The sequence below is a fragment of the Allobosea sp. 47.2.35 genome (genome assembly GCF_024655635.1).
Taxonomy (GTDB): Bacteria; Pseudomonadota; Alphaproteobacteria; order Rhizobiales; family Beijerinckiaceae; genus Allobosea.
The window spans coordinates 1-55,429 of record NZ_JANLGI010000014.1; the positions used below are offsets into that span (position 1 = coordinate 1).

55 protein-coding genes and 1 riboswitch (1 of these 56 cut by a window edge) are annotated in these 55,429 nt (G+C 67.4%); of the genes, 19 read left to right on the top strand and 36 right to left on the bottom strand.

Translation table 11 applies throughout. From position 1 onward, the window contains the following. From NUV79_RS17050 to NUV79_RS17065, 4 genes are all read left to right on the top strand, one after another. A partial coding sequence (locus tag NUV79_RS17050; RefSeq protein ID WP_257734297.1) for an OmpA family protein occupies positions 1–1,017 on the top strand: 1,017 nt, incomplete at its 5' end. 151 nt (positions 1,018–1,168) lie between these two features. Next, a complete protein-coding gene (locus tag NUV79_RS17055) occupies positions 1,169–1,366 on the top strand; it encodes a hypothetical protein (RefSeq protein ID WP_257734298.1) in 198 nt (65 codons plus the stop codon). A 71-nt stretch (positions 1,367–1,437) separates the two neighbouring features. Continuing rightward, a riboswitch (TPP riboswitch) is annotated at positions 1,438–1,542 on the top strand. Between the two features lie 78 nt (positions 1,543–1,620). Then, on the top strand, positions 1,621–3,498 hold the full coding sequence (thiC, locus tag NUV79_RS17060; RefSeq protein WP_257734299.1) for a phosphomethylpyrimidine synthase ThiC: 1,878 nt from the start codon (positions 1,621–1,623) through the stop codon (positions 3,496–3,498). Continuing rightward, positions 3,495–4,235 (top strand): hydroxyethylthiazole kinase, encoded by a 741-nt coding sequence (locus NUV79_RS17065; protein WP_257734300.1) that lies wholly within the window; start codon positions 3,495–3,497, stop codon positions 4,233–4,235. The genes thiC and NUV79_RS17065 overlap by 4 nt, the downstream gene beginning before the upstream one ends. Before the next feature lie 177 nt (positions 4,236–4,412). On the opposite strand, the gene NUV79_RS17070 is transcribed toward NUV79_RS17065, so the two are convergent. After that, a complete protein-coding gene (locus tag NUV79_RS17070; protein ID WP_257734301.1) occupies positions 4,413–5,285 on the bottom strand; it encodes a hypothetical protein in 873 nt (290 codons plus the stop codon). A gap of 320 nt (positions 5,286–5,605) precedes the next feature. On the opposite strand from NUV79_RS17070, the gene dnaK reads away from it, so the two are divergent. After that, on the top strand, positions 5,606–7,519 hold the full coding sequence (gene dnaK / locus NUV79_RS17075) for a molecular chaperone DnaK (RefSeq protein WP_257734302.1): 1,914 nt from the start codon (positions 5,606–5,608) through the stop codon (positions 7,517–7,519). A 134-nt stretch (positions 7,520–7,653) separates the two neighbouring features. Next, complete coding sequence (gene dnaJ / locus NUV79_RS17080; RefSeq protein WP_257734303.1) at positions 7,654–8,790, top strand: molecular chaperone DnaJ; 1,137 nt, start codon at positions 7,654–7,656, stop codon at positions 8,788–8,790. A gap of 70 nt (positions 8,791–8,860) precedes the next feature. On the opposite strand, the gene NUV79_RS17085 is transcribed toward dnaJ, so the two are convergent. Next, positions 8,861–9,052, bottom strand: a complete 192-nt coding sequence (locus NUV79_RS17085) for a CsbD family protein (protein WP_257734304.1) — start codon at positions 9,050–9,052, stop codon at positions 8,861–8,863. A 78-nt stretch (positions 9,053–9,130) separates the two neighbouring features. After that, the gene (locus NUV79_RS17090) at positions 9,131–9,946 is read right to left on the bottom strand and encodes a helix-turn-helix domain-containing protein (RefSeq protein WP_257734305.1); all 816 of its coding nucleotides are present in this window, start codon (positions 9,944–9,946) and stop codon (positions 9,131–9,133) included. A gap of 129 nt (positions 9,947–10,075) precedes the next feature. On the opposite strand from NUV79_RS17090, the gene NUV79_RS17095 reads away from it, so the two are divergent. Both NUV79_RS17095 and NUV79_RS17100 read left to right on the top strand, forming a co-directional pair. Continuing rightward, positions 10,076–10,501, top strand: a complete 426-nt coding sequence (locus NUV79_RS17095; protein WP_257734306.1) for a hypothetical protein — start codon at positions 10,076–10,078, stop codon at positions 10,499–10,501. Between the two features lie 70 nt (positions 10,502–10,571). Next, complete coding sequence (locus NUV79_RS17100) at positions 10,572–12,773, top strand: esterase-like activity of phytase family protein (protein WP_257734307.1); 2,202 nt, start codon at positions 10,572–10,574, stop codon at positions 12,771–12,773. Positions 12,774–12,861: 88 nt separating this feature from the next. Here NUV79_RS17100 and NUV79_RS17105 read toward each other — a convergent pair whose 3' ends face one another. From NUV79_RS17105 to NUV79_RS17125, 5 genes are read right to left on the bottom strand one after another with little or no spacing between them, the layout of a single operon-like run. Beyond that, complete coding sequence (locus tag NUV79_RS17105; RefSeq protein WP_257734308.1) at positions 12,862–13,662, bottom strand: MetQ/NlpA family ABC transporter substrate-binding protein; 801 nt, start codon at positions 13,660–13,662, stop codon at positions 12,862–12,864. A gap of 42 nt (positions 13,663–13,704) precedes the next feature. Beyond that, positions 13,705–14,370, bottom strand: a complete 666-nt coding sequence (locus NUV79_RS17110) for a methionine ABC transporter permease (protein ID WP_047579210.1) — start codon at positions 14,368–14,370, stop codon at positions 13,705–13,707. Next, positions 14,360–15,478, bottom strand: coding sequence for a methionine ABC transporter ATP-binding protein (locus NUV79_RS17115; protein WP_257734309.1), 1,119 nt, complete (start codon positions 15,476–15,478; stop codon positions 14,360–14,362). The genes NUV79_RS17110 and NUV79_RS17115 overlap by 11 nt, the downstream gene beginning before the upstream one ends. A 7-nt stretch (positions 15,479–15,485) precedes the next feature. Continuing rightward, positions 15,486–15,659, bottom strand: a complete 174-nt coding sequence (locus NUV79_RS17120; protein ID WP_257734310.1) for a hypothetical protein — start codon at positions 15,657–15,659, stop codon at positions 15,486–15,488. Between the two features lie 7 nt (positions 15,660–15,666). Beyond that, positions 15,667–15,915 carry a hypothetical protein gene (locus NUV79_RS17125; RefSeq protein WP_257734311.1) on the bottom strand — a complete coding sequence of 83 codons (249 nt, stop codon included), beginning with the start codon at positions 15,913–15,915 and terminating at the stop codon, positions 15,667–15,669. Positions 15,916–16,252: 337 nt separating this feature from the next. Between NUV79_RS17125 and NUV79_RS17130 the strand changes: the two genes are divergently transcribed. Then, on the top strand, positions 16,253–16,705 hold the full coding sequence (locus NUV79_RS17130) for a hypothetical protein (protein ID WP_257734312.1): 453 nt from the start codon (positions 16,253–16,255) through the stop codon (positions 16,703–16,705). A gap of 110 nt (positions 16,706–16,815) precedes the next feature. Then, entirely contained in the window at positions 16,816–17,295 is a 480-nt protein-coding gene (locus tag NUV79_RS17135; RefSeq protein ID WP_257734313.1) for a copper chaperone PCu(A)C, read from the top strand. 168 nt (positions 17,296–17,463) lie between these two features. Here NUV79_RS17135 and NUV79_RS17140 read toward each other — a convergent pair whose 3' ends face one another. Together NUV79_RS17140 and NUV79_RS17145 are read right to left on the bottom strand one after the other, a co-directional pair. Beyond that, a complete protein-coding gene (locus tag NUV79_RS17140) occupies positions 17,464–18,393 on the bottom strand; it encodes a dihydrodipicolinate synthase family protein (protein ID WP_257734314.1) in 930 nt (309 codons plus the stop codon). Positions 18,394–18,478: 85 nt separating this feature from the next. Further along, on the bottom strand, positions 18,479–19,165 hold the full coding sequence (locus tag NUV79_RS17145; protein WP_257734315.1) for a fumarylacetoacetate hydrolase family protein: 687 nt from the start codon (positions 19,163–19,165) through the stop codon (positions 18,479–18,481). Between the two features lie 215 nt (positions 19,166–19,380). Between NUV79_RS17145 and NUV79_RS17150 the strand changes: the two genes are divergently transcribed. Continuing rightward, positions 19,381–19,590: a cold-shock protein gene (locus tag NUV79_RS17150; protein WP_047581044.1), complete on the top strand. Its 210-nt coding sequence runs from the start codon at positions 19,381–19,383 to the stop codon at positions 19,588–19,590. Between the two features lie 140 nt (positions 19,591–19,730). Here NUV79_RS17150 and NUV79_RS17155 read toward each other — a convergent pair whose 3' ends face one another. Together NUV79_RS17155 and NUV79_RS17160 are read right to left on the bottom strand one after the other, a co-directional pair. Then, positions 19,731–20,969, bottom strand: coding sequence for a multidrug effflux MFS transporter (locus NUV79_RS17155; protein WP_257734316.1), 1,239 nt, complete (start codon positions 20,967–20,969; stop codon positions 19,731–19,733). Between the two features lie 162 nt (positions 20,970–21,131). After that, positions 21,132–21,767: a glutathione S-transferase family protein gene (locus NUV79_RS17160; RefSeq protein ID WP_257734317.1), complete on the bottom strand. Its 636-nt coding sequence runs from the start codon at positions 21,765–21,767 to the stop codon at positions 21,132–21,134. A 130-nt stretch (positions 21,768–21,897) separates the two neighbouring features. On the opposite strand from NUV79_RS17160, the gene NUV79_RS17165 reads away from it, so the two are divergent. Further along, the gene (locus NUV79_RS17165; RefSeq protein WP_257734318.1) at positions 21,898–22,647 is read left to right on the top strand and encodes a hypothetical protein; all 750 of its coding nucleotides are present in this window, start codon (positions 21,898–21,900) and stop codon (positions 22,645–22,647) included. A gap of 10 nt (positions 22,648–22,657) precedes the next feature. Here the strand turns inward: NUV79_RS17165 and NUV79_RS17170 are convergent, their stop codons facing one another. The 3 genes from NUV79_RS17170 to NUV79_RS17180 all read right to left on the bottom strand — a co-directional run bounded on the left by NUV79_RS17170 (position 22,658) and on the right by NUV79_RS17180 (position 26,163). Beyond that, positions 22,658–23,605, bottom strand: coding sequence for a lysylphosphatidylglycerol synthase domain-containing protein (locus NUV79_RS17170; protein WP_257734319.1), 948 nt, complete (start codon positions 23,603–23,605; stop codon positions 22,658–22,660). 190 nt (positions 23,606–23,795) lie between these two features. Further along, positions 23,796–24,362: a hypothetical protein gene (locus tag NUV79_RS17175; RefSeq protein WP_257734320.1), complete on the bottom strand. Its 567-nt coding sequence runs from the start codon at positions 24,360–24,362 to the stop codon at positions 23,796–23,798. Between the two features lie 43 nt (positions 24,363–24,405). Next, on the bottom strand, positions 24,406–26,163 hold the full coding sequence (locus tag NUV79_RS17180; RefSeq protein ID WP_257734321.1) for an ABC transporter ATP-binding protein/permease: 1,758 nt from the start codon (positions 26,161–26,163) through the stop codon (positions 24,406–24,408). A gap of 197 nt (positions 26,164–26,360) precedes the next feature. Between NUV79_RS17180 and NUV79_RS17185 the strand changes: the two genes are divergently transcribed. Beyond that, a complete protein-coding gene (locus NUV79_RS17185) occupies positions 26,361–26,663 on the top strand; it encodes a hypothetical protein (RefSeq protein WP_047578529.1) in 303 nt (100 codons plus the stop codon). A gap of 123 nt (positions 26,664–26,786) precedes the next feature. Here NUV79_RS17185 and NUV79_RS17190 read toward each other — a convergent pair whose 3' ends face one another. Continuing rightward, positions 26,787–29,072, bottom strand: coding sequence for an NADP-dependent malic enzyme (locus tag NUV79_RS17190; protein WP_257734322.1), 2,286 nt, complete (start codon positions 29,070–29,072; stop codon positions 26,787–26,789). A gap of 121 nt (positions 29,073–29,193) precedes the next feature. Next, positions 29,194–31,029 carry a methyl-accepting chemotaxis protein gene (locus tag NUV79_RS17195; protein ID WP_257734324.1) on the bottom strand — a complete coding sequence of 612 codons (1,836 nt, stop codon included), beginning with the start codon at positions 31,027–31,029 and terminating at the stop codon, positions 29,194–29,196. Positions 31,030–31,130: 101 nt separating this feature from the next. Here NUV79_RS17195 and mutS point away from each other — a divergent pair, with 101 nt between their 5' ends. Beyond that, positions 31,131–33,854, top strand: coding sequence for a DNA mismatch repair protein MutS (gene mutS, locus NUV79_RS17200; protein WP_257734325.1), 2,724 nt, complete (start codon positions 31,131–31,133; stop codon positions 33,852–33,854). A 1-nt stretch (position 33,855) separates the two neighbouring features. On the opposite strand, the gene NUV79_RS17205 is transcribed toward mutS, so the two are convergent. The 3 genes from NUV79_RS17205 to NUV79_RS17215 form a co-directional block, all read right to left on the bottom strand. Then, on the bottom strand, positions 33,856–34,713 hold the full coding sequence (locus tag NUV79_RS17205) for a C40 family peptidase (RefSeq protein WP_257734326.1): 858 nt from the start codon (positions 34,711–34,713) through the stop codon (positions 33,856–33,858). Between the two features lie 41 nt (positions 34,714–34,754). Continuing rightward, positions 34,755–35,108, bottom strand: coding sequence for a MarR family winged helix-turn-helix transcriptional regulator (locus tag NUV79_RS17210; RefSeq protein ID WP_257734327.1), 354 nt, complete (start codon positions 35,106–35,108; stop codon positions 34,755–34,757). Positions 35,109–35,188: 80 nt separating this feature from the next. Beyond that, positions 35,189–36,571, bottom strand: coding sequence for a leucyl aminopeptidase family protein (locus NUV79_RS17215; protein ID WP_257734328.1), 1,383 nt, complete (start codon positions 36,569–36,571; stop codon positions 35,189–35,191). A 169-nt stretch (positions 36,572–36,740) separates the two neighbouring features. Between NUV79_RS17215 and NUV79_RS17220 the strand changes: the two genes are divergently transcribed. Further along, positions 36,741–37,598 (top strand): tetratricopeptide repeat protein, encoded by an 858-nt coding sequence (locus NUV79_RS17220; RefSeq protein WP_257734329.1) that lies wholly within the window; start codon positions 36,741–36,743, stop codon positions 37,596–37,598. A 147-nt stretch (positions 37,599–37,745) separates the two neighbouring features. Here NUV79_RS17220 and NUV79_RS17225 read toward each other — a convergent pair whose 3' ends face one another. From NUV79_RS17225 to NUV79_RS17265, 9 genes are all read right to left on the bottom strand, one after another. Then, the gene (locus NUV79_RS17225; protein WP_257734330.1) at positions 37,746–38,723 is read right to left on the bottom strand and encodes a type II secretion system F family protein; all 978 of its coding nucleotides are present in this window, start codon (positions 38,721–38,723) and stop codon (positions 37,746–37,748) included. An 8-nt stretch (positions 38,724–38,731) separates the two neighbouring features. Further along, positions 38,732–39,709, bottom strand: coding sequence for a type II secretion system F family protein (locus tag NUV79_RS17230; RefSeq protein ID WP_257734331.1), 978 nt, complete (start codon positions 39,707–39,709; stop codon positions 38,732–38,734). A 27-nt stretch (positions 39,710–39,736) separates the two neighbouring features. After that, positions 39,737–41,185 (bottom strand): TadA family conjugal transfer-associated ATPase, encoded by a 1,449-nt coding sequence (locus NUV79_RS17235; protein WP_257734332.1) that lies wholly within the window; start codon positions 41,183–41,185, stop codon positions 39,737–39,739. 80 nt (positions 41,186–41,265) lie between these two features. Beyond that, positions 41,266–42,531, bottom strand: a complete 1,266-nt coding sequence (locus NUV79_RS17240; protein ID WP_257734333.1) for a CpaE/TadZ family protein — start codon at positions 42,529–42,531, stop codon at positions 41,266–41,268. Continuing rightward, a complete protein-coding gene (locus NUV79_RS17245) occupies positions 42,531–43,277 on the bottom strand; it encodes a CpaD family pilus assembly protein (protein ID WP_257734334.1) in 747 nt (248 codons plus the stop codon). Before NUV79_RS17245 ends, NUV79_RS17240 begins: the two co-directional genes overlap by 1 nt. A gap of 34 nt (positions 43,278–43,311) precedes the next feature. After that, entirely contained in the window at positions 43,312–44,757 is a 1,446-nt protein-coding gene (locus NUV79_RS17250) for a type II and III secretion system protein family protein (RefSeq protein WP_257734335.1), read from the bottom strand. Beyond that, positions 44,754–45,530: a Flp pilus assembly protein CpaB gene (gene cpaB / locus NUV79_RS17255; protein ID WP_257734336.1), complete on the bottom strand. Its 777-nt coding sequence runs from the start codon at positions 45,528–45,530 to the stop codon at positions 44,754–44,756. Before cpaB ends, NUV79_RS17250 begins: the two co-directional genes overlap by 4 nt. A 127-nt stretch (positions 45,531–45,657) precedes the next feature. Then, positions 45,658–46,170: an A24 family peptidase gene (locus NUV79_RS17260; protein ID WP_257734337.1), complete on the bottom strand. Its 513-nt coding sequence runs from the start codon at positions 46,168–46,170 to the stop codon at positions 45,658–45,660. Between the two features lie 155 nt (positions 46,171–46,325). Beyond that, positions 46,326–46,496 carry a Flp family type IVb pilin gene (locus NUV79_RS17265; RefSeq protein WP_257734338.1) on the bottom strand — a complete coding sequence of 57 codons (171 nt, stop codon included), beginning with the start codon at positions 46,494–46,496 and terminating at the stop codon, positions 46,326–46,328. A gap of 415 nt (positions 46,497–46,911) precedes the next feature. Between NUV79_RS17265 and NUV79_RS17270 the strand changes: the two genes are divergently transcribed. The 3 genes from NUV79_RS17270 (at position 46,912) to NUV79_RS17280 (ending at position 48,814) form a co-directional block, all read left to right on the top strand. Next, entirely contained in the window at positions 46,912–47,412 is a 501-nt protein-coding gene (locus NUV79_RS17270) for a pilus assembly protein N-terminal domain-containing protein (RefSeq protein WP_257734339.1), read from the top strand. 242 nt (positions 47,413–47,654) lie between these two features. Beyond that, on the top strand, positions 47,655–48,197 hold the full coding sequence (locus NUV79_RS17275) for a TadE/TadG family type IV pilus assembly protein (RefSeq protein WP_257734340.1): 543 nt from the start codon (positions 47,655–47,657) through the stop codon (positions 48,195–48,197). Positions 48,198–48,220: 23 nt separating this feature from the next. After that, positions 48,221–48,814, top strand: coding sequence for a TadE/TadG family type IV pilus assembly protein (locus tag NUV79_RS17280; RefSeq protein WP_257734341.1), 594 nt, complete (start codon positions 48,221–48,223; stop codon positions 48,812–48,814). Positions 48,815–48,976: 162 nt separating this feature from the next. On the opposite strand, the gene NUV79_RS17285 is transcribed toward NUV79_RS17280, so the two are convergent. The 3 genes from NUV79_RS17285 to NUV79_RS17295 all read right to left on the bottom strand — a co-directional run bounded on the left by NUV79_RS17285 (position 48,977) and on the right by NUV79_RS17295 (position 51,450). Then, positions 48,977–49,504 (bottom strand): retropepsin-like aspartic protease family protein, encoded by a 528-nt coding sequence (locus NUV79_RS17285; protein ID WP_257734342.1) that lies wholly within the window; start codon positions 49,502–49,504, stop codon positions 48,977–48,979. 132 nt (positions 49,505–49,636) lie between these two features. Further along, positions 49,637–50,557 (bottom strand): ribokinase, encoded by a 921-nt coding sequence (locus tag NUV79_RS17290; RefSeq protein WP_257734343.1) that lies wholly within the window; start codon positions 50,555–50,557, stop codon positions 49,637–49,639. Then, the gene (locus NUV79_RS17295) at positions 50,554–51,450 is read right to left on the bottom strand and encodes a 2-dehydro-3-deoxygalactonokinase (protein WP_257734344.1); all 897 of its coding nucleotides are present in this window, start codon (positions 51,448–51,450) and stop codon (positions 50,554–50,556) included. Before NUV79_RS17295 ends, NUV79_RS17290 begins: the two co-directional genes overlap by 4 nt. A 242-nt stretch (positions 51,451–51,692) precedes the next feature. On the opposite strand from NUV79_RS17295, the gene NUV79_RS17300 reads away from it, so the two are divergent. Beyond that, positions 51,693–52,577 (top strand): aldose epimerase family protein, encoded by an 885-nt coding sequence (locus NUV79_RS17300; RefSeq protein ID WP_257734345.1) that lies wholly within the window; start codon positions 51,693–51,695, stop codon positions 52,575–52,577. A gap of 103 nt (positions 52,578–52,680) precedes the next feature. Here the strand turns inward: NUV79_RS17300 and NUV79_RS17305 are convergent, their stop codons facing one another. The 4 genes from NUV79_RS17305 to NUV79_RS17320 all read right to left on the bottom strand — a co-directional run. Next, positions 52,681–53,346, bottom strand: coding sequence for a L,D-transpeptidase (locus NUV79_RS17305; RefSeq protein WP_257734346.1), 666 nt, complete (start codon positions 53,344–53,346; stop codon positions 52,681–52,683). Positions 53,347–53,478: 132 nt separating this feature from the next. Continuing rightward, positions 53,479–54,321, bottom strand: a complete 843-nt coding sequence (locus tag NUV79_RS17310; RefSeq protein WP_257734347.1) for an aldo/keto reductase — start codon at positions 54,319–54,321, stop codon at positions 53,479–53,481. Between the two features lie 14 nt (positions 54,322–54,335). After that, positions 54,336–54,758, bottom strand: coding sequence for a hypothetical protein (locus tag NUV79_RS17315; protein WP_257734348.1), 423 nt, complete (start codon positions 54,756–54,758; stop codon positions 54,336–54,338). A gap of 17 nt (positions 54,759–54,775) precedes the next feature. Next, a protein-coding gene (locus tag NUV79_RS17320; RefSeq protein WP_257734349.1) for a bifunctional folylpolyglutamate synthase/dihydrofolate synthase crosses the window boundary here: on the bottom strand, positions 54,776–55,429 show its end. Its footprint extends 669 nt past the window's final position; the window shows 654 of its 1,323 coding nt (coding positions 670–1,323); its start codon lies beyond the right edge, outside the window; its stop codon occupies positions 54,776–54,778.

Here is a 55,429-nt window from a genome sequence, read left to right on the forward strand (position 1 = left end):
CCGGCCGGCGCTCCCGGCCAGCCGCCCCAGCGTGAGGGCCGCCGCGGCGGCATCTCGCCCGGCGTGGCCGGCGCGATCGGCCTCGGGGCCGGTGTCCTCGGCGGCATCATGGCGGTGCAGGGCGCGCAGCGCTTCGAGGATATCCGCAGCCGCCGCGAGGAACGGCGCGAGGGTGACGTCACCATCATCCGCGAGCCCGGCCGCACCATCATCCGCGACGATGACGGCCGTGCCATCATCCGCCGCGACGAGGATCAGCGTTTCCGCGATCTCGGCTGGCAGGGCCGGTCCGAGCGCCGCGATGGCGAGAACCGCACGATCTTCGAGCGGCCGGACGGCACGCGCATCGTCACCGTCACGGACGAGGAGGGCCGGCTGATCCGCCGCACCCGCATCGACCGCGACAACCGCGAGGTGATCATCATCGACAACACGCTGCGGGACCGTCCGGGGCGCTTCGCGGACGATGTCGTCGTGCTGCCGCCGCCGCCGCTGCCGATGCCGCGCGAGCGCTATATCGTCGACGCGGACCAGGCCGACGAGGCTCTGATCTACGAGACGATCACCGCCCCGCCGATCGCCGCGATCCCGCGCCGCTACACGCTGGACGAGGTCCGCTATTCGCCGGACCTGCGCGCCCGCATGCGCAGCGTCGACATCGACACGATCAACTTCGAATCCGGCTCCTGGCAGGTCGGGGCCGATCAGGGCCGTCGCCTGTCGGTCATCGCGGATTCGGTGAAGCGCGCCCTGCAGCGTTCGCCCAACGAGGTCTTCCTCGTCGAGGGCCACACCGACGCCGTCGGCGCCGATGTCGATAATCTCTCGCTCTCCGATCGCCGCGCGCAATCGGTCGCGGAGATACTGACGCGCGACTTCCAGATTCCGCCGGAGAACCTGACGACCCAGGGCTATGGCGAGCAGTATCTGAAAGTGAACACGCAGGACGCCGCGCGCGAGAACCGGCGCGTCACGCTCCGGCGGATCACGCCGCTGCTGAGCGGACAGAACCAGTGACGACCGGTCGGGGCTGCTCTTCGAGCGGCCCCGCTCTTCCGCGGGCGCAGGGAACAGCCGTTCCCTGCGCCTGTTTCGTTTGCCCTCGATCATCGCACCTTGAAGGACAGGGTTGAGGGTTTGGTAGGGTTGACGGGTTAGCGTGCCCGTCATGAGCGACGCCATTTCCCTCGCCACCAGCATCGTCACGATGCAGGCCGCCTCGACGCAGCAGGCGCTCTCCATCGAGATGCTCAAGCAGAATGCGCAGGCCGAGCAGGGCCTCCTCGCGATGCTCCAGCAGAGCGTCGAGCAGACGCAAGCGACGTTGCCGGCGGGGCAGGGCACATTGGTCGACCGGACCGCCTGAGCCATTCCTTCCAGTCTTATCGGAACTTCGCAGAGCGCGTTGCCAAGCGGCGGCGCTGCGCCTAACCTCGTCTGCGTTCCGAGGGGTGCCCGCAAGGGCTGAGACGGCTTTCGAAGCTGAACCCATCGAACCTGATCCGGGTCATACCGGCGGAGGGACTGGAACGCGGTGCAGCCTTGGCCTGCACCCGCATCACAGCGCTTGAACCGCTTCGACGCCGGATCTCCTGACCTGTACCAAGGAGGAGATCCCTGATGAATGCCCACACCAAACCGCAGAAGAACAGCGTCAAGACCGCTCCCCAGAGCGTGACGACGGGGCCGATCATCGGCTCGCGCAAGATCTATGTCGCCGCGCCCGAACATCCCGAGATGCGCGTGCCCTTCCGCGAGGTCGTACTGACGACCGATGCCGAGCCGCCGGTGCGGCTCTACGACCCCTCCGGCCCCTTCACCGAGACCGATGCGAAGATCGACCTCAATGCCGGCCTCATCCAGCCGCGCCGCGCCTGGCTCGACGCGCGCGGGTTCGAACAGGTCGCGGGGCGCGCCGTTACCGCCGCCGATAACGGCAACATCTCGGCCGAGCAGCTCGTGCCGGCCTGCCCCGCCGAGCGCCCGATCCTGCAGGCGAAGCCCGGTCAGCTGACGACGCAATACGAGTTCGCCAAGGCCGGCATCGTCACGCCCGAGATGATCTATGTCGCGCATCGCGAGAATCTCGGCCGCGCCGCCATGCTGGAAGGCGCACGAGAGCGCCATGCCGATGGCGAGAGCTTCGGCGCCAACGTGCCGGAATTCGTCACGCCGGAATTCGTCCGCGACGAGATCGCGCGGGGCCGCGCCATCATCCCGGCCAATATCAACCATCCCGAACTGGAGCCGATGGCGATCGGCCGCAATTTCCTGGTCAAGATCAACGCCAATATCGGCAATTCCGCCGTCACCTCCGGCGCCGCCGAGGAGGTCGAGAAGCTGGTCTGGGCGATCCGCTGGGGCGCCGACACGGTGATGGACCTCTCCACCGGCCGCAACATCCATAACATCCGCTCCTGGATTCTGCGCAACTCGCCGGTGCCGATCGGGACGGTGCCGATCTACCAGGCGCTGGAGAAGGTCGGCGGCGATCCGATCAAGCTCGACTGGGAGGTGTTCAAGGACACGCTGATCGAGCAGGCCGAGCAGGGCGTCGACTATTTCACCATCCATGCCGGCGTGCGCTTGCCTTACGTCCCTCTCACGGCATCGCGGGTCACCGGCATCGTCTCGCGCGGCGGCTCGATCATGGCGCGCTGGTGCCTGGCGCATCACCGCGAGAGCTTCCTCTACGAGCGCTTCGACGAGATCTGCGAGATCATGCGGCGCTACGACGTCTCGTTCTCGCTGGGCGACGGCCTGCGTCCAGGCTCGATCGCTGACGCCAATGACCGCGCCCAGTTCGCCGAGCTGGAGACCCTGGGCGAACTCACCAGCATCGCCTGGGACAAGGGCTGTCAGGTCATGATCGAGGGCCCCGGCCATGTGCCGATGCACAAGATCAAGGAGAACATGGACAAGCAGCTGCGCGAATGCGGCGAGGCGCCCTTCTACACGCTCGGGCCGCTGACCACCGATATCGCGCCGGGCTATGACCATATCACCTCGGGCATCGGCGCGGCGATGATCGGCTGGTATGGCTGCGCCATGCTCTGCTACGTCACACCGAAGGAGCATCTGGGTCTCCCGAACCGCGACGACGTCAAGACCGGCGTCATCACCTACCGGATCGCCGCCCATGCCGCCGATCTCGCCAAGGGCCATCCGGCAGCGAAGATCAGGGATGACGCGCTCTCCCGCGCCCGTTTCGACTTCCGCTGGGAGGACCAGTTCAATCTCGCACTTGATCCCGACACGGCGCGGGAATTCCACGACGAGACCCTGCCAAAGGACGCCCACAAGGTCGCGCATTTCTGCTCGATGTGCGGCCCGAAATTCTGCTCGATGAAAATCACGCAGGACCTGCGCGCCGAGGTTTTGGCTATGAGCGACAACGAGCGGGCGAGCCTTGAAGCCATGGCGGCGGAAGGCATGGCGGCGAAATCGAAGGAATTCCTCGACAAGGGTGGGAGCATCTATCTACCTGCTGCTGAATGAGCGGTTTCAGCGAAAAGCTCGACGCAGCCAGCGTCGCATCGATCCTCGCGCGGGTGAGCAGACGCCGCCCGCGCGTCCATTGCCTGACCAACACGGTGGCGCAGAACGTCACCGCCAACATGCTGCTCGCGCTCGGGGCTGTGCCCTCGATGGCGAGCCATCCCGACGAGGTCGAGGCCGTCGCGGCCGGCGCGGGTGCGATCCTGATCAATCTCGGCACGCTCAGCCTCGAAGGCGAGCGTGCCATTCCCAAGCTCGTCAACGTCGCGCGGGAGCGCCGCATACCGCTGGTGCTCGACCCCGTCTTCGTCGAGCTTTCGCCCTTGCGGCTGCGGCTGGTCGGCGACGTGCTCGCGCTGTTCGACGTGCTGGTGCGCGGCAACGCCACGGAAATGGCGACGCTGGAGCCACTTTTCGCGCTCCGGCGCGATATCGTGCGCGTCACCACCGGCGCGGTCGACCGCATCGAGACGGAGGACCGCAGCCTGTCGGTCGCGCGTGGCCATGAATTGATGAGCAAGGTGACCGGGCTCGGTTGCGCATCGAGCGCGCTGGTCGCGGCCTGCCGGGCGGTCGAGCCCGATCCGGTGATCGCGGCTGCGGCGGCGCTGACGGCCTATGGTATCGCGGGCGAGATCGCGGCTGAGCGCGCCGCGGGGCCCGGCAGCTTCGCGATGCATCTGGTCGACGCGCTGGCCGGGCTCGACGAGGCCGCGCTCGCGGCGCGGATGGTTTGAGGCCACTAACCACCGCTGTCATCCCGTGCGCGTTGCAGCACGCAGTGCTGCGACGCAGACACGGGACCGTTCTCAGGAAAAGGCGCCCTCTCGTCATGCGGTCCCGTGTCTGCGCAGCGGCATTTCATGCCGCAGCGCGCACGGGATGACAGCGCTCTATGACCGTGCCCTGCCCCGCTACTGCGTCGGCGCGAGCGGCAGCGGCGCGGGCTTCAGGCGCGGCTTCGGCTTGGCGGCGGCCGGTTTCGGCTCGGTATTGAGCCCGAGCCGGGCGCGCAGCGAGGCGGCGCGGGCTTCGGTGATCCGGGCGCCGCAGAAGCCGAACTGGCCCTCGCGCTGGAAATCCCGGCAGATCATCTCGCGCTCGGCCGAGAACCCGGCCTGCTCGCGCGCGATCACGCGCTGCTCGACGGCATCGGATTTGGCGGTCAGCGTCCGGTAGCCCTCGCGCACCGCGCGTTCGGCACTGCCCCGCGCCTTCTCGATCTCCTTGGCCTGCCCGGCGACGGTGCGGGCATCGGGCCCCCATAGCCCGCGCGGGTCGATCCGGCATTGCGCGGCCTGCACGATGCATGGCTCGGTCGGCTCGACCACGAGGAAGGCGCCGTCGAGCACGTCGAAGACGATCGGGCAGATCGGCGCTTCAAGCTTGTAGCGGGGAACGCCGGCCGGGCGCCCGAGCGCGGTGACGGGCAGCGGCGCATCGCCGAAGGAGACGGCGCAGGGCTCGACGAGATTGGCGCTCTGGAAGCCGTCGAGATTGAGCTTGAGGCCGTAGCCCGTCGCCGTCTTCGAGAAGACGGCCTCTCCATGATGGCCATGGCGGTGCAGGGCCTTGCCGAGGATGGCGTCCTCGCCGGCGACCTTGATGGCGGGCATGCTCGGGGGCTTCGGTCCAGCGGGGGCGCCGGGCTGGGAGGGCGCGGCCTGCTGGGTTCCCGGCGCGTTGAACGGCTGGGCCCCCGGCAATTGCAGCGGTTGGGCATGCGCCACCGTGGCGGCTGCAGCGAGGGCCAGCGAGGCGAGGATGAGGCGCGTCGGTCGTGTCATGGCGGCCCAGTGAAACCGGAACGGCCTTTCTGCATGCAGGCGCAGGCAGGCTGACGCAAGGACGGGAAGGCCACACCCGCGCGGAAAGCGCGCCCCGGTGGCAATTCGGCCGGCACTCCCGATTCTTAATCGGCTCGCCTGTCTTGCAAGGGGTGGAACACCCTCACTATATACGCCGCCAAGGGGCGGTTTAACCACCGTCAAACGTGGAATGCCGGTTTCGTTCGCCGCTGAAGCGGGGGCGATCCGGTCCATGGGCCGGCAGGCGGCGCACAAACGTCGCAGGTCGGCGATCTGCTCAATCGAAAGGGATCCCATCCATGGGTAAAGTCATTGGTATCGACCTCGGCACGACCAACAGCTGCGTTGCAGTGATGGAAGGCTCGACGCCCAAGGTCATCGAGAATTCGGAAGGCGCGCGCACCACGCCTTCCATCGTCGCCATCACGGATGACGGCGAGCGTCTGGTCGGCCAGCCTGCGAAGCGCCAGGCCGTCACCAACCCGGAGCGCACCTTCTTCGCGATCAAGCGCCTCATCGGCCGGACCTTCGAGGACCCGATGACGCAGAAGGACCTGAAGCTGGTCCCCTACAAGATCGCGAAGGCCCCGAACGGCGACGCCTGGGTTGCCGCCGACGGCAAGGACTATTCGCCGTCGCAGATCTCGGCCTTCACGCTGACCAAGATGAAGGAGACGGCGGAGGCTTATCTCGGCCAGCCCGTCACCCAGGCCGTCATCACGGTTCCCGCCTATTTCAACGACGCCCAGCGTCAGGCCACCAAGGATGCCGGCAAGATCGCCGGTCTCGAGGTGCTGCGCATCATCAACGAGCCGACGGCGGCTGCGCTCGCCTATGGCCTCGAGAAGAAGTCGTCCGGCACCATCGCGGTCTATGACCTCGGCGGCGGCACCTTCGACGTCTCGATCCTCGAGATCGGCGACGGCGTCTTCGAGGTGAAGTCGACCAACGGCGACACCTTCCTCGGCGGTGAGGATTTCGACATGCGCCTCGTCGAGTATCTCGCCGATGAGTTCAAGCGCGAGCAGGGCATCGACCTGAAGAAGGACAAGCTCGCGCTCCAGCGCCTGAAGGAAGCGGCCGAGAAGGCCAAGATCGAATTGTCGAGCGCGGCCCAGACCGAGATCAACCTGCCCTACATCACGGCGGATGCCTCCGGTCCGAAGCACCTCGCCATCAAGCTCTCGCGCGCCAAGTTCGAGAGCCTGGTCGACGACCTGATCCAGCGCACCATCGAGCCCTGCAAGAAGGCGCTCAAGGATGCCGGCCTGTCGGCGGGCCAGATCGACGAGGTCGTCCTCGTCGGCGGCATGACCCGCATGCCGAAGGTTCAGGAGGTCGTGAAGCAGTTCTTCGGCAAGGAGCCGCACAAGGGCGTCAACCCTGACGAGGTCGTCGCCATCGGCGCCGCGATCCAGGCCGGCGTCCTCCAGGGCGACGTCAAGGACGTGCTGCTGCTCGATGTGACCCCGCTCTCGCTCGGCATCGAGACGCTCGGCGGCGTGTTCACGCGCCTGATCGACCGCAACACCACGATCCCGACCAAGAAGAGCCAGGTCTTCTCCACCGCCGAGGACAACCAGAACGCGGTGACGATCCGGGTTTTCCAGGGCGAGCGCGAGATGGCGGCCGACAACAAGCTGCTCGGCCAGTTCGACCTGATGGGCATTCCGCCGGCGCCGCGCGGCATGCCGCAGATCGAGGTGACCTTCGACATCGACGCCAACGGCATCGTCTCGGTGACGGCGAAGGACAAGGCCACCAACAAGGAGCAGCAGATCAAGATCCAGGCTTCCGGCGGTCTCAGCGAGGCCGACATCCAGAAGATGGTGAAGGATGCCGAGGCGAACGCCGCCGAGGACAAGAAGCGCCGCGAGGTGGTCGAGGCCAAGAACCAGGGCGAGAGCCTCGTGCACTCGACCGAGAAGTCGCTGAAGGACTATGGCGACAAGGTTTCGGAGGCCGACAAGGGCGCGATCGAGACCGCCGTCGAGGCGCTCAAGACCGCGCTGACCGGCGACGATGCCGAGGCCATCCAGGCCCGCACCAACGAGCTGATGCAGGCTTCGATGAAGCTGGGCGAGGCGATGTATGCGGCGAGCCAGGCCGAGGGCGCTGCGGCCGAGGGCGGTGAGCCCGAGGAAGCCAAGAAGGACGACGTCATCGACGCCGACTTCAAGGACGTCTCGGACGACAAGAAGAAGAGCGCGTGATCGCGCGCTCGTAACGCAACGGACGTTTTGGCCGGGCTCGACCCGGCCATCGCATCCGGGAATTGCAGGCTATTCGGATGGCCGGGCTCGCTGCCCGGCCATGCCGCGTCAAAGCTGCGGGGACAGACATTTCGATGTCGAAGCGCGATTACTACGAGATTCTCGGCGTCAGCCGGACCGTGACGGAGGTCGAGCTCAAGACCTCGTTCCGCAAGCTCGCGATGCAGCATCATCCCGACAAGAATCCCGGCAACAAGGACGCCGAGATCAAGTTCAAGGAAATCAACGAGGCCTATCAAGTTCTGTCCGACGGCCAGAAGCGCTCGGCCTATGACCGCTTCGGCCACCAGGCTTTCGAGAATGGCGGCGGCGGTGGCCCCGGCGGCAATGCCGATTTCTCCGATTTCATGTCGGATATCTTCGATTCCTTCTTCGGCGACGCCCGTCGCGGCGGCGCGCGTGGCGCCAATGGCCGCGAGCGCGGCGCGGACCTGCGCTACAATCTCGAAATCGGGCTGGAAGAAGCCTTCACCGGCAAGAACGAGTCGATCCGGGTGCCGACCTCGGTCTCCTGCGAATCCTGCTCGGGCACCGGTGCCAAGCCCGGCTCGAAATCGCGCCAGTGCCCGACCTGCGGCGGCCATGGCCGCGTCCGCGCCAATCAGGGCTTCTTCTCGGTCGAGCGCACCTGCCCGACCTGCTCGGGCCGCGGCGAGGTCATCGACGACCCCTGCAAGAACTGCCAGGGCGCCGGCCGAGTCACCCGCGAGCGCACGCTTTCCGTGAACATCCCGGCCGGTGTCGAGGACGGCACGCGTATCCGTCTCGCCGGCGAGGGCGAAGCGGGCTTGCGCGGCGGGCCTGCAGGCGATCTCTACATCTTCCTCTCGATCAAGCCGCACGCGATCTTCCAGCGCGATGGCGCCGACCTGTTCTGCCGTGTGCCGATCGGGCTGGCCTCGGCCGCGCTCGGCGGCGAGATCGAGGTGCCGACGCTGTCGGGCGAGCAGGCGCGGGTGAAGATCCCCGAGGGCACCCAGACCGGCAAGCAGTTCCGCCTCAAGGCCAAGGGCATGAGCGTGCTGCGCTCGCGCGATGTCGGCGACCTCTACATCCAGGTCGTGGTCGAGACGCCGCAGAAGCTCACCGCGCGCCAGCGCGAGTTGCTGGAGGAGTTCGAGCGCGAAAGCTCGCACAACAACCACCCGGAGACGGCCGGCTTCTTCGGCCGGGTCAAGGATTTCCTCGGCGGTTTCGGCGGCACGGCCTGACCAACCCGCCGGAACCGGACATGCAAAAGGCCGCCCCGAAGGGCGGCCCTTTTTTGTTCATGCGGGCGGCTCAGACCTTGTCGACGGCCTTCTTGACCGCGTCCTTGCCCTTGCCGAGCGCCTGCTGGGCCTCGCCTTTCAGCTCCTGCGCCTTGCCCTCGGCCTCCCATTCCGGCTTGTTCATCGCCTTGCCGGCGGCTTGCTTGATGTTACCGGCGGCCTCGTTGGCCATGCCCTTGATCTTGTCGGTCGTGCTGCTCATCGCGGTGTCTTTCCTGAAGGAGCGGCCCCCAGCCGTTTTCCGCTGAAAGAACCGGCACTACGCGGAAAGGTTCCGGCTTCAGGCGGCGCTATCCGCCTGCGCGGCAAGCGCCCGCAAGGCTTCTCCCGTCGCCGCATCGGCGGGGAAGAAGGTCTCCAGCGCGAGTTCCGACAAGGTGACGTCGACAGGCGTGCCGAACACCGTCGTTGTCGAGATCAGCGACAGCACGGTCTCGCCGAGCTTCAACTGCATGGGCACGACGATGGCCGCTTCCGCTTCGGCTTCATGGCGCGTGCCAGCGCCGGGATGGGGATAGCTCATCAGCTCGCCCAGCAACTCGCCGAGCCTGGCGTCTGCCGTCGCGCGCACCTGCTGGCGCAGTCTGGCCAGGAGATGGGCGCGCCACTCCGCTAGGTTGAGGATGAACGGCGCGAGCCCTTGCGGATGCAGGGAGAGACGCAGCACATTGACGGGCGGCTTGAGCAGCTCCGCATCCGTGACGAGCTCCAGCAGCCGCGTCACCGCGTTGTTATAGGCCAGCAGCGACCAGTGCCGGTCGACGGCGACGGCCGGATAGGGCTCGTGCCCCCTGAGGATCAGGTCGATCGCGCTGCGGGCGGCATCGAGCGACGGGTCTTCGAGGGAACGCTCCGGATAGATCGGGGCGTAGCCGGCCGCCAGCAGCAGCGCGTTGCGCTCGCGCAGCGGCACGCCGAGATGCTCGGCCAAAAGCAGGACCATCTCGCGGCTCGGGCGCGAGCGGCCGCTTTCGATGAAGCTGAGATGCTTCTGTGAGATCTCGGCTTCGAGCGCGAGATCGAGCTGGCTGAAGCGGCGGAGCTGGCGCCAGTCGCGCAGGAGTGCGCCGATCGGGGGAAGCTGATGTGTGTTCATGGCGGAGAAGCTAGCGATCCCGGTGGTCGGTTCCAATTACCTCCCGCTTAATCGACGGGCCGACGCGGTTCCGTCAGCATTCCCCTCATCGAAACGGGCTTGAGGCCCAGAACCGCCAAGGAGAATGCCATGTCGCTCATCCAGTCCTCGCCTCTGCTGCGCAACGCTCTCGCCCTCGATGCCGCTGCTTGCGGTGGCATGGGCCTCATTCTCGCGGCGGCTGCCGGGCCTCTCGCCGCCCCGCTCGGCCTGCCCGCGGAGTTTCTGCGTGGCGCCGGCCTCGTGCTGCTGCCTTGCGCGGCGCTTCTCGGCTGGTTCGCAAGCCGTAAGACCCTGCCGCGCCTCGCGATCTATACCGTGATCGGCGTCAACCTGCTCTGGATCGCCGATAGCATCGCGATCCTGCTGATGGGCTGGTTCGCGCCGACGGGGCTCGGTATCGCTTTCGTCCTGGCGCAAGCCGCTGCGGTCGCCATCGTGACCGAACTGGAAGTGATCGGTTTCAAGCGCTCGGCCGCGGCCGTGCCTTCAGGCGACGCTGCCGCCTTTCGGTGAAAACCGTCATCTGACTGTCGCATGGGCTGACTAGCCGACGGGTCTCTGTTCCCCTCAGCGGTGAGATCCCATGCGCCAGCCTCTCGTCCTCGCGGCTCTCGCCGCTGTCCTGCTCAGCGGCACGGCCATGGCCGAGCCGCTTTTCAACCGGATCGCCACCTTCTCCGTGCCGCAGAACCTGCCGGCCGATCGCGATCCCAAGAAGAAGACCGTCTCCGAGATCATCGCCGCCAATGGCGACGGCACGCTGCTCGCTTATACCGACGCGGAGCAGAAGGCGCTGGGGATCATCGACATCGCCGACCCCGCCAATCCCAGGCCCGCCGGCTTCGTGCCGCTCGAAGGCGAATCCACCTCGGTCACGATCCTCGGCGACAAGGCTTTCGTCGCGGTCGTCACCTCCGGCGACAATTTCAAGGAGCCGGCCGGCCATCTCGCCACCGTCGACCTCAAGACGAAGCAGGTCGTGGCGAAATGCGATCTCGGCGGCCAGCCGGATTCGGTGACGCTGACCAAGGACAAGGGCAAGATCGTCATCGCCATCGAGAACGAGCGTGACGAGAAGCTGACCAAGGGCGCGCTGCCGCAGCTTCCCGCCGGCAACCTGACCCTGATCGGCATCAAGGACGGCGCCATCGACTGCGGCACCCGTCAGGTCGTCGATCTCACGGGCATCGCGGCGGTCGAGCCGACCGATCCGGAGCCGGAATTCGTCGACGTCAACCCGGACGGGCTCGTCGTGGTGACGTTGCAGGAGAACAACCACCTGGCCATCGTCGATTCCAGGACCGGCAGGGTCGTGACCCATTTCTCGGCCGGCTCGGTCGATCTCAAGGCCATCGACAAGACCCGCGACGGCAGGATCAGCCCGACCGAGGAACTGAAGGGCGTCGCCCGCGAGCCCGACGCCGTGCGCTGGCTCGACAATGACCGCTTCGTCACCGCCAATGAGGGCGACTGGAAGGGCGGCTCGCGCGGCTTCACCATCTTCCGCAAGGACGGCACGGTCGAGTTCGATTCCGGCTCCGCTGTCGACCATGTCGCCATGCGCCTCGGCCACTATCCCGAGCGGCGCTCGGCCGCGAAGGGCAGCGAGCCTGAGGGCATCGAGGTCGCGACCTATGGCCAGGACCGGCTGATCTTCGTCGGGCTGGAGCGCGCCTCGCTGGTGCTGGTCTACAAGGATGAGGGAGCCGGCAAGGCGCCGCGCTTCCTGCAGGCTCTGCCGACCGGCATCGGCCCCGAGGGGCTGCTCGCCATCCCGCAGCGTGATCTCTTCGTCTCGGCCTCCGAGACCGATGTCGGCGAGAAGGGCGGGGCGCGTTCGGCGGTGATGATCTATCGCCGCGCCGAGCAGGCCGCCGCTTATCCGACGATCCAGTCCGGCGACGAGAACGGCCTGCCGATCGGCTGGGGGGCGCTCTCCGGCCTCGCGGCCGATCGCACGGCACCCGGCAAGCTCTTCGCGATCACCGACAGCGCCTACACGCCCTCGCGCCTCCTCGAGATCGACGCGACGCAGAAGCCCGCCAAGATCACCGGCGCGCTCACCGTGACCAAAGACGGCAAGCCGGCCTCCTACGATCTCGAGGGCATCGCGACCCGCGAGGGTGGCGGCTTCTGGCTGGCCTCCGAGGGCAATCCCGAGAAGAAGGACGCGGTGCTCGACGACATCCTGCTGCGCGTCTCGGCCAAGGGCGAGGTCGAGGAGGAGATTCGCTTGCCGGAGGCGCTCGCCAAGCACGCGGTCCGCTTCGGCTTCGAGGGCGTGGCGGCGACCGGCACGGGCGCGGACGAGACCGTCTGGCTCGCCGTCCAGCGCGAATGGAAGGACGACCCCAAGGGCAAGGCCAAGATTCTCTCCTACAAGCCCGCGACCAAGGAATGGGGCGTGCTGCACTATCCGCTGTCGCAACCGGCCGCGGGTTTCTGGATGGGGCTGTCGGAGCTTGTCGCGCTCGGTGACGACCGCTTCGCCGTGATCGAGCGCGACAACGGCTTCGGTGCCAAGGCGGTGAAGACGCTCCAGACCTTCTCGGTGAAGGGCCTGAAGCCGGCGGCGATCGGGGCGGCGGAGATCCCGACCGTGACCAAGACCCTGCTGCGCGACCTGACGCCCGACCTGATGAAGGCCGGCGGCTACGGCCTCGACAAGGTCGAGGGCATGACGGTCGACAAGGCCGGGAACCTCTTCGTCGTCACCGACAATGACGGCGTCGACGATTCCTCCGGCGAGACCCAGTTCTTCGCCTTCGGCCCGCTGCCGCGCTGAGGCCGGCAAAAGAAAAGCCCCGGATGCGGGTCGCATCCGGGGCAAGGCGCCTGGCTATGTTGACTGGAGAGCCAGGTGGGAGGAGCGGTTACCAGCCGGCGAGCACAGCGCCCTTGAAGCGCTCGGCGACGAAGGCCTTGATCTCGGGCGTGTGGTAGCTTTCGACCAGCGTCTTGACCCAGGGCTTGTCCTTGTCGACGCTGCGCACGGCGATCAGGTTGACATAGGGACCCTTGGCGTCCTCGCGCAGGATCGCCGAGGCCGGATCGATCTTGGCATCGACGGCATAGTTGGTGTTGATCGCGGCGGCCGCGACATCGGCCAGCGAGCGCGGGGTCTGCGCAGCCTCGATCTCGATGATCTTCAGCTTCTTCGGATTGCCGACGATATCGGCCGGGCTCGGCTTGAAGCCGACGCCGTCCTTCAGCTTGATCACGCCCTTGTCCTGCAGCAGCAGGAGCGAGCGGCCGCCATTGGTCGGGTCGTTCTGGATCGCGACGGTCGAACCATCCGGCACCTGCGACCAGTCCTTGTACTTGGCCGAGTAGATGCCGAGCGGGAAGTTCACGGTCAGGCCCACGCTCTCGATCTTGAAGCCGCGATCCTTCACCTGATTGTCGAGATAGGGCTGGTTCTGGAAGGAGTTGGCCTCCAGCTCGCCGGCATCGAGCGCCTGGTTCGGCACGACATAGTCGGAGAACTCGATGATCTTGAGCTCGATGCCCTTCTTGGCGAGGACGGGCTTCACCTTCTCCAGAATCTCGGCATGCGGGCCGGGCGAGACGCCGATGCGGACCACCTGGTTCTGCTGGGCAAGCGCCGGGACGGCGGCAAGCGTCAGGGCGAAGCCGGCGAGCAGTGCGGCGCGGCGGTTGATGAGGGTCGTCATGATGTCGTTTCCTTCGGTCGGATGCGGATGAACGGGCAAACGTCAGGCGTGGCGCAGGCGCTTGTTGAGATGGCGGGCGAGCCGGTCGCCGATGCTCTGGACGAGCTGGACAAGGACGATGAGCACGGCGACGACCGCCGCCATCACGTCCGGCATGAAGCGCTGGTAGCCGTAGCGGATGCCGAGATCGCCGAGCCCGCCGCCGCCGACCGCGCCGACCATGGCGGAGAAACCGATCAGGCTGACCAGCGCCAGCGTCAGGCCGAGCACGATCGCCGGCAGGGCCTCGGGTACCAGCACCTTGCGCACGATCTGCACGGGTGTCGCGCCCATGGCGCGCGCGGCCTCGACCAAGCCCTGATCGACCTCGCGCACCGCGCCCTCAATCAAGCGGGCGATGAACGGCGTCGCTGCGACGGTGAGCGGTACGATCGCGGCACCGGTGCCGATCGAGGTGCCGGCGATCAGGCGGGTGAACGGGATGATCGCGACGACGAGGATAATGAAGGGCGTCGAGCGCGTGGCGTTGACCAGCGTGCCCAGCAGGAGGTTGGCGGCCGGCGCCGCGAAGAGTTCGCCGCGCTTGCTGGTGGCGAGGAAGACGCCGAGCGGCAGGCCGAAGAGCGTGCCGAGCCCGGCCGCGACCGCGACCATGGCGAGCGTGTCCAGCGTCGACTGCGCGATCAGGCGGATGATGTCAGGAGACATGGCCGATCACCTCCGCCTTGAGCCCGAGGCTCCTGAGGGCGCCGAGCACGGCGTCGCTCTCCGGCGCGCGCGAAGGCACCGTGACGAGCAGGCTGCCGAAGGGCTGGCCGGCGATGGCGTCGATCCGCCCGGCCAGGATATTGACGTCGACGCCGACGATGGCGCTGAGCCGGCTGATCACCGGCGCTGTCGCGTTCTCGCCGAGGAAGGTGATGCGCAGCACGATATTGTCGCCGGCGCGCGCCTCCTTGCGGATGCGATGGGCGAGATGTTCGGGCAATTCGACGCCGGTCACCGTCTCGACGAAGCTCGCCGTCGTCGGGTGCTGCGGGTTGGTGAAGACTTCGAAGGTCTCGCCCTGCTCGACGATGCGCCCGCCCTCGATCACCGCGACACGGTCGCAGATTTCCTTGATCACCGGAATCTCGTGGGTGATCAGCAGGATGGTGATGCCGAGCTCGCGATTGACCTGCTTGAGGAGGGCGAGGATCGAGCGCGTCGTCTCGGGGTCGAGCGCCGAGGTCGCCTCGTCGCAGAGCAGCACCTTCGGATCGGTGGCGAGCGCCCGGGCAATGCCGACGCGCTGCTTCTGACCGCCCGAGAGCTCGGCCGGATAGCGCGCGCTCTTGTCGGAGAGGCCGACCAGCGCAAGCAGGCGCTCCACCTTCGCGGCGATCTCGGCCTTGCTCGCACCGGCGATTTCAAGCGGCAGCGCGACATTGTCGAAGACCGTGCGCGACGAGAGCAGGTTGAAATGCTGGAAGATCATGCCGATCCGCCGGCGCTGCTGGCGCCAGCCGGATTCGGTGAGGCTCGTGACATCGGTGCCTTCGATCAGGATGCGCCCTTCGGTGGCGCGCTCCAGCCCGTTGACGAGGCGGATCAGCGTCGACTTGCCGGCGCCCGAGCGGCCGATCACGCCGAGGATGGTGCCGGCGGGCACGTCGAGATCGATCCCGGCGAGCGCGGCGACCGGCTGCTGGCCGCGGCGACCCGGATAGGTCTTGCCGACCTGTTCGAAACGGATCGCCGGATCGGGCAATGACAAGGGCAAAGAAATGGAAGTCGCGCCGGCACCGAGTGTGCCGGGTCTGACGGGGGCGTTCATCATGTCCTCAGAAATGCGTGTGGCAGGACCAGTGGGCGATGCCGAGCTGCTCGATGGTCACGTCATGGACCGAGCGGCGCTGGTCGTCCGCGGTCGCGGCGTCGAGCGGGTCGAAGGTCAAGGGAACGGCCTGGGCGAACCAGTTCGCGAGACCGTTCCAGAGGGCGGAGAGGAGCTGCATCGCCGCCTCACGAAGCCAGCAGCAGCGGCGCGCGCCGCTGCGAGCGGGAGAGCCGGCGCGCGGCGGTCTCCGCTGCGCCGGGCGTGGCGAAACGCTGGCCGTCGAGCGCCCGGAAGGCGGCTGAAGCCGAGACGAAGGTGAAGTCGCGCTCGTCGGCGCGGCGGCTCACGAGCCCGATCTGGGCCTCGCCAAGCTCGATGACATAGGCTTGCTGCGCCGGGCGGGCCCGGGCGGGAAGGGAATGAAGCTGGGACATGGAACTGCCTTCTGCCGCCGATGCGGCATGTGTCGGAACGATTGGACGGGAAGGGCCTCTCGGCCTTGCGATCTCAGCGTCGACAGCGGCAGGTCATGCGGCGGAAGCGGGTCTGGCTTCGGCTCGCTTTCACATCGGTCATGTCAGTCTCCTCGATCTGGAGCCCACGACCCAGTCGTGGCGCTTTAGCGTTTGGTGACGCGGCGCAAGCTGCTGCTCAAATCTCCGCGGCTCCCCGATTGCTCCGGGAACATCTGCAATCTGATGAGGATCGTCCTCTTTGTCAACCGGATCGTTCTTTTGAAGAAACGACCCGGCGGAGAAGAATTTTCTCCGGATGCGCCCGACGCTCCGCCAGGGATGCGGCAATGCGCGGCTTGACGAAGCCGGGGAAGCGGCGCCATTTGCCGCCATGCAGGCTCGCGCCGCCCTTCTCGACTGTCTTCGCCGCTCCGGGCTCGGTGCCTGGCTGGCGACGGCCTATACGCTCTGCGTGCTGGCCCTGGCGCTCGCGCCGGCTCCCGCGATGGCGGCGTTCGGCGGTTCTGACGGCGTCGTGCTCTGCTCGGGCGCGCCGATTCCCGACGAAGGCCAGCCGGCGCCGCTTGGCGATCTCACCCATTGCAAGGGTTGCCCGCTCAATCCCGCCCTCGCGGGTCCGTCGGCCGGGATCGTGCCGGCGCCGGGGCGGCTCGCCACGCGTCTGGTGCCGCCTGCGCCCTTGGCCGAGGGCCTGCCGCATCGTTTCGCGGCCGGGCTGGCGCAGTCGCGCGCGCCGCCGCTGGCCTGAAGCACCGCCTGCCCATTCGCATCCAGATCCAAGCCATTTCGCTCTGCAAGAGCGACGGCAACCTTTCACGAGGCCTGCGTCAGCGGGCTGACCCGTTCGGGATATCCATCATGAAGCTTTCCTATTCGCTCGCCGCCGCGGCCGTCCTGCTCTCGGCCGGCTTCGCCTCGGCCCATGACTTCAAGGCCGGCCCGCTCAAGATCGGCCATCCCTGGTCGCGTGCCACGCCGGCCGGCGCCAAGGTCGGCGGCGGCTATCTCTCGATCGAGAACACCGGCGCGGCGGCCGACCGGCTGGTTTCGGTCTCCGTGCCCTTCGCGGCCCGGTCCGAAATCCACGAGATGGCGGTGAAGGACGGCATCATGACGATGCGCCCGCTCGACCAGGGCGTGGAGCTGCCGGCCGGCGCCAAGGTCGAGTTCAAGCCCGGCGGCTACCACATCATGTTCATGGAGTTGAAGCAGCCGCTGAAGCAGGGCGACTCGATGAAAGGCACGCTGACCTTCGAGAAGGCCGGGACCGTCGATGTCGAGTTCAAGGTCGACTCGATCGCCGCCAAGGGCGCCGCTGGCGAGCATAAGGGGCATTGAGTCCCAAGCGGCGACCTTCCCTTCTCCCCTTGCGGGAGAAGGTGGCCCGAAGGGCCGGATGAGGAGTCGCACAGGCCGGAAACGGCGGCGGTGAACGGCTAGCGACGAATGCCGCGAAACCCCTCACCCCAACCCTCTCCCGCAAGGGGAGAGGGGTAGGTGGCGCCCTCAGATCTTCGCGCGCGGGTCGTGCTTGGCGATGCGCGCCAGCAGGTAGTCCACCTCGGCCTTCGCGGCGGCGCTGAGAACCGAACCCGGCTTGCGCTGGGCATCGTGGCCGAGGATGCCGCGCTTCATCATCGTGTATTTGCGCACGGCAAGTCCCACGCCCTGCTGCTGCTCGTAGCGCATCAGCGGCAGATGCGCGTCGAAGATGTCATGCGCCTCGTCGCGCTTGCCGGCTTTGTGCAGGCGGACCACGTCGATCAGCAGTTCCGGGAAGGCATAGCCGGTATTGGCGCCGTCGGCGCCGCGCTCCATCTCGAAGTCGAGGAAGAGCCCGCCATTGCCGGTCACGATCGAGATCGGGCGCAGCGAGCCTTCCGTCTGGAACCTGCGCAGCGTCGAGATCTTCTCCAGGCCCGGCCAGTCCTCGTGCTTCAGCATCACGCAGGATGGGTTGTCCATGACGATCTTGCGGATCACCGCCGGCGTCATCACGACCGAGAGCGTCAGCGGGTAGTCCTGGATGACGAAGGGGATATCGGCGCCGATCGCCTCGACTGCCTGCGCGTAGTAGCCGGTGATCTGGTCGTCGGTGCGCAGCGAGGGCGGCGGGGCGATCATCACGCCGCCGGCGCCGAGATCCATCACCTGCCGGGCGAGCGAGCGCATCGCGGCGAAGCCGGGCGCCGAGACGCCGACGATGATCGGCTTGCCGCCCATCCGGGCGACGCAGCGCTTGACCAGCTCGACCGATTCCTCGGGCTCCAGCTTGGGCGCCTCGCCCATGATGCCGAGCACGGTGACGCCGTCCGAGCCGATGTCGTGGTAGAACTGGAACAGCCGGTCGGCCGAGGCCCAGTCGATGCTGCCGTCGGGATTGAACGGGGTCGGCGCGATCGGGAAGACGCCGGAAGCGTCGGGGGTCAAGCGCATGATGCGGTCCTTGTCCTGGAGCATCGGCCCGAAAAGTGGGGCGCGGTTTTCGGAAAAAGCCGATGCGAAATCAAAATCGGTCTGGTCAGGCGATGCGGGTGCGGACGGTGCCGACGCCGGCGATCACGCCTTCGAGCACGTCGCCCTTGTTCACGGCGGCGACGCCTTCCGGCGTGCCCGTGAAGATCAGGTCGCCCGGCTTCAGTTCGACGAGGCCGGAGAGATAGGCGATCGTCTCCTCGACATTCCAGATCTGCTTGGCGAGGTCGGAGGTCTGGCGCACGACGCCGTTGACGGTGAGCTCGATCTTGCCGGCGGAGGGATGGCCGGCATGGCTCGCCGGCACGATCTCGCCGATCGGCCCGGAAAGATCGAAACCCTTCGCCATGTCCCAGGGACGCCCGGCCTTCTTGGCGGCGGCCTGCAGGTCGCGGCGGGTCATGTCGAGCCCGGCGGCATAGCCATAGACATGGGCCAGCGCCTCGGATTCCGGGATGTCCTTGCCGCCGCTGCCGATCGCGACGACGAGCTCCATCTCGTGATGGAGATCGCTGGTCTTGCTGGGATAGGGCATGTCGGCGCCGTTGATCAGCAGAGCATCGGCCGGCTTGGTGAAGAAGAACGGGTCCTCGCGATCGGGGTCATGGCCCATCTCGCGGGCATGTTCGGCATAGTTGCGGCCGACGCAGAAGATGCGCCTGACCGGGAAGGAGCCGCCGCCTGCGACCGGAACGGCCGTCACGGCCGGCGGGTCGATCACATAATTGCTCATTCTGCTGCTCCCTCGATCTAGCCTTGCGCCGTTCATGGGCGAGCGGCGCCCGGACCGCAAGCGGCTTCCCGCTGCGGCGGGCCTGCGCGGGAGGCATTGCGGCGCGCTTTTCGCAGGCGCGACACGCGTTGTGCGGCGCGTCGTTGCAAGCAGGGCGATTTGCTCCCTACAGTGCCGTGCCGGGGGGACCGGCGAGCCTATGGAAGGAATGGAATGTGAGTACGGGAACCGTGAAATGGTTCAACGAGACCAAGGGTTACGGCTTCATCACCCCTGATGGCGGCGGCAATGACGTCTTCGTCCATATCAGCGCGGTGACGCGGGCCGGCCTGCGCGGCCTGAACGAAGGGCAGAAGATCAGCTACGATCTCGAGCCGGATCGCAAGACCGGCAAGAACTCGGCGGTGAACCTGCAGACGACCTGAGCGTTTTCATGCGTTCTACGGGAAGGCGAAGGCGGCGCCTGTCCCGAGCCTAGGGCGGATCGCGTTCGGTCCAGGTCGGACCGGCGCGGGTTCGAGGCATGCCCGTCGCCGCAGGCGGCGGTGAGGGAGGGTGCGCCCTCTCAGGACCGGCCCGGTGCCGGATGGAACAGCCGGCCTTTCTCCACGATCAGCACGACGACCAGCGCCGCGATGCCGCAGAGCGAGAAGCCGAGCGTCAGCGGCACGACCGTGCCGTTGAAATGCTGGCCGATATAGAAGCCGAGCAGCGCACCGATCACCGTCGTCACGAAGCCCTGCACCGAGGAGGCCGTGCCGGCGACATGGCCGAGCGGCTCCATCGCCATCGCCCCGAAATTCGGGCCGATCAAACCGAAGCAGAACATCGCAGCGCCCTGCAGGATCGCGAAGGTCCAGAGCGATTCATGGCCGGCGAGCGCCACCAGCGCATGGAGGCTGGTCAGCGCGATATAGCCGAGCAAGGCGCCATGCGAGACACGGCGCATGCCGAGCCTGCCGACGATGCGCGAATTCAGCAGCGAGGAGGCCGCCATGAACATCGCGATCAGCGCGAAGATCGTGGTGAACAGCTCCGGCGCATGGAAGACGTCGACGAAGACCTGCTGCGCCGAGTTGATGAAGCCGAACAGCCCGCCGAGCACGAAGGCCATGGCCAACATGTAGCCGACGCCGATGCGGCTGGTCAGCGTGGTGCGGAAGGAGGCGAGCACGCTCGCCGGCTCGATCGGCTTGCGGTCCTCCGGATGCTGGGTCTCGGGCAGCTTCACGAGGACCCAGAGCATCACGACGGCGCCGAAGCTGGTCAGCACGCCAAAAATCCAGCGCCAGGGCGCGATCCAGAGGATCGCCTGCCCGATCGAGGGCGCCAGGATCGGCACGGCCAGGAAGACGATCATGGCGAGCGACATGACGCGCGCCATCTCGCGGCCGGAATAGCAGTCGCGCACGATCGAGACGACGAGCACGCGGGTCGCGGCCGCGCCGACGCCCTGCAGCACACGGGCCGCCATCATCGCCTCGAACGAGCCGGCGAAGGCGGCGGCGATGCTGGCGACGACATAGATGGCGAGGCCAACGAGCAGCACCGGGCGCCGCCCGTAGCGATCGGAGATCGTGCCGTAGAAGATCTGCGAGACGCCGAAGCCGAGCAGATAGGCGGTGATGATCCATTGCCGCTGGTTGGCCTCGGCGATGCCGAGCGCCTCGGCCATCTGCGGCAGGGCCGGCAGCATGGAATCGATGGCGAGCGCGTTCGTCGCCATCAAGGCGGCGGTCAGGCCCACGAAGGGGTAGAAGCCCATGCCGTGGCGCGGCCGGGCTAGGGCGGACATGTCGTTCATGGCGATCGCGAACTGGCTGGCGAGACCCGGCGGCTGCGGTCATGCGGCAGCGGCGGGCAAGATTCTGCCTGCAGGATTAGCCCTGCCGGTCGCGCGCGGCAACCGGTCCAGCTGGCCATGGGCCATGCGCCGGGCGCGTTTCCCGGCGCTTCGGAGGCGCGCCTAGCCCTGCTTCTGCATCGCGGCCATCAGCGCATCGTCGATCTCGACGGCGCGCCTGGCCGCCGGCCGTGCGGAGATGCGGGCACCATAGGCCTCGAAGGCCGGCCGCTTCTCGATCGTCCCGAACTGCATCCCCCACAGGACCTGCGAGCCGACATAGACATCCGCCGCGCTGAAGCGGTCTCCGGTCAGGTAGTCGCTGCGGGTCACCGCGTATTCGAGCGTGTCCATCGCATCGGCATAGGTGCCATAGCCGATCGAGCGTGCCCGGTCGGCCGGAACTTCCATGCCGAAGGCCTTGTGGCTGACGGCGGCCTCGACCGGGCCGGCGGCGAAGAACATCCAGCGGTAATAGGGGCCGCGCAGCGGGCTGCCCGGCGCGGGTGCGAGTCCGGCCTGCGGGAAGGCATCGGCCATATAGGCGCAGATCGCGGCGCATTCGGTGACGACCATGTCGCCATGGACCAGCGCCGGCACCTTGCCCATCGGGTTGATCGCCTTGTAGGTGGCGCCTTTCATCGGTTCGCCGAAGCCGACGACCTCGGCACGGTAGGGCTCGCCGATCTCCTCCATCATCCAGCGCGCGATGCGCCCGCGCGACATCGGGTTCGTATAGAGCACGAGTTCGTCTGCCATCGTCTTTTTTGCCTCCTTGATCGGCCGAGGATGTCTCTACCCTGCGGCATCGGCGTGACGGTGTCAGGAGCCTGCTTGCCTGACGCAGCCCGTCCAAGCTGTTATCGTCGCCGCGAAGCAGGACGAGGATATGGACGAATCACGCGTGGCGCGCAGCGTTTCCGTCAGTGACGGGCGGCTGTCGATCGAAGGACTGTCGACCCGTTACGTGCAGGACGCGAGCCGGCGTTTCCGACTATCGGCTTCCGGCCTGCGCTTCGCCAGCGGCTTCGAGAGCCGCGATGGCAGGCTTGAGGACAACCGGCGCTTTCTTGCCGAGGCGATGGTCGTCGGTGGCGGCTTGCGCCGGGCTGGCTTCGAGGGCGAGGCCGGCACGATCGGACTGACCTTGCGCCCGCTGTCGCAGGCCGGCGATCAGCCGCGCCTTCTCCTGATGCTCGGCTATCGCGACGAGGGCGGCGAGGCGCTGCCATTCGCCGAGGCTTTTCTGGCGCCGGCCGTGTTCGAGGCGCTGAAAACCGATCTGCTCTCCGGCCTGGCGCAGGAGCTTTCGCTCAGTGCCACGACCAGCCTCTGGATCCGCGAGGAAGATCGCGGGCGCGCCATCGGCGAGTCGCTCGACTGGTATCTCGGCCTGGATGCCGATGGTCGCTCCACCCAGCCCGCGCGCGGTTTCATCGAGACGATCGAGTGGCGGCCTCGGCCGCTCCCGGCAGCTGTGGAAGCCACGCCGGCACCCGATCCCGTGCCGCATCCTGCCCATGAGGTCGAGGAAGATTGGCAGGAAAGCGCTGCCGATGAGTTGCGCCGGATCAACTGGAGCTTCCGTCTGCTCCTGCTGATGCTGGCTTTCATGCTGATCGTCGTCGCGATGAAATAGGGCTGCGCCCTCAGGTCTCGTGGCGGCGGATGCGGCGAATCATCTCGTTCAGCGCCAGCAGCACCAGCGCCAGGATGAAGGGCAGGATGTAGTAGACCACCCGGAAGATCAGCAGCGCGCCCAGCACCTGCTCATAGGGAAAGCGGTTGAGCGCGACCAGCATCGTCGCCTCGAAGACGCCGAGCCCGCCCGGAGCGTGGCTGGCGATGCCGATCAGGCAGGCGAAGATATAGGCGGCGAGGAAGGTCGGATATTCCAGGCCGTAGCCGCCGGGCAGCAGCACGAAGAGCACGGCAGCCGCCGCGCAGACCTCGCAGGCACCGAGCGCCATCTGGCCGAGCGTGGTGCCGAGGCCCGGCAGATGCAGGTTCCAGCCACGCACGCGGATCGTGCGCTCGTCCGTCGCGATCCAGGCGAGATAGCCGAGGATGCCGAGGCCGACGAGCCCGCCGACGACCTGGACGATCAGTGGCGAGGTCCGCGCCAGCATCGCGACCGCCTCGGAGGCGTAGAACAGGCTGGCGCAGAGGATGGCGCCGAGCCCGAGCCAGAAGGTGATGCCGGCGATCACGGTCAGGCTCGCGACCTCGGACGCCCTGACGCCTTTCGGCGAATAGATCCAGTAGCGCACCGTCCCTCCGGTCACGATCGGGAAGCCGAGCGTGAACGAGACGGAATAGCTGGTGAAGGAGCCCAGCGCCGTGGTGCGGTAGGGGATCGAGAGGCCGAGCCGCCGCAATGCCAGCGCGTCGTAGCCGGTGAGCAGCAGATAGCTCAGCGCGGTGAAGGCGATGGCGAGGCCGAGCTGGCGCAGGCTCGCATTCTCGAAGGCGCCGGCGAGCTGGCCGGGCTCCATCCCGCTGATGATGTGCCAGAGCACGACCAGCGAGGCGCCGAAGATGACGACGCTCGCCAGCGGGCCGAGCCACCACCAGCGGCTGCGCTTGCGCAGGGGCATTCCGGGCTCATGCTGGCCGAAGGACATGCACTCTCGGGGTTGCGCGATGCCGCGGGATGCGGCGGCGCGGTGGCGGGCAGGGCTCGGGCGAGCCCCGTCCGACAGATAGCGCCTTGGCGGCAATGCACAAGCCGCTGCGGCGAATAGGCCGCATGAGGGAACCCGGTTTCGTGCGCGGCTGGAGCGTGGCTCAGGCCGTCTTGCGGAAGATGCGCAGGGTCTTGAAGCCCTCGACCTCCTCGACCGGCATCGCCTTCATCCAGTCCGGGATCAGGCGCTCGGCCACGTCATAGGCGTAGGAGCCCTTGTAGAACAGGATATAGCCGCCCTTGTCGGTCTGCGCGGTGAAGAGGTCGATCACCTCGCGGTCGGTCAAGGCGCCATAGGCGTCGTTGGCCTCGCCGCGGAATTCGCCGGTATGGAACATCGTCACGATATCGAAGCGCGGCAGCAGGCGGGCATTGCTGGTGTAGATGTCGCCGAAATAGGCGCTGTAGGTCTTGGTGACGTTGGGATTGTCGGTCGCGAGCTTGATGAAGGACTCGTATTCCTGCGGCGAGGCGGTGATGCCCAGCACCGTGCTGTCGAGATGCGGCTCGGCGCAGCGCAGGCCGACATAGTGATGCCCGCCGGTGCCGAAATGATAGATGCGCTTGCCGCTGAGCTTCTCCTGCTCCAGCCATTCGACGAAATGCACGTCGCAGGGGCATTGCTCGATCTCGAGGCCCCAGAACGCATCCCAGATATTCATCTTCACGGTGTTTCTCCTCTTTGAACGGGTTTTCGGATGGCGATCCCGGTCAGCGGGCTTCGCTGATCGCGGCGATGCGAGGCTCGGCGAAGCCTTCGCGCTCGATGATCTCGGCAACACCCCTGATCCGGCGCAGCACGATCCGGTGGCTGGCACTTTCCACCAGGCCCGGACTCTGCCCGAAGGCGACGATGATTGCGCGCGGCAAAGCGGCGCGCAGCTCGGTCAGGGCATCCAGCGCCGCATCGGTCTCGAGCGCGCTCGTCGCTTCGTCGAGCAGGACGATTGCGGGGTCGGCCAGCTCGGTCCGGGCCAGCGCGAGCCGCTGCCGCTCGGCCCGGGTCAGGCTCCGGTTCCAGTCTTCCTCGCTATCGAGGCGCGAGGTCAGGGTCGATAGCCCGTACCGGCGCAAGACGGCGGCGATCTCCGGCGCCGGGCGCGGCCGGTCGCCCTGGAGAAGATGACGCAGGCCGATCCCCGGCAATTGCAGATGCTGGGGCACGGTCGCGACGCGGGCGCCGCGCGGCAGCACGATCGCACCCTCGCCCTGCTGCCAGAGCCCGGCGATGGCCTGCATCAGGGCGTTCTTGGCGAAGCCGGCATCGCCGGTGACATGCAGTACCGCGCCGGCCGGCAGGACGAAGCTGACGCCTGCCGCGAGCGCGTGGCCGGCGCCGTCATGCAGCGTCACCGCCTCCAGCCGCAGGCTGTCATGCGGGCCGTCCTCGACGGTGAGGCCCTGTGCCGGCGGTTCCTGCTCGACCTCTTCCAGAGCATCGGCGAGCTCGTTGACGCGCCTTGCGGCGGCGAGCCATTCGGCGATGCGCATGAAATTGTCGAAGAGCCAGTTGCAGGCGTTCTGCACGGCGACGAAGGCGGCGGCGACCTGCACGACCCCGCCCAGCGTCATCTCGCCGGCGAGGTATTTCGGGGCCGCCAGCAGGAGCGGCACGACCGGCACCAGCGCGCTGCTGCCATTGGTGATCCAGGTCAGGCGCGCCCGCTGCGTGATCACGGAAAGCCAGCGCAGCACGAGCACGCCATGGCTCTGCGCCACGGCCTGGCGTTCGCCGGATTCGGTGCGGGCGAGCGCGATCGCCTCGCCATGGTCGCGGATGCGCATCAGCGCGAAGCGTAGGCCGGCCTCGCTCTCCGTGCGCTGGGCGATGAGCCCGGCAAGCCGCCGTCCCACGGCTGTCACCAGCAGCGTCACGATGACGGCATAGAGGATCGCGGCGAGGACGAGATAGGCGGGGATCGTGATCTCGCTCCCGCCCCAGCTCAGGTCCAGGCTGCCGCCGATCTCCCAGAGGATCTCGATGAACATCACGATGGTGATGACCGAGGAGAGCAGGCCCATCGCGAAATCGACGATCGGCTCCGTCGCCCAGCGGACATCGTCGGCGATCCGGTATTCCGGGTTGGCCGGCTCCTTGCCGGAGAGGCTGAGCCGGAAGAAGCGCCGGTCGCCGACCCAGCCATCGACCAGCTTGGCAGTGAGCCAGCGCCGCCAGTGAACCTGGAAGGTCTCGCGCGATTTCAGGATGAGGACGCCGAGCCCGGCGACCACCAGCACGATCACCGGGAACACCGCCATGGCGACGAGGGCGCTGTGCCCGTCCTTGCGCTCCAGCGCGTCGAAGAACCAGCCGTTCCAGCGGTTGACGGTGACATTGGCGAAGACGGTGAGGATGACGCCGGCCGCCAGCAGCAGCGTCCAGAGCCAAGCGCAGCGCGCGGTCTCGCCGCGCCAGAAATCACGGGTCAAACGCGCGAATCGCAGCGCGACCTGGCGATCTCCAGGCACGTCCGATCTCGCGCCTGTCGTCTCGTCGGGCGTCAGCACGGTTGCGATTAGTCCCCCAGGGCCGGTTTTCCGGTCTCCTCTGGCTCAAACCTGATTGGGCGAAAATGAACTCGACATGAACGGAGCGGGCGGCCCGCTCCGGAACAGCGCCGAGGCACCCGGCGTTCTCGGCTCATATCCGTGCAGGGAGGTGCGTCATGCCGCGTGGAGACAAATCCGCTTATACCGACAAGCAGAAGCGCAAGGCCGAGCATATCGAGGAGAGCTACGAGGAGCGCGGCGTCCCGCATGAGGAAGCCGAGCGCCGGGCCTGGGCGACCGTCAACAAGGATAGCGGCGGCGGCAACAAGTCCGGCTCCGGCCGGGGCAAGCCCGACACGAACGCCTCGGCCAGGCGCGGCGGCAAGCTCGGCGGCGAGGCATCTGCCGCGCGACCGAAGGCCGAGCGCTCCGCCTCGGCGAAGAAGGCCGCCGCGACGCGCAGGAGGAACGCGTCCTGATGCGCTTCGTCATGGTCGGGCCTGTCCCGACCATCCACGTCTTCCTTTGTCGAGGACGGTGTTCAAGACGTGGATGCCCGCCACAAGGGCGAGCATGACGAGTGTGTGCAGGCGTGTTCCGACTTAGCCGCCGATATTGAAGGCGGCCAGCGCGGCCATGTTGACGATGTCGGAATCCTTCGCGCCAAGCGGTACGATCTGGATCGGCTTGTCGAGGCCGACGATCAGCGGGCCGATCACGGTCGCGCCGCCGAGTTCCTGCAGCAGCTTGGTCGAGATCGAGGCCGAGTGGAAGGCCGGCATCACCAGCACGTTCGCCGGCCCGGACAGGCGGCAGAACGGATACTGGCTCATCACCTCGCGGTTGAGCGCGACATCCGCGGCCATCTCGCCATCATACTCGAAATCGACGCGCTGGTTGTCGAGCAGCGCCACTGCCTCGCGCACCTTCTCCGAGCGCTCGCCGGCCGGATGGCCGAAGCTGGAGAAGGCCAGCATTGCGACACGCGGCTCGTAGCCGAGCCTGCGGCCGACGCCGGCGGCCTCGATCGCGATCTCCGAGAGTTGCCGCGCCGTCGGCATCTCGGTGATCGCGGTGTCCGCGACCAGCACGGTGCGGTCACGCGAGATCACGATCGAGACGCCGATCACGCGGTGCCCCGGCTTCTCGTCGATGACGCGGCGGACCTCCTCCAGCGCGATCGAGTAGTTGCGGGTGACGCCGGTCACCATCGCATCGGCATCGCCCAGCGCCACCATCGCCGCGGCGAAATGGTTGCGGTCCTGGTTGATCAGGCGCTGGCAGTCGCGGAACAGATAGCCCTGCCGCTGCAGACGCTCGTAGAGATATTGCGCATAGGCGCTGTTGCGGTGGGAGAGGCGGGCGTTCTGGACCGAGATGCCCTTGGCCTCGAGATCGACGCCGAGGAAGGTCGCGGCCTCCGAGATGCGGTCCTCGCGGCCGACGAGGATGGCCTGGCCGAGCCCCTGCGCCACGAAGGAAGCGGCGGCGCGGATGACCTGTTCCTCCTCGCCCTCGGCGAAGACGACGCGCTTCGGATAGCGCCGGACGCGCTCGAAGATGCGGTTGAGCGTACCGGCGATCGGGTCGCGCCGCGCCGAGAGCTGCGCCTTGTAGGCGGCGGTATCGACGATCGGCTTGCCGGCGACGCCGCTATCCATCGCCGCCTTGGCCACCGCCATCGGCACGACATGGATCAGGCGCGGATCGAACGGCACCGGGATGATGTAGTCCTTGCCGTAGCGTGGCCGCGAACCCTGATAGGCGGCGGCGACCTCATCCGGCACGTCCTCGCGCGCCAGCATCGCCAGCGACTCGGCTGCCGCGATCTTCATCTCCATGTTGATCGTGGTGGCGCGCACGTCGAGCGCGCCGCGGAAGATGAAGGGGAAGCCCAGGACGTTGTTGACCTGGTTGGGATAGTCCGAGCGGCCGGTCGCCATGATCGCGTCGTCGCGGATGGCGTGGACCTCCTCCGGTGTGATCTCCGGATCGGGATTGGCCATGGCGAAGATGATCGGGTTCGGCGCCATCGAGGCGACCATCTCCGGCGTCACCGCGCCCTTCTGCGACAGGCCGAAGAAGGCGTCTGCCCCGTCCAGCGCCTGGGCCAGCGTGCGCCGGTCGGTGACCGCCGCATGGGCCGATTTCCACTGGTTCATACCCTCGGTGCGGCCCTGGTAGATCACGCCCTTGGTGTCGCAGAGGATGACGTTGTCGGGCTTGAAGCCCATCGCCTTGAGCAGTTCGATGCAGGCGATGGCCGCCGCGCCCGCGCCGTTGATGACCAGCTTGGTCGACTTGATGTCGCGCCCGGTCAGGTCGAGCGCATTGATCAGGCCGGCGGCGGCGATGATCGCGGTGCCGTGCTGGTCGTCATGGAAAACGGGGATGTCCATCAATTCGCGCAGGCGCTGCTCGATGATGAAGCACTCCGGCGCCTTGATGTCCTCGAGATTGATGCCGCCGAAGGACGGGCCGAGATAGCGCACGGCCTCGATGAACTTGTCCGGGTCCTCGGTATCGACCTCGAGGTCGATCGAGTCGACATCGGCGAAGCGCTTGAACAGGACCGACTTGCCTTCCATCACCGGCTTCGAGGCGAGCGCGCCGAGATTGCCGAGGCCGAGGATGGCGGTGCCGTTGGTGATCACGGCGACGAGGTTCGAGCGCGTCGTGTAGTCATAGGCGCGCGACGGGTCCTCCGCGATCGCCAGGACGGGAACGGCGACGCCGGGCGAATAAGCCAGCGAGAGGTCGCGCTGCGTCGCCATCGGCTTGGTCGGCACCACCTCCAGCTTGCCGGGCCGTCCCTGCGAATGGAACAGCAGGGCCTCCTGGTCGGTGAAGGTCGGGCGGGCGCGCTTGGTCGTTGGACGGTCGTTCATCGAAGCGTCTTTTCTTGTGCGTTTCCTCGAGGGGTACCGACCATAAGGCGGCGGCGCCCGAGATCACAAGCGGCGAGTGCTTCACAAAACTCTTGACAGAGCGGAGAGGTATCGCGGGCGCTCAGGCCCGCGAGGCGCTGCGCACGCTGCGCACGAAATCTGTGACATAGCGGTCGAGCGCCTCGGCCTGCTCGTCCACCTTGCGGGCGGCGTCCGCGACCTGTATAGCCGCATCGCCGGTGACACGCGCCTCGGCGCCGACGGCCCCGACATTGACGGTGACGGCATCGGCGCTCAGCGAGACGGCCTGCGCATCGGCGGCGATGGTCGAGGCGATCCCGGCCTGGCGGCTGACGACATCGGCGATCGCGCCCGAGGTCTGCTCGATCGTCGTCATCGTCCCTTCGATATGGGCGACGGCCTCGAAGGCGGTCGCGGCGGCGCCGCGGATATCGGCCAGCGTCTCGGCGATATCGCGGGTCGCCTTCTGGGTCTGCTCGGCCAGCGTCTTCACCTCGCCCGCCACCACGGCGAAGCCGCGGCCGGCCGCACCGGCACGGGCGGCCTCGATCGTCGCGTTGAGGGCGAGCAGGTTGGTGCGTGCCGCGATCTCCTCGATGAAGTCGAGCACGGCGCGGACCTTGTCGGCGGCCTCCGTCAGCCCGGCGACGTCGCTGCGCGTGCTGCGGACATAGGATGCGGCGGCGCGGACGGTGTCGTCGGCATGGCTGGTCTGGCGGGTGAGCTCGCGGATCGAGGCCTCGATCTCCTCTGCCGCGACCGCGACGCTGCTGATGCGGCGCGAGGCGCTGTCGGCCTCATGCGTCACGCTTTCGGCGCGCAGCGTCGTCTTGTTGGCGTTCTCGACCATCTGGCCGGCGGCTGCATGCATGCCGTGCAGCGAGGCGCCGACATCGCCGAGCGCCTTGCCGACGGTGCGTTCGAGATCGCTCGCGAGCGCGTCGAGGGTCGTCTTGCGCAATGTCTCGATCTCGCCGCGGCGGGTTTCCAAGGTCTTCTCGGCGGTGATGTCGAGCAGGATGCCGTCCCAGACCAGCGTTCCGTCGCGCAGGCGCCGCTTGGTCGATTCGCTGCGCAGCCAGACGATGCCGCCATCGGGCGCGTGATAGCGTCCCTCGAAGCGCCAGAAAGTCTCGGTCTCCTGCTGATCGCGGCGTTGCTGCTCGAAGCGAGCCCGGTCCTCGGTCAGGAGCTTGCCGAGCCAGACCTCCGGATCGCGCTCGACCTCTTCCTTGGTGATCCCCAGCAGCTTGTCGATGGCGAAGGAGGCGAACTGGTAGGTCATCGTGCCGTCCGGCCGCACCAGCCGCTGGTAGAGCGTACCGGGCGCGCGGTCGATCAGCGTACGCAGCCGATAGGCCGTCTCACGCCTCTCGCTGTCGTTGATGACGATGATGCCGGTGAGGAAGATGCCGATCGTCCCGACCAAGATCATCACCGGCACGGCCTCGCGCAGGAAGCGTTCGCCGGCCGCGCCGGGAATGAAGCCGACCGAGGCGATCAGGATGATGGCGTCGATGGCGCTGAGCGCCGCGAGGTCGCGGATGCCGAGCGGCCGCCGGCGGCGCGCCAGCCAGAACGCATAGGCGATGCCGATCAGCGCGCGGGCGAGAATGCCCGTGATGCCCGTCACCATGCCGACGCCGCCACCGAGATAGCGCATCGCGACGAGCGGTGCGGCGGTCAGGACGGAGGCAAGCGGTCCGCCGATCGGTCCGGCGAGGATCGCGAAGCTGTTGCGGGAATCGACGACAAGGCCCGGCTGGAGCACGAAGGGGTTGCCCATACTGACCAGCGCGCCCGCAGCGAACAGGATGCCGACGATGACCTGACGCAGCCAGGCGCGGTCCCCAATCCGGGGCGTGGCGACGGTCAGCAGCAGCCCCGCTAGCAGCAGGAAGAACAGGCTCTGAGCGAGATTGATCAGCAGCAACATGGAAATCCCGGCCCGATTCGGCTTCGGCACAGTGCTTTGAATTGTTGAAAGCCGTCCTAACGGATGGCCTTGGCCGGACATTTTGCTAGCGTGCCGGCGCGATGCGCCAGAGCTCCTCTCCCGAATCCGCCCGTTCCGCCGTGCCGGCTGCCGCCGCAGATCGCGTCACGCCGATGATGGCGCAATACGTGGAGATCAAGGCCGCCAATCCCGACTGCCTGCTCTTTTACCGGATGGGCGATTTCTACGAGCTGTTCTTCCGGGACGCCGAGATCGCCTCGCGCACGCTCGGCATCGTCCTGACCAAGCGGGGCAAGCACCAGGGCGACGACATCCCGATGTGCGGCGTGCCGGTCGAGCGCGCCGACGACTACCTCCAGCGCCTGATCGCCGCCGGCCATCGCGTCGCCGTCTGCGAGCAGACCGAGGACCCGGCCGAAGCGAAGAAGCGCGGCAACAAGTCGGTGGTGAAGCGTGACGTCGTGCGCCTCGTCACCCCCGGCACCATCACCGAGGAACGCCTGCTCGAACCCGGCCGCGCCAGCCTGCTCGTCGCCGTTGCGCGCCGCAAGACCGGCGAAGCGGCCTCGCTCTACGGATTGGCTGCCATCGACATCTCGACCGGTCGCTTCACCGTGATGGAGACGCCGCAGGAGCGGCTCGGAATCGAGTTCTCGCGACTGGAACCGCGCGAGATCGTCTGCCCGGACGCGATCCACGACGATCCCGAGCTCAGGGAATTCTGGCGCGAGATCGCGGTGCCGGTGACGCCGCTGGCGCGCGACGGTCTCGATGCGGCCTCGGCCGAGCGGCGCCTGAAGGAGTTCTTCGGCGTCGCTACGCTCGATGCCTTCGGGGCCTTCACCCGGGCCGAGATCGCGGCGGCCGGTGCGGCGCTCGCCTATGTCGAGCGCACCCAGCTCGGCGCCCGCCCGCCGCTTTCGGCGCCGGTGCGCGATGCCGGCTCGGCGACGATGCTGATCGACGCCGCCACCCGCGCCAATCTCGAACTGACCCGCACGCTGGGCGGCGAGCGCCAGGGCAGCCTGCTCGCCACGATCGACCGCACGGTGACGCCGGGCGGCGCGCGCCTGCTGGCCGAGCGCCTCGCCGGCCCATTAACCGATCCTGCCGCCATCGCCGCGCGCCATGATGCGGTCGAATTGCTCGTCGCCGATGCCGGCCTGCGCGAGGACCTGCGCCTGGCCCTGGAGAAGGTGCCGGACGTCGCTCGCGCGCTGGCGCGGCTCTCGCTCGATCGTGGCGGTCCGCGCGATCTCGCGGCGCTCGGTGCCGGGCTCGACGCCGCCCGGGCCATCGCCGCTTTGCTTGTCCGGCGTGGCGAATTGCCCGTCGAACTCGCCCGCGCCATGCGGGCTCTCGGCGAAAGCGATCCTGACCTGCCCGTGCGCCTCAACGCGACGCTGGCCGACGAATTGCCGCTGAACCGCCGCGACGGCCGTTTCGTGCGCGAGGGATTCGACCCCGCGCTCGACGAATTGCGCCTGCTCCAGATCGACTCGCGCAAGGTCATCGCCCAGCTGCAGGCGCGCTACGCGGCAGAGACCAATTGCCGGACGCTGCGCATCAAGCACAACGCCATGCTCGGCTATTTCGTCGAGGTGCCGCAGGCGGCCGGCGAGGAATTCCTGCGCGACCCCTGGCGCGCGACCTTCGTGCATCGCCAGACCATGTCGGACGCGATGCGTTTCTCCTCGGTCGAACTCGGCGAACTCGAAGCCAAGATCGCTTCCGCCGCCGACCGGGCATTGAAGCTCGAACTCGCCATCTTCGCGGCTCTCAGCGAGGCCGTCCTCGCCCAGGCCGAGCCGATCAAGGCGGCCGCTTTGGCGCTGGCCGAGCTCGATGTTGCCGCGGCTTTGGCCGATCTCGCCGGCCGCGAGGGCTGGAGCCGCCCGCAGGTCGACGACGGCGCAGCCTTCACCATCGAGCGTGGCCGCCATCCCGTGGTCGAGGCGGCGCTGAAGCGCGATGGCAAACCCTTCGTGGCCAACGACACTGAACTGTCGCCGCCTGCGACCGAGGCCAAGGGCGGTCGCATCTGCCTGATCACCGGTCCGAACATGGCCGGTAAATCGACCTTCCTGCGCCAGAACGCGCTGATCGCGGTGCTCGCCCAGATAGGCTCCTTCGTGCCGGCGACCTCCGCGCATATCGGCATCGTCGATCGGCTGTTCTCGCGCGTCGGCGCCGCCGACGATCTCGCGCGCGGCCGCTCAACCTTCATGGTCGAGATGGTCGAGACCGCCGCAATCCTGAACCAGGCCGGCCCGCGCGCGCTCGTCATCCTCGACGAGATCGGCCGCGGCACCGCGACCTTCGACGGTCTCTCGATCGCCTGGGCCGCGATCGAGCATCTCCACGAGATCAACCGCTGCCGCAGTCTGTTCGCGACACATTATCACGAGCTCACCGCGCTCGGAGACCGGCTCGATCGCGTCGCCAACGCGACCGTCCGCGTCACCGAATGGAAGGGCGAGGTCGTCTTCCTGCACGAGGTCGTGCCGGGCGCCGCCGACCGCTCCTACGGCATCCAGGTCGCCAAGCTTGCCGGCCTGCCGCCGGCCGTGGTCGAGCGGGCGCGTGCCATCCTCGGCGAATTGGAGAAGACCGAGCGCGAGAAGCCGGTCGCCTCGCTGGTCGACGATCTCCCGCTCTTCGCCGTGCCGCAGCGTCGGCCCGCGCCGGTTGTCGTCGAAGGCGAGCCGGATGGCCTGCGCGAGGCGCTCGCCGGGATCGATCCGGACGAGATGACCCCGCGCGAGGCGCTGGAAGCGCTCTACCGCCTGAAGGGATTGGGTTGAGCTAGCCCAGCCGCCTGATGCTGGTGATCTCGCCAAAACTCTTGGCGCGGATGCGGTCGCGCGCCTCGCGCAGCGGCTCGCGATAGACGCTCATCACATGCCCGCTGGCATGCAGCAGCGTCGTGGCGTCGGTCAGGATGCCGACATGGCCCTTCCAGAAGACGAGATCGCCGCGCTGGAGCCCCGACAAATCCTCGCGCAGTTCAACCGGCAGGCCGAGCGTCGCTTCCATCATGTCGGAATCGCGCGGCGCCGCGATGCCTGCCGCTGCCAGGCTAAGCTGCGTCAGCCCCGAGCAGTCGAGCCCGAGGCTGGTCTTGCCGCCCCAGAGATAGGGCACGCCGACGAAGCGCTCGGCAACAGCGACGAAATCCGGCTCATGCTGGTCGATTGGCGCGAGATGGGCGGCGAAGACATGGCCGCCATCGGCAAGCACCGCGAAATCGCCCTTGCTCTCGACCACGGCGACATTGGCACCGAGCGAGAGCGCGGTCAGCGGCGGCAATTTGATTGAGGGGCCGGGATAGACGAAGGTCCGCAAACCCGCGACGCGGTGCGTTGGTGCGGGCTGGTCCTGCCTCAAGGCATCATCGGGAATGTAGCCGACATAGCCGTCACGGGCGAGCTGCGCCCAGGCCCAGCCTTCCTCGCGCTCATAGACCTGCACCAGCTCACCGGCGAGCGCTTCGGTGTCGAGCGGAGCGTCCGGGCGCGGCTCGCGCCGCACCGGGGCGGAGTCTGCGACGATCCGCATCGGCTGCGGGTCGGCGAAGCGTGAGGCCTCGACCTGGCCCGTCAGCGCGCGCGCTGCGAGGTCGGGGCGGAAGGCATGGATGCGGCGGTCGAGAATCGCGATCATGGCGGCAATCTAGCTTGGCGGGAGGTGTTCCGGGAGAGGCCTCAGCTGCCGCCGATTTCCTTGGCATGCTCGGTCACGAGATCGGCCAATCGCTCGACGGCGAGCGCTCCCGCGACAGTGCGCTGGATCACGACATTGCGGCGGTCGGCCTCGTCGCGCTTGCGCGTCAGGAGGCCGAGCTTGCCCAGCGTGTCGAGCGCGCGTGTGATCACAGGCTTGGTCACGCCGAGCTGCCTGGCGAGGCCGCGCACCGTATGCGGCGGGAGCTCGAGATAGACCGTCAGCAGGATCGCGGTCTGGCGCGCCGAAAGATCGGCATCGTGGTCCCGAACCAGATCGAGATGGACTTGCCGCCACAGCTTGAGTGCCTGCGAAGGCCTGATCTCCAGGGGCATAAAGACACGGGTCCCGATCGTTACGGACCCGTATCATTATCGCGGTGGCGCCGGCGTGCAATCGCGTTCGCCGATCAGCCTTAACCGCGTGGGTAGAGCTGCTTCACCAGCGCATGGATCAGCCGCGCGCCCTGGCATTCGCCGCCTTCCGGCCGCCCCGGCTTGGCCGAGGGGTTCCAAGCGTAGATGTCGAAATGCGCGTAGGCCTTCGTCTTCTCGACGAAACGATTCAGGAACAGGGCCGCCGTGACCGAGCCGGCCATGCCACCGCCGGAGATGTGGTTGACGTCGGCGATCTTGGACTCGAGCAGCCCGTCATAAGGTGGCCAGAGCGGCAGCCGCCAGACCGGATCGTTCACGGCCATGCCGAGCCGCGCGATCGCGGCCGCAAGGCCTTCGTCATGCGTGTAGAAGGGCGGCAATTCCGGCCCGAGGGCGGTGCGGGCGGCCCCGGTCAGCGTCGCGAAATCGACCAGCAACTCCGGCGCCTCCTCGTCGGCCAGTGCCAGCGCGTCACCGAGGATCAGGCGACCCTCGGCATCAGTGTTGCCGATCTCGACAGAAAGGCCCTTGCGGCTGGCCAGCACGTCTCCGGGGCGGAAGGCATTGCCGGACACGGCGTTCTCGACGGCAGGGACGAGCAGGCGCAACCGTACCGGCAGCTTGGCCAGCATGATCATCCGCGCAGCCGCGATCGCTGCAGCCGCGCCGCCCATGTCCTTCTTCATCAGCAGCATCGAGGCGTCGGGCTTGAGGTTGAGCCCGCCGGTATCGAAGGCGACGCCCTTGCCGACCAGCGTGACCTTGGGATGGGCGGGATCGCCCCAGACGAGGTCGACCAGCCGCGGTGCGCGCGTCGAGGCGCGGCCGACCGCGTGGATCATCGGGAAATTGCGGGCGATCAGGTCGTCGCCGACGATGCTGGTGACGGTCGCGCCGCATTCGGTGGCGAGTCCGCGGATCGCCGCCTCGATCTCGCCGGGGCCTAGCTCGTTGGCTGGCGTATTGACGAGGTCGCGCGCCAGCATCGCGGATTCGGCGATCAGGCTGATCTCTTCGCCATCGACGCCGTCGGGGATGACCAGCCGGGCGCGTGCCGGGCTTGGCTTGCGGTAGCGATCGAAGCGGTAGCCCTGCAGCAGCCAGCTCAGCGTCGCCAGGGCGGGATCGCCGATCTCGCCCGAGAGCGTGTAGTCGCCGGCCGGCAGCAGCGCGGCAAGGCGTCCGGCCGCGAAGGGATCGGGCCGGCGCCCGGCGGCGTCGATGCCGAGCAGGACCGTTGCCAGGGCTCCTTGCGGGTCCGGCAACAGGCAGTGCTGGCCGGGGCGTCCGGCGAAACCCTGTGCCAGGGCGAAACTGCGGTTGGCCGAGGTGAGATTGTTCTGAAGGGCGGGCCATGTGCCGGCCGAAACGGCATGAACGGGAATGGCTGCGGCGGAGGAAGAGGTCAGGAGGCTGTGCACGGAGCGATGTTTCGATTTCGGGCAGGAGCGTCAGGAAGGCGATTAAGAATGCATTAGGGTTAACGCTTTATCACCGGATCGACCAGTCGAACCCATCCAGACGACCCGTTTTCGGGAGGCGATCCGGCCCATGCCTTCAGCCCGGCCCCATTCTTCAGTCCGCGAGCCCGTGCGGGCGTCCCGCCTTGGTCTTGGCTTCGCCGTCTGCCTTGCGGCGCTCGCTTTGGCCGGCTGCCAGGGACGCGGCGGCCCGGGCGACATTACCGGCTCGATCGGCCGCAGCAGCCAGGCGAGCCAGCCGCGCACGGCTTCGGACTGGCAGGCCGACCGTGAAACCTGGGCCAAGCGCTACGACGCCAATCCCAAGGACCGCGACGCCGCCTTCTACTACGCGCGGGCGCTGCGTGGCCTCGATCAGAATGCTCAGGCCCTGGCCGTGCTTCAGGGCGCGGTCCTCGCCCATCAGGACGATCGCGAGCTTCTCGGCGCCTATGGCCGCTCGCTTGCCGATAACGGGCGGCTGCGTGAGGCGGACGAGGTTTTGTCGCGAGCGCATTCTCCCGAGCGGCCCGACTGGCGGATCTTGTCGGCGCAAGGCACCGTCGCCGACCAGATGGGCGAGCATGCCCGCGCCCAGCAGATCTACCAGACGGCCCTGAGGCTGGCTCCGAACGAGCCGACGATCATGTCGAATTACGGGCTGTCGCTCGCCCTGTCGCGCAATCTGCCGGAGGCCGAGCGGGTGCTGGCCGAGGCCGTTGCCTCGGACAGGGCCGATGCGCGGGTCCGGCAGAATCTCGTCTTCGTCCTCGGCCTGCAAGGCCGCTTCGGCGAAGCCGAGACGCTGGCCCGTCGCGACCAGAGCCCCGCCGAGGCGGCGGCGACGATCGCCTATCTCAAGCGCAGCGTCAGCCAGCAGAACAGCTGGGAACTGCTGAAGGGCGGCAAGGGCCGGGGCCCGTCGCAGGCCAGGCAGCCGCTGGCGAACGGATCGGGCAGCGCGCCTGCCGCCGCGCCACCGGCCTGAGGGAAAGAAAAATCCGCCGAGCCACACTTTCGCGCCGGCATCCTGGACAATGAAAGAAGGCCGGAGCTTCGGGGCTCCGGCCTTTCTGATGTGTCCTGGCGGATATGCGCTGCGGTTCTCAAGCCGAGCGCCGGGCGGTTGAAGCCCTCACTCCCACTTGAAGACCTGCACCAGGGCGGGCGTCATGATGATCACGAACAGCACCGGCAGGAAGAACAGGATCATCGGCACGGTGAGCTTCGGCGGCAGCGCGGCGGCCTTCTTCTCGGCGGCCGACATGCGCTGGTCACGGCTTTCCTGCGCCAGAACGCGCAGGGCGGTGCCGAGCGGCGTGCCGTAGCGCTCTGCCTGGATCAGCGCCGTCGTCACCGATTTCACGCTTTCCAGGCCGGTGCGGAGCGCGAGGTTCTCATAGGCGATGCGGCGGTCGGTCAGATAGGACAGCTCTGCCGTGCACAGCGCGAACTCCTCCGCCAGCGGCACCGACTGGTTGCCGATCTCGCCCGCGACCTTGCGGAAGGCATGCTCGATCGACATGCCGGATTCGACGCAGATCAGCAGCAGGTCGAGCGCATCCGGAAAGGCCAGCCGCATCGAAGCTTGCCGCTTGCCCGCCTGGTTCGACAGGAAGATCTCGGGCGCCTTGATGCCGAGATAGGCGCCGGCGATGCCCATGCCGACCTTGACCGCGAAAGGCTGGCCGAAATCATTGATGACGAAGACGTAGAACAGCGTGAACAGGAACAGCCCGACAGGGGTAGCGAGACGGAAGAACAGGAAGGCGATCTCGGCCTGAGGGCCGCGATAGCCGGCCATGGCGAGCTGCTTCTTGGCGTTTTCGGTGCCGAGCCAGTCGCCGAGCTTGAAGCGTTCCACGATCCGCCGCATGTAGGCTTTCGGCTCCTGCCGCAGCGAGACCTTCTCGTTCTGCCGGCTCAACCTGTCGCGCTCGCGGGCACGGATCTTGTCGCGCTCCGTCGCGACGTTCTTCATGCGCTTCTGGAGATTGTTGCCTTCGGTCAGCGGGATGGCGATGGTCAGCACGGTCGCCGCCGCCGCGATCGCGGCCAGCAGCCCGAGAATGAACTGAGGATTGGTGACGCTGTTGACGATCTGGGAAATCATCGCTCGCCTCAGATGTCGAAGTTGATCATCTTGCGCATGATCAGCACGCCGATCAGCATCCAGATCCCGCCCGCGACCATCGCGAACTTGCCGGCCTGGCTGAGCCAGAGAATCTCGATGTATTTCGGCGTGGTGAGCCAAATCAGGACCGCGACGATCGGCGGCAGCGAGCCGATGATGGCCGCGGAGGCCTTGGCCTCCATCGACACGGCCTGGATCTTGTCGCGCATCTTGCGCCGCTCGCGCAGCACGCGCGACAGGTTCCCGAGCGTCTCGGAGAGGTTGCCGCCGGTCTTCTGCTGGATGGAGATGACGATGCCGAAGAAATTCGCCTCGGCGCAGGGCATCCGCTCGAAGAGCTTGGTGGTGGCTTCCGCCAGCGGCAGTCCCAGCGCCTGCCCCTCGATGATCAACCTGAACTCGGTCTTCACCGGCTCCACGGCCTCGTTGGCGATGATGCGCAGGCAGTCATTCACCGGCAGGCCGGCCTTGATGCCGCGCACGATCACGTCGAGCGCGTTCGGGAACTCGATGCCGAATTTCTTCAGCCTCCGGTTCTTGCAGCGCTTGAGATACCAGGCGGGCATGCCGAAACCGCCGATGAAGAGGCCGGCGAGCGCCAGGATCCAGTTCCCGCTCACGATCCAGAGCGTGAGCCCGAGGGCGATCGCCAGCCCGGCGCTGATCACGTAGTATTTCTTGGGCGTCCAGGAGAGGCCGGCCTGACCGATGCGCTGCTCGAGCGACACCTTGTTGCGCGCGCTCTCGCGGTTCTCGATGTCCTTGAGGCTCTGTGCGATCTGGCCGCGCTTGTTGCGCGCCTGCGCCTCCCGGTCGATGCCGCGGGCCGTGCTCGGGCCGGCGAATTCCTTGCGCCGCTTCTCGGCACGCTTCTCGCCGCTGAGTGTCGGATAAAGCAGTGCGTAGACCACGCCGCCGACGGCGAGCATGGCCAGGAGCGCGACCGCGAGCGTGCTCGTGTTCATGGCTGGAGCTCCGGTGAAGCCTCGCGCTCACATGGCATTGCTGACGCCTGCCTCCTCGAGCTGGTCGAGGGCGGCGGCAAGGCGCTGTTCCTCGCCGAAATAGCGCGCGCGCTCCCAGAAGCGCGGGCGCCCGACTCCGGTGGCGCGATGCCGGCCGATGAGCTTGCCGGCGGCGTCCTCGCCGATGATGTCGTAGATCATCAGGTCCTGCGTCGTGATCACCTCGCCTTCCATGCCCATCACTTCGGTGATGTGGGTGATGCGGCGCGAGCCGTCGCGCAGGCGCTGGGCCTGGATGATGACGTCGACCGAGGAACACAGCATTTCGCGCAAGGTCTTCGAAGGCAGCGAGAAGCCGCCCATCGTGATCATCGATTCGACGCGGCTCAGGCACTCGCGCGGCGAGTTGGCGTGCAGCGTGCCCATCGAGCCGTCATGGCCCGTGTTCATCGCCTGGAGCAGGTCGAAGGCTTCCGGTCCGCGCACCTCGCCGACGATGATGCGCTCGGGACGCATGCGCAGGCAGTTCTTGACGAGGTCTCGCATCGTCACCGCGCCCGTGCCTTCCAGGTTGGGCGGGCGGGTTTCGAGGCGCACCACATGCGGCTGCTGGAGCTGGAGCTCGGCGGCGTCCTCGCAGGTGATGACGCGCTCGTCATGGTCGATATAGTTGGTCAGGCAGTTCAGCAGCGTCGTCTTGCCCGAGCCCGTGCCGCCCGAGATGACGATGTTGCAGCGGACGCGGCCGATGATCTTCAGAAGTTCGGCGCCCGGCGGCGAGATCGCCCCGAACTTGACGAGCTGGTCGAGTGTCAGCTTGTCCTTCTTGAACTTGCGGATGGTCAGCGCCGGGCCGTCGATCGCCAACGGCGGTGCGATCACGTTGACGCGCGAGCCGTCGGCGAGGCGTGCGTCGCAGATCGGCGAGCTCTCGTCGACGCGGCGGCCGACCTGGCTGACGATGCGCTGGCAGATGTTCATCAGCTGCGCGTTGTCGCGGAAGCGGATGTTGGTGAGCTGGATCTTGCCGGCGGTTTCGATGAAGGTCCGGCCGGCACCGTTGACCATGATGTCGGCGATATCGTCGCGCGCCAGCAGGGGTTCGAGCGGCCCGTAGCCCAGCACGTCGTTGCAGATGTCGTCGAGCAGTTCCTCCTGCTCGGCGATCGAGAGCACGACGTTCTTCAGCGAGATGATCTCGTTGATGATGTCGCGGATTTCCTCACGCGCCGATTCGGAGTCGAGCTTCGCGAGCTGCGACAGATCGATGGCCTCGATCAGCGCCCCGAAGATCATGCTCTTCATCTGGTAGTAGTCTTCGGAGCGCGCGGCCGTCTCGGCGACCTGCGCGACCTTGCGCTCCTCCACGGCCGCCGGCGCGGGCTCGGGCTTGCGCGGCGCGGCTTGTGCGACCGCGGGCGTCCTTGCGTTCAGGTTGGGCGCGGTACCTGCGCCTGCGGATCGCTTGCCGAACATCTCAACACTCTCCCGCCCGCTCCGGGCCGGTCTCTCGCCTGGCGTCCGGGCGTCGCCCCGTCATCGTTCGTCTCCGCCGGTCACGAGGCCTTGCGGCGCTTCAGCTTCGCGACGAACGGTTCAAGCAGGCTGCGCCGGCTCCGCTTGGCTTCGCCACGTCCGGTCAGGGCGCTGGCGATCTGGGTGAAGGCTTCGGTCGCCTTGCTGCCGGCCTGCACCTCGGCGATCATCTGGCCGTTATTGGCGGCCGTGCCGAAGAGCTGGGCGTCGAAGGGGACCGTGCTGAGCACGTCGATGCCGAGCGCCTTGGCGAACTCGGCCGCGCTGATCTCGGGCCGCTTCGGCACGCCGACGCGGTTGAGGACGAGCCGCGCGACCCCGTCGTTCGGCCGCGTCGCGCGCGACAGGTCGACCAGGTTCTTGGCGTTGCGCAGCGAGGCGAGTTCGGGCTCGGCGACGATGACGATTTCGTCGGCGCCGAGCACCGTCCGCTTCACCCAGGCATTCCACTGGTGCGGCACGTCGAGGATGATGCACGGCACGCTGGCGCGCAGCAGCTCGAGGAGCTGCTCGAGCGCGTCCTCGTCGAGATCGACCGTCCGGTCGAGGATCGCCGGGGCAGCCAGCAGCGCGAGGTTGTCGCTGCAGCGCGACAGGAGCCTGTCCAGCAGGTTGGAATCGAGGCGTTCCGGCGCGAACACCGCTTCCGCGATGCCTTGCGGCGGATCCTGGTTGAAGTTGAGGCCGGCCGTGCCGAAGGCGATGTCGAGATCGACGATCACGGTCGAGGCATCGAGATTGCGCGCGATCGCCCAGGAGACGTTATGCGCGACCGTCGAGGCGCCGACGCCGCCCTTGGCGCCCATGACCGCGATCACGCGCCCGAGATTGCGGGCCTCCGGGGCGATATAGAGCTCCGAGAGCGTGCGCAGGACGTCGAGAGGCTCCAGCGGCGCGATGAGATATTCGCTGACGCCGCGGCGGATCAGGTCGCGATAGAGCTGGACGTCGTTGACATGGCCGATCACGACCACCTTGGTGCCGGCGTCGCAGCTTTCGGACAGGGCTTCGAGATGCGCCACCAGCGTCGCCGGATCGGCCACAGCCTCGAGCACGATGATGTTCGGCGTCGGCGCTGCCCGGAAGGCTTCGACGGCAGCGGCGGGGCCGCCCATCTGGATGCGGGCATGGGCCTTGTCCATGCGCCGGTCGGCGACGGCAGCCTGCATGGTCGCGGCGACGGCCGGCGTTTCGCAGAAAGCCTGCAGCGTGATGCGCGGCAGGGGCGCAATGGTCTCGTCGCTTGGCAGCTCGCTGGTCGGGCTCTCGTGGGAATCAGCCTGCATCAGTTGCTGCCTCCGACCGAAGCGTTGATCTGCGGCGTCGCCTGCCGGTACTGGGTCGAGGGGTCGCGGCCCTCGCGGATCTTGGCGATGGCGCCCATGCGCTTGACCATGTCGGGACGGCCCTCGTCGCGCGACCGGACGAGATCGATCGGGTCGGCAACCTGGGCCGCCAGCGTCGCCTGCGAGGAGCAGCCCAGATTCCAGTATGGGGCGTTCGAGGTCGAGAACCGGAAGTCGGAGGTGCCCAGATCGGTTGGCCATTGTCCGCAGGCGTGCGGGACGCTCGCCTGAAGCGAGGCGAAGGTCAGGCGGATCGGCGAGGCGAGACCGGGATCCTGGACCGGATAGCTGCGCACGCTGAGGATGCTGGGCGAGACGCCGCCGCGCGACAGCGCCGTCCGGATGCCGTGCAGCGTGCCTTGGGTGGCATGATCGCGGCGCGCCCCGGTCGGGACCTCCGCCACGAGGCCGCCTTTGCCGGAACGGCGGAATTCGCGGGCAAAGCTCGCGACATCCTCGGCCTGCCGCGCGTCGAGCGTGCTGCCGCTGCGCCCGACGAAGACGTCGAGCGAGCGCGGCGCGTCGCGGAGCACGATCGGGTGCCGCTCCCGGACGTCTTCCGGCCCGAAGGCAAGCGTGTCGGCCTCGACCGAGCGCTTGGCGCAGCCGCCGAGGACGGCGCCGAGCGCCAGCACGGCAACGATCAGGCGCGATCCTGTCAAGTCGATCCGGGAGGAAACCGTCATGGTCTGGCCATCCATCATCGTTGTCACCGGGCGCTCAGTCGGCGATGAAGCCGACGCGGCCCTTGTAGGCCTGGGGAACCGGGCCGCCGCCGCTGCCGTAGATCTTGTTGAGCCGCCCCAGCAGAATCGCCTGGGAGTCGTGCGCCTCGACGAAGCCGTCATCCGGCCTCTGGATCTGGTTCGGCTGCATCGGCTTGGCGATATAGGGCGTGACCATGATCATCAGCTCGGTTTCCTCGCGCTGATAGTCGCGCGAGCGGAACAGGGTGCCGATGATCGGCAGGTTCATCAGCCCTGGCAGTCCGTTGATCGACTGCCGCGAGACGCGCTGGATCAGGCCGGCCGTGGCCAGCGTCCCGCCCGAGGGCAATTCGACCGTGGTGTCGGACTTGCGAACGCGGAAGGCGGGCGTGTTGAGCGCCTCCTCGTTGTTGCCGCTCATGCGCAGCTGGTTTTCGAAGTCGAGTTCCGTGACCTCGGTGGCGATGCGCATGCTGATCTTGGTGTCGGACATCACGATCGGCGTGAAGTTGAGGGCGACGCCGATCGGCTTGTACTCGATCTGGACCTGGCAGGTGCGGCGGTTGAACACATCGTAGGAGCAGCTCTGCCCCTTCGGGACCGGCACTTCGCCGCCGGCGGTGAACTTCGCGCTCTCACCCGAGATGGCGGTGACCGTGGGCTCCGCCAGAACGCGCGCCATTCCGGCGCGCTCAAGCGCCCGCAGCGTGAAGTTCTGGGTGTTGCCGAGGCCGGCGCCGATGGCCGAGGCGGAGAGAGCCTGCGGCGACAGCGAGAACGGGTTGTCGACGGTCGGGGTGATCGAGAATTTGCCGAGCTTCCATTCGCCGGTCGAGTTGATGCCGAGCTGCTTGATCGCCTTGCGCGAGATTTCCGACACCGTGACCTTCACCATCACCTGGTCGCGATCGCGCAGCGTCAGCGAGTTGATCACCGTCCCGGTCCGCCAGGAGGAGGCGCCGCCGACGAAGGCCTTGGCGATGTCGACCGCCTGGGTCGCTTCCGAGGCGTTCGGCACCGTCCCGACGAGCAGGATCGAATCGCCCGCCGGCTTGATGTCGATCTGCGAGTTCGGCAGGGCCGTGCGCAGCGTCTGCCTGAGCACGTTGAGGTCGCGTCCGACATTGATGTCGAGCGCGGTGATCTGCTGGCCGTCGCCATCCATCACGAACATGGAGGTCGAGCCGTCGGCGATACCGATGATGAAGAGCTTGCGCGCCGTCCGGACCACCGCGTTGGCGACCTTCGGATTGGCGACGAACACCTCCTTGGCGTCGCGGGGTAATTCCACGATCAGCGAGCGGCCGATCGAGAGGTCGAGTCTGCGCGAGATCGCGTTCTCGCTCGATCCCACATTGAGGACGGGGGCCGGGCCGCTTCCGGTTGTCTGGGCTCCGGCGCTGCCGGCGGCCAGGATGAGCGCGAGAGCCGTCGCGATGCGGAGAGAAGATCTGATCATGGCTTCACGCTCTTCGAGGTGACACCGTAGCGCACGAGGGTCATGGAGTTTTCGGCCTGGCCTGGCGGCGTCGTTTCGCCGGCATCCTTGAGGCTGCGCAGGGCCAGGGAGAGCGTGCCCGTCTTCTGGGCCTGGGCGACGATCTCGACCTGTCCGGGATCGATCTCGAGCGTGGCGGTCTCGCCGACCACGACCTTCTCGCCGTTGCGCTCCTGGACGTTCTGCCCGATGGCGAGCACGCGGATGTTGCGCAGGATCACTTCGCTGGCATAGCCTTCGCTGCCGCTGGACCCCTCGCTGCGGATCGTGGAAACGACGTCGACGCGGTCATTGGGAAGGATGAAGCCGCCGGCGGTGTTGGCGCCGCGGCTGTCGGTGCTGATGGCGACGGCGCGCTTGCCGGACGGGAGAACGGCCGAAAGGAAACCGGTTCCGTCGGTCTTGATCAGTTTCTCGCGCCGGATCGGCTCGGCGCCGAGGGTGGCGTAGCGCGCGACCTGCCCGATGATCTCCTGTTCGGCCTCGGGCGTTTCGTCCTTCCGGATGATGCCGTTCGGCACGCTGGCCAGCGGCCAGTCGAGCCAGCGCAGGTCATTGGCCGTCACCGTGTTGCCGACGGGGATGTCGGTTGCGGCGACCAGGACCGGCACCGTTGGCGCGGCCTCGATCTTCGCGACGGGGGCAGGCTCCTTGGAAGGGCGCTGTGCCAGCAGCGCCGCGCCTAGCCCTGCCACGAGCGCGACCACGAGAATGATGATGCGTGCGGGACTCATGGACGAACGATCCTCGGCCAAGTGTGATTGGCTCTCGTCCCGGATCGTCGTTCGGAAACGTCAACTTATGGTTAATCGGTCGTATATTTTTTGAAGGCTGCTGCCGTGACTTTGCGTCGTGCCGGTATCAGACGCCGATCGCGGCGTGCCAGAGCGCCGTCTCCGGCAGGACCAGCAGGGCCGCGAAGGCGAGCGCGATGCCGTAGGGGACGCCCTCGTTGGCGGCATGGAGCCGGCGGACCCACGGCCAGTTTTCGGCAAGGGCGGGCAGCGGGCCGGAGCGCAGCATGAGAATGATGATCGTGAGAAGGCCGCCGAGAATGCCGGCGATCGAAAGGTAGGGCATGAGCTGATCGAAGCCGAACCACAAGGCCGTCGCCGCGGCGAGCTTGGCGTCGCCGCCGCCGATCCAGCCTGCTGCGAACAGCCCGAAGGCGATCAGAAGGACCAGCGCCCCCGCGGCCAGATGCCAGCCGATCTCGGACAGGCTGAGGCCGAGCAGCACGGCGCACAGGGCGAAGGAGGCCACCAGGAACAGGCAGAGCCGGTTCGAAATCGTCATGGAGACGAGGTCGCTGACGGCGGCATAGGCCATCGCGAGCGGGAAAACGCCGAGCAGGACGATCAGGGAAAGCGACATGGCATGGTCCAATCAGCAATCCACCACAGAGTGACAGCCATCCCTCACCAAAGCCTTACGGATTTGCGGAGAATGGCCTCCGGAATGCAGAACGCCCCGGCCTGGGGCCGGGGCGTTCGCTGGCAGCTTGGAACCGGCGGTTCCAGAACACTCGATTAGGAGATGTTGAGCTTGCTCTGGATGTGCTGGAAGAGCGCCTCGAGCTTCGTGCCGACGGCGGTCATGCCGACGATGGCGGCGACGGCGACGAGGGCCGCGATCAGGCCGTACTCGATGGCGGTGGCGCCCGACTCGTCCTTGACGAAGCGCTTGAAAACGTTGGTCATGCTGGAACTCCTTTACACCACGGTTTGACGGCTGCCTGTGCTCTGAGGTGGCTTCGGTCAGCGACAGGAGTGACATTAGCGCGCTCATCTTGCTGATCGGTTAAGCGGATTGAAGAATTGGCTGCTTTGCCGGGACGTTATTTCTGTAGTTAACGCCTGCTTTAACAGGCTTAAATTGAGGATGGTCCTGCGAACAGAGCTCGATAGCTGAGAAATTGTCGGTAAACAGGCCGTTTATCGGCTTGAATGACATCGATTTAGTTTGGGGTCGCTCGACTGTGAACCGTAATGCGTATCGGTGTTCCGTTGCGACAAGTTGTGGCCGGCGGCGTGAAATCGCTGCTCTGCGTGTGCTTAGGATTTGATTCATCATTTTGGGCTTCACTGGCAGGGTCGCAAAGCTTGAGGCGCCGCCATGTTGATCATCCGTGCTCCCGAGGGGCGGCGCTGGCTCACCCGCTGGGCGGCCGCGACAGCCTTGGCGATCGCTGCTTGCGGTGGTGCTGACGCTGCGCCGCAGCGGGCGCAATCCGATGCCGTCATCGTCACGGTCGACCATGCGAAGGTCGTACGGCTGCCCGAGAAGGCGCAGACGGTCGTTGTCGGCAATCCCGCCATCGCGGATGTCTCCGTCCAGCGCAATGGCGTCATGATCGTCACCGGCAAGAGCTTCGGGGTGACCAACCTGATCGCGCTCGATGCCAACGGGGCGCTCCTCGCGGAATCGCTGGTGCGGGTCGGCAAGGCGTCTGATGAGGTTCTGACGGTGCAGCGGGGCATGGATCGCGAGAGCTATTCCTGCAATCCCGAGTGCCAGCCCTCTGTCCAGATGGGCGACGAGAGCAGGTTCTTCGCAAATACGTCGGGACAGGCGACGGCCCGCAATGCGCTGGCGACCACGGCCGGGCGGAACTAACGATGGGCGTCTATCAGGTACGCGCGCGCGAGGGCGCCCATGCCTGGCTCGGCTCGCCGGCGATGGTTAGCGAAAGCTTCACGCTGCTTCCGGCTGGCCGGCGCCGCCCCTAACCGATCTGAAATTCTTTTGCCTTAGAGATTCCGGCTAGAGCCGAAGCTCGTCGGGGCAAACGGATGTTCAAACGACCGCAAGATACTCCTCTGCTGGATCGCGGGTCACGGCGCAGCGGCGCCGGCCGCTTGCTGTTCCGCCGCTTCCGCCGCTCCCAGGACGGGGCGGCTGCGGTGGAGTTCGCTTTCGTCGCGGTTCCGTTCTTCGCGCTTCTCTTCGCGATTTTCGAAACCGCCCTGATGTTCTGGACCAACCAGGTCCTGGAAGAATCGGTCTCGCAGGTCTCGCGCTCGCTGGTCACGGGGCAGTCGCGCAGCATCTATACGGCCTCGACCGGTGCGGCGAATGCCGCGAAGTTCCGCGATAATATCTGCGCACTCGCGCCGATGGGGCTCATCGACTGCTCGAAGCTGGCCGTCGACGTGCGGGTTTACAGCAGCTTTGCCGATGCCAGCGCGGGAACCTCAGCGAGCAATCCCATTTCGGGGGGCGCTCTCAATACGAGCAGCTTCTCCTATACGCAGCCGCAGAAGAGCGACATCGTCGTGGTGCGCGCCGTGCTCGACTACAAGCTCTTCCTGACGAGCTGGGCCTCGGCTTCCCTCGCCAATATCGGGACCGGCCGGCGCGGCATCGTCGCGAGCGCCGCCTTCCGGGCTGAGCCGTTCTAGCGTCGTTGGCAGGGATGAGGGACATGCAGAGAAAGACGAGACTGCCGCTCTGGCGCCGGTTCTGCCGGGATCGAAAGGGCGTGGCGCTCGTCGAGTTCGCCATGACGCTGCCGGTGATGCTCATCGCCTATATCGGGATGGTGGAGGTGGCGCAGCTGGTGATGATCAACCGCAAGGTCGCGCAATTGACCTTCGCCCTCTCCGATCTCACGGCACGGGTTCAATCCGTCGCACCCGCCGATGTCGAAAGCATATTCGATGCCGGGCAGTCGATCTTGATGCCGTATGATCCCAGCAAGGCCAGCATGACCATCAGCAATGTCGTGATCGATTCAGCCGGCGTCGCCCGTGTCTGCTGGAGCAACCAGCGCAACAGCACGGTGCTGGCACGCGGCTCCACAGTGACGGTGCCCGACAGCGTCCGGATCGCCAACTCTTCCGTCATCATGGCGCGCGCGACCTATCGCTATACGCCAGCCGTCGGCTACGTCCTGACCGGAGAGCTCACGCTGGGCGGCACTCCGATCTACACGCGTCCGCGCAACGGCCTCGCCGGCGGCACGTTGAACATCGAACAAGTGAAGCGAACAGACGCAAACTTCTGCCCGACCTTCTGAAGCGGGATGCGATAAGGCCATCTCGCTGAGGGGTTGGGCGCTCTTCAGGGCGAGCGGGTGCCGCCGGCTACTGACGCCCGGCGTGCCAGGCCAGATTCCGTCGGCTTCCATTCCCGCAACGGCGCTTGCGGAACGTGCATCGTTCCGGTTGAAGCGACGGCTTCAGCCGCGCAGCACCATGCGTCCGGTCTGGACCTCATAGCCCTGGAGCTTGCTGAGGAAGGAATTGCCCAGGAGGCTCATCGTGAGCGCCCGCTCGGGCAGGACGACGGCCTCGACATTGCGCACGACGATATCGCCGAGCCGGATCTCCCGCAGGGTCGTCCTGAAGCCCACGACCGTTCCGTTGGCGGTGCTGAGCATCATCTTGCGCGTCGAGGCATCGTTCTTGATCCCGAGCGCGCGGGCATCGGCGGCGGTCAGGGCCACGATGCTGGCGCCGGTATCGACCATCATCTTGATGCGGTAATTGTCGACGGAAGGGTGCACGATATAGTGCCCGCGATAATCGGCGGCGACGGCGAGCGTCGAAGGGATGCGCGGCCCCGGAGCCTTCTGCTCCGCCGTGGCGGCGGCGATGGAGGGCGCCTCGCTCGTCATGCGCGGGGCGACCAGCTGCGTATAGGACAACGCCCCGACAGCCGCGGCCCCGGCCACACTCAACGCCCAGGTCAATGGTGATGTCGTCACGGCCCCTCCGGTCCTTCTGCCGGTTCTGCACGATGCGGGAGCGGGCCCTGACGAAAGATGAAGAGGTTGCGCGTATTTGCGCGCAACCGGGCTGTGGAGGCACGGGCGATTGCCGGCAGGCTTAACCCGGGCTTACCGGGCTGCTTCGCCCGCGAGCGTGGCGACCAGTGCCGCGATCTCGGCGGCTCGGGGAATGCTCGGCTGGGCACCGCGTCGCGTGCAGGCGAGAGAGCCGGCGGCGAGCCCGTCGCGCAGTGCCGCGCCCATCTCCTTGCCGGCCGCAAGCGCGGCGGCGAAGGCGCCGGCAAAGCTGTCTCCTGCCGCAACCGTATCGACGACCGCGACCTGCGGGGCTTCGAACCGATGACGGGCACCGTCGATCCAGGCGACGACGCCGGCCGCTCCCAGCGTCGCGATCGTGGCGATGCGCCGCTCGCCGTCGAGCCGGCGCGCGATCGCATCCGGGGCATGCTCTGGCCAGCCGAGGGCCTGCGCAAGCACCATCGCCTCGTGCTCGTTGACGATCAGCATGTCGAGCTGGTCGAGCAGGGCAGCCGACGGGGCCTCGGCCGGGGCGAGGTTGAGGATCACGCGCCCGCCGGCCCGCTTCATCGCGCGGGCGGCCTCCAGGCAGGCCTCCTCGGGAACCTCGCGCTGCAGGAGCAGGATATCCTCCGCCGCGAGCTCGAGCTGCCGCAGGGCATCCGGCCGCACGGCAGCATTGGCGCCGGCTGCGACGATGATCTGGTTGGCGCCCTCGCGATCCGTCGCGATGAAGGCGGCGCCGGTCGGCTGGTCGACCTGTGCGACATGATCGAGATCGACCCCGTCGGCGGTGAGCAGCGCCAGCGCGGTATCGCTGAATCTGTCCCGCCCGGTCGCGCCGACGAGCACGACATCCGCACCGGCGCGCCGCGCGGCGAGCGCCTGGTTGGCGCCCTTGCCGCCGGGATGCAGGGCGTAGCCCGGGCCGAGTACGGTCTCGCCCGGCCCCGGCAGGCGCTCGACCGGCGTCACGAGATCGATATTGATCGAGCCGAAGACGACGATCATGCCGGAAGATCCGTCGCGAGCCGCCGCACGCCCGCCACGAAGGCGGCCTCGGGCGAGATGAGCTGGAGATCGTGACCCCTTGCTCGCAAGCCGGCACCATAGCTCTCGGCCAAGGCGCCGTCCGCGACGAGGTGAACTTGCTGGCCCTTGCCGAACAGGGCCTCGGCGCCGGCGATCTCCTGACCGACCAGCAGCGCCGAGAGATAGGGGCCGACCGCGCCGCCCGCCATCCGGCCGGCGAGGACTTCGGTACGCGCCGCGAAGGCGGTGTTGAGCAGTCCGCCCGTCCGGTCGGCTGCGGCGCGGCCGCGCGCGGCACCCTCGGCCGTGTCCGCTTCGGAGGGCGCTTCCGCCAGCCGGGCGAGGATCGAATCGTTGCGCAAGAGCCCGTAGATCTCGCCGGTCATGAAGCTGGCGAAGCGGGTGATGCGGCCCTGTTTGATCTCGGCCCATTTCGAATGGGTGCCGGGCAGGCAGGCGATGCCGTCGCTCAGGCCGAGCCCGACGATCAGCGTTTCCTCGCCACGCATCACGTCGAAGGCGCCGTCGTCGCAGCTCAGGCCGGGCAGGATGGTCGCCGTCGTCGCGGCATCGAGCTCGGCCTTGATCGCGGCGGCCGCGATCTCGGCAGGCGAAGCCGGGCAGGGGACATAGCGCGCCTCGATCCAGCCATTGCGGCTGCCGACCATGCCGGCGAGCACGATCGCGGCATCGGGCGCAGCCTCGCGGAAATCGCCGGCCAGCTCGGCGAAGGCTTCCGGATAGCCGCCGGCCGGAACCGACTGGATGCCGCGATCGGCGATGCGCCGCTCAAGCACCGCGCCCGTCCCCGAGATCAGGAAGGCGCGCGCGCGGGTCGTTCCCCAGTCGAGCGCGATCAGAGGTTTGGGCATGGCAGGCTCCGGCAGCAGCATCGGACCGAAAAGTGGAAGCCACTTTTCGGAAGAATCCGATGCGACAAAACATGTATGGATCGCCGTCATCGCATCCGACAGGGCGCGCGGCGATCCAGGGCGCGCGACTGTCTCTGCCGCGCCCGGCCCGGTCAAGGGCCGGAGGTTGGAAGCCTTGTGCAAGCTTCGACTTCCCGGCAACCCTGCGATCAGGGATCACGAGGACGAATCGGAAAAGCCGGATGCTCGAACTGCAAGCGGGCGGCCTCGACGCCGTCATCCATCCCGAGATGGGCGGCATCGTCTCCTCCCTGAGCTGGCGCGGGCCGGGCGGGCGGCGCTATGACGTGCTCTACCCACCCGCCGGGCGGCAACCGGGCACGACCTCGCCGAACTTTTTCGGGACATGGGCGCTGCTGCCTTTCGCCAACCGCGCCTTCGATTGCGTCGTCGACGATGGCGAGCAGCGCTTCCTCGTCCCGCAGAACGATCCGGGCGGCGCCATTCACGGCTTCGGCTGGCAGGCGTCCTGGGATGTCCTGCGGTATGACCGTGGCCATACCGTCCTCGAACACCGTCGCGCGGACGGCGAGGACCCTTATCGCTACCGGGCGCGGCAGGATATCAGCCTCGACGAGGCCGGTATGACCATCCGGATGGCGATCACCAATGAAGCGACGACGGCACTACCGTTCGGCATGGGGCACCATCCCTGGTTTCCCTGCGCAACGGATACCCGCCTCGTCATGCGCAGCACCGGCGCGCTGGTCTTCGGGGAGGCCTTCCGCGCGACGGGCCAGCAGGCCTTCGCCGCTGGCGGGCCTTATGCCGAAGCGCATCCCTTCCGCGCGGAGACGGTGACCGCCTGGAGCTTCCTCGGCTGGGACGGCATTGCGAGGATCGAGACGCCCTCGACCGGTCTCGCCATCACCTTGACTGCGAGCGACAATCTCGGCTGCCCGGTGGTCTGGGCGCCGGCAGGCGCGGATTTCCTTTGCGTCGAGCCGCAAAGCCACGCCATCGGCGCGCCGAGCGAGCCGGCGGCACGCGCCGCCGCACCGCTCCAGCGGCTGGCGCCGGGCGAGACGCTGGAATGCTGGCTCAGGATCGTGCCCGAGGCGATCTGAAGCATTTTCGAGCGAAGTGGATGCCGGTTCGCGTGAAGAAAATACGACCAAACAAGAACTTGGAAAGCCCCGTGTTTCGAAGAAATACGGGGCTTTCTGAAGCTTAGCGCCAGCCGTAGCCGTTCGGGTAATAGGGCTGGTAGCCATAGGCCCCGGCCGGCAGGGCGGGACGGAGCAGGATCTGGCCGCGTGCCGCTTCCCAGTCGCCGCCGCGCCGCTGCTGGGCGACGCTCGTCGCGTGATGGCGCTGCTTGGCCTTGGCGAGGGTCTGCTTGGAAGAACTCGCCTTCGCGAGCTTGGCCTTCGACGGCGAGGAGGCCTTGGCAAAGCGCGAGAGATTGTCAGGCGCGGCGCCGTGCAGCGCGATCTTGGTCTGGCTGGAGCCATGCTTCTTCACCAGGGCGAAGAGCTTGGCGGCATTGGTCGGGTGCAGGCGGATGCAGCCATGCGAGGCCGGCCGGCCGAGCGCGCCGACCGCCGTGGTGCCATGGATCGCATAGCCGCCACGGAAGAACACGGCATGCGGCATCGCGCCGCCGTATTTGCGGGAATACCAGTTCTTCTCGAGCCGGGTCGGACGGTAGACGCCGTTTGGCGAACGGAAGCCCTTGCGGCCGGATGAGATCTTCCAGTCGTGGACCTCGCCGTCGGTGGTGGTCACCTTCATGCGCTGGGCGACGATATCGACCCTGACATCGACGCCGGCATGGGCGGCGCCGGCGAAAGCCGACAGGATGAGGGCGGCCAGGATGCCGAGAACGCGACGCATCACACTCACTCCGAAAGACGCTACTGCTGGATGAGGCGTTGTCGAGCTCTGGTGGCCGCCGCCCTTGACTCTAGGAAAGCGCCGACGGCTCCGGCTTGTAAAGCCGGAAGGCGGAACGTGGTTTCCGGCGGCTCAGATCATCGGCAGCGAGGCGGGCTTGCGGCCACGCGGGAAGGCCGAGTCGATCCGGGCGATCTCGGCTTCCGAGAGCGCGAGATTCAACGCGCCGGCATTGTCCTCGACATGGGCGACCCGGCCGGCCTTCGGGGTCGCGAAGACGCTGTCGCTCCGCGTCAGGAAGGCGAGCGCGACCTGCCGGGCCGTCGCGCCGTGGCTTGCGGCGATCTCGGCCAGGACCTTGCCCGGCGCGCTGCCGGCAGCCGGGAAATCGTCATGACCGAAGGGGCTGTAGGCAACGACGGCGACGCCGTTCTGTTCGCACCACGGGATCACCGCATGCTCGATCGCGCGCTCGCGCAGATGGTAGAGCACCTGGTTGCAGGCGATCCTGCCCTTGCCGGCGGCGGCGAGCGCCTCGTCGAGATCGTCCTCGTCGAAATTGCTGACGCCCCAGGACAGGATCTTGCCCTCCTGCTTCAGCACCTCGAAAGCCGCGAAGGTTTCCTCAAGGGGGTGCGGGCCGCGCCAGTGCAGCAGGTAGCAGTCGAGCCGGTCGGTCCTGAGCTGCTTCAGCGAGCGCTCGCAGGCGGCCTGCACACCCCGCCGCGAGGCGTTGTGCGGCAGCACCTTCGATACGAGGAAAACCTCGTCGCGCCGGCCCGCGACGGCTTCGCCGATCAGCGCCTCGGCGCGGCCGTCGCCATACATCTCGGCCGTGTCGATATGCGTCAACCCGAGATCGAGCCCGCGCCGGAAGGCGGCGATCGCCTCGCGCCGGTCGCCCTGCTCGCTGTACCAGCTGCCCTGGCCGATCGAAGGGACGAGCGGGCCCGAGGCTCCGAAGCTGCGCTGCATGAGGCTTCCTCCGGCTAATCGACAGTGATCTCGAACCGCTCGTAGCGGATCTCGCCGTCATCGTAGCGGATACGCACGAGGAAGCTGTCGGCACCGCGATAGCCACGCTTCGAGGTATATTCGAAGGCGAGCGACGGCCCGACCTTGCCGTTGCAGTGCTGAAACGGGCCCGGTCCGTATTCGGCCGCGGCCTTGCGGGTCGCCAGCCGGACCTTGCCGTGACGGGGCGGCTCGGTCAGCACGCCCTTGGGGCGCGGAATCGGCCGGCAGCGATCGTCCATCGTCATGAAGGTCTTCTGCAGGAAAGTCCGCTTGCCGGATGCGACCCGTTCCGCGCTGTCGGCCTGCGCGGGAGCAGTCCCCTCGGTCGTAACGCAACCGCCGAGGGCGCCGCAGAGCAGCATGGCGGCGAAGACGGTCAGTCCGGGAACGGGCATGGCTTTCCCTCGATGCTCTATGTCGGCGGCGTGCCGTTATCCGAGAGCACTTCGCCCGCGAGATAGAGCGAGCCGCAGATCAGGATGCGCGGCGGCACCGGCCAGTCGCGCGCCGCGATCGTCCGCAGCGCCTGCTCCACCGAGCTGGCGACCTCGGCGACGAGCCCGGCGCCTCGGGCGGCCTCTGCGACCTCCTCGGCCGGGCGCGCGGCCAGCGAATTATGGATCGGCACGGCGTAGAGCGCCTGTGCCAGTCCCTTGAAATGGCCGAGCGTTGCGGCCGCGTCCTTGGTCGAGAGCAGTCCGGCGATCATCACCAATGGCGCCGGATTGCGGTCGGCGAGATCGGCCATGGCCTGCGCCAGCACCCGGCCGCCATCGGGATTGTGGCCGCCATCGAGCCAGAGTTCGGCGCGCTCCGGCACCAGCTCGGCCAGCGCCCCACGGGAGAGACGCTGCAACCGCGCCGGCCAATCGGCGTTGCGCATCCCGTTCTCGAAGGCGCTGACCGGCAGGCCGCCATAACCAGCCGCCCGCAGCGCCGCGATCGCGGTGCCGGCGTTGATATGCTGATGGCGCCCGGAGAGGCGCGGCAACGGCAGGTCGAGCAAACCGTCCTGATCCTCGTAGACCAGCCGCCCGCCGGCCTCGTGGACGTTGAAATCCTGCGC

Coding starts and splice junctions, on each gene's coding strand:
- NUV79_RS17315 (WP_257734348.1), bottom strand. CDS start 54,758: ATGCCCGTTCCCGGACTGACCGTCTTCGCCGCCATGCTGCTCTGCGGC.
- NUV79_RS17105 (WP_257734308.1), bottom strand. CDS start 13,662: ATGACGACCCTCATCAACCGCCGCGCCGCACTGCTCGCCGGCTTCGCC.
- NUV79_RS17295 (WP_257734344.1), bottom strand. CDS start 51,450: ATGCCCAAACCTCTGATCGCGCTCGACTGGGGAACGACCCGCGCGCGC.
- NUV79_RS17125 (WP_257734311.1), bottom strand. CDS start 15,915: ATGTCCCAGCTTCATTCCCTTCCCGCCCGGGCCCGCCCGGCGCAGCAA.
- NUV79_RS17140 (WP_257734314.1), bottom strand. CDS start 18,393: ATGCGCTTGACCCCCGACGCTTCCGGCGTCTTCCCGATCGCGCCGACC.
- NUV79_RS17135 (WP_257734313.1), top strand. CDS start 16,816: ATGAAGCTTTCCTATTCGCTCGCCGCCGCGGCCGTCCTGCTCTCGGCC.
- NUV79_RS17170 (WP_257734319.1), bottom strand. CDS start 23,605: ATGCCCCTGCGCAAGCGCAGCCGCTGGTGGTGGCTCGGCCCGCTGGCG.
- mutS (WP_257734325.1), top strand. CDS start 31,131: ATGCGCCAGAGCTCCTCTCCCGAATCCGCCCGTTCCGCCGTGCCGGCT.
- NUV79_RS17115 (WP_257734309.1), bottom strand. CDS start 15,478: ATGAACGCCCCCGTCAGACCCGGCACACTCGGTGCCGGCGCGACTTCC.
- NUV79_RS17260 (WP_257734337.1), bottom strand. CDS start 46,170: ATGTCGCTTTCCCTGATCGTCCTGCTCGGCGTTTTCCCGCTCGCGATG.
- NUV79_RS17065 (WP_257734300.1), top strand. CDS start 3,495: ATGAGCGGTTTCAGCGAAAAGCTCGACGCAGCCAGCGTCGCATCGATC.
- NUV79_RS17210 (WP_257734327.1), bottom strand. CDS start 35,108: ATGCCCCTGGAGATCAGGCCTTCGCAGGCACTCAAGCTGTGGCGGCAA.
- NUV79_RS17090 (WP_257734305.1), bottom strand. CDS start 9,946: ATGAACACACATCAGCTTCCCCCGATCGGCGCACTCCTGCGCGACTGG.
- thiC (WP_257734299.1), top strand. CDS start 1,621: ATGAATGCCCACACCAAACCGCAGAAGAACAGCGTCAAGACCGCTCCC.
- NUV79_RS17300 (WP_257734345.1), top strand. CDS start 51,693: ATGCTCGAACTGCAAGCGGGCGGCCTCGACGCCGTCATCCATCCCGAG.
- NUV79_RS17225 (WP_257734330.1), bottom strand. CDS start 38,723: ATGATTTCCCAGATCGTCAACAGCGTCACCAATCCTCAGTTCATTCTC.
- NUV79_RS17165 (WP_257734318.1), top strand. CDS start 21,898: ATGGACGAATCACGCGTGGCGCGCAGCGTTTCCGTCAGTGACGGGCGG.
- NUV79_RS17310 (WP_257734347.1), bottom strand. CDS start 54,321: ATGCAGCGCAGCTTCGGAGCCTCGGGCCCGCTCGTCCCTTCGATCGGC.
- NUV79_RS17245 (WP_257734334.1), bottom strand. CDS start 43,277: ATGACGGTTTCCTCCCGGATCGACTTGACAGGATCGCGCCTGATCGTT.
- dnaJ (WP_257734303.1), top strand. CDS start 7,654: ATGTCGAAGCGCGATTACTACGAGATTCTCGGCGTCAGCCGGACCGTG.
- NUV79_RS17095 (WP_257734306.1), top strand. CDS start 10,076: ATGTCGCTCATCCAGTCCTCGCCTCTGCTGCGCAACGCTCTCGCCCTC.
- NUV79_RS17130 (WP_257734312.1), top strand. CDS start 16,253: ATGCGCCCGACGCTCCGCCAGGGATGCGGCAATGCGCGGCTTGACGAA.
- NUV79_RS17160 (WP_257734317.1), bottom strand. CDS start 21,767: ATGGCAGACGAACTCGTGCTCTATACGAACCCGATGTCGCGCGGGCGC.
- NUV79_RS17305 (WP_257734346.1), bottom strand. CDS start 53,346: ATGCGTCGCGTTCTCGGCATCCTGGCCGCCCTCATCCTGTCGGCTTTC.
- NUV79_RS17290 (WP_257734343.1), bottom strand. CDS start 50,557: ATGATCGTCGTCTTCGGCTCGATCAATATCGATCTCGTGACGCCGGTC.
- NUV79_RS17205 (WP_257734326.1), bottom strand. CDS start 34,713: ATGATCGCGATTCTCGACCGCCGCATCCATGCCTTCCGCCCCGACCTC.
- NUV79_RS17120 (WP_257734310.1), bottom strand. CDS start 15,659: ATGCAGCTCCTCTCCGCCCTCTGGAACGGTCTCGCGAACTGGTTCGCC.
- NUV79_RS17280 (WP_257734341.1), top strand. CDS start 48,221: ATGCAGAGAAAGACGAGACTGCCGCTCTGGCGCCGGTTCTGCCGGGAT.
- cpaB (WP_257734336.1), bottom strand. CDS start 45,530: ATGAGTCCCGCACGCATCATCATTCTCGTGGTCGCGCTCGTGGCAGGG.
- NUV79_RS17085 (WP_257734304.1), bottom strand. CDS start 9,052: ATGAGCAGCACGACCGACAAGATCAAGGGCATGGCCAACGAGGCCGCC.
- NUV79_RS17070 (WP_257734301.1), bottom strand. CDS start 5,285: ATGACACGACCGACGCGCCTCATCCTCGCCTCGCTGGCCCTCGCTGCA.
- NUV79_RS17145 (WP_257734315.1), bottom strand. CDS start 19,165: ATGAGCAATTATGTGATCGACCCGCCGGCCGTGACGGCCGTTCCGGTC.
- NUV79_RS17110 (WP_047579210.1), bottom strand. CDS start 14,370: ATGTCTCCTGACATCATCCGCCTGATCGCGCAGTCGACGCTGGACACG.
- NUV79_RS17055 (WP_257734298.1), top strand. CDS start 1,169: ATGAGCGACGCCATTTCCCTCGCCACCAGCATCGTCACGATGCAGGCC.
- NUV79_RS17190 (WP_257734322.1), bottom strand. CDS start 29,072: ATGAACGACCGTCCAACGACCAAGCGCGCCCGCCCGACCTTCACCGAC.
- NUV79_RS17235 (WP_257734332.1), bottom strand. CDS start 41,185: ATGTTCGGCAAGCGATCCGCAGGCGCAGGTACCGCGCCCAACCTGAAC.
- NUV79_RS17250 (WP_257734335.1), bottom strand. CDS start 44,757: ATGATCAGATCTTCTCTCCGCATCGCGACGGCTCTCGCGCTCATCCTG.
- NUV79_RS17155 (WP_257734316.1), bottom strand. CDS start 20,969: ATGAACGACATGTCCGCCCTAGCCCGGCCGCGCCACGGCATGGGCTTC.
- NUV79_RS17270 (WP_257734339.1), top strand. CDS start 46,912: ATGTTGATCATCCGTGCTCCCGAGGGGCGGCGCTGGCTCACCCGCTGG.
- NUV79_RS17195 (WP_257734324.1), bottom strand. CDS start 31,029: ATGTTGCTGCTGATCAATCTCGCTCAGAGCCTGTTCTTCCTGCTGCTA.
- NUV79_RS17185 (WP_047578529.1), top strand. CDS start 26,361: ATGCCGCGTGGAGACAAATCCGCTTATACCGACAAGCAGAAGCGCAAG.
- NUV79_RS17100 (WP_257734307.1), top strand. CDS start 10,572: ATGCGCCAGCCTCTCGTCCTCGCGGCTCTCGCCGCTGTCCTGCTCAGC.
- dnaK (WP_257734302.1), top strand. CDS start 5,606: ATGGGTAAAGTCATTGGTATCGACCTCGGCACGACCAACAGCTGCGTT.
- NUV79_RS17265 (WP_257734338.1), bottom strand. CDS start 46,496: ATGACCAACGTTTTCAAGCGCTTCGTCAAGGACGAGTCGGGCGCCACC.
- NUV79_RS17240 (WP_257734333.1), bottom strand. CDS start 42,531: ATGCAGGCTGATTCCCACGAGAGCCCGACCAGCGAGCTGCCAAGCGAC.
- NUV79_RS17230 (WP_257734331.1), bottom strand. CDS start 39,709: ATGAACACGAGCACGCTCGCGGTCGCGCTCCTGGCCATGCTCGCCGTC.